This window comes from Polaromonas sp. Polasp52, from assembly GCF_059491565.1.
Map to the genome: position 1 here is coordinate 1519866 of NZ_CP168513.1, position 55050 is coordinate 1574915.

The following is a 55050-nucleotide window of genomic DNA, read 5'->3' on the forward strand; positions in this document are numbered from 1 at the left end:
CAGGCGCGGCCATGGCCGTCATGGAGGGGGCGAACACCTCGTTGATCATGCTGAAGCCGCGTTTGCGTGCGGTCTGGATATACGTGAGCAGCGCCTTCACGGTGGTGGGGGCCTTGGGGCCGTAGTCTTTGGGTTGGCCGAAGCCTTGTTTGGCGACCAGGCTTAAGGCTTCTTCATCGCTCATGGTGGAGAGCCAGGCGTGGCCGGCTGCGCTGCACGACAAACGCACCGACAGGCCCATGTCGGGGTCGTAGCGCAGGCCGCGGCGGGCGCCTTGGGCTTTGGCGACGAAGGTGAGCTCGTCGCCGTCGACGACGGCCAGGCGCACCAGTTCGCCGGATTCTTCGGCCAGGTGGTCCAGCAGCGGTTGCGCGACGTCGACGACGCCTGAGGCGCTCAAGAAACCCAGGCCGAGTGAGACCAGCTTCATGGTGAGCACGTACTCACCCTGCTCGCGCACCTGGCGCGCATAACCGCAGCGGCACAGCTCGGCCAGCAGGCGGTGCGTGGCGCTCAGGGGCATGTTCAAGGTAGCCGCGATGGTGGAGACGGTCATGCCCTCGGGGTGGGCGGCGAGTTGCTCCAGGGTGTTAAAGCTTCTTTCCAGCAGGTTGCTCATGGTGTGGGACTCTTTGGCTTGACGGTGTCAGGGCTCTGCGATGCGCCGGGCCGGCCGCTTCCTGGGGGATCGGCCTGGGCCCTCTCTATATATATGTGGGTTTGATCGATTGGGCCATGGCCCGGACCGGGTCGCAATTGAATAATGGTAATGGTTTTCCATAATGGAAAGACTTTCCATTTCACGAATATGATGCCTTCGGCCTGCAGCGTGTGCTGCGGCACCGGACACCAGCGACATCGCCAGTCCCCCTGACAGCAGCCCCCAGGCACCACCCCAAAAGGACCTCACCATGCACGTTCGCCGCAGAACACTCACCCTTGTTGCCGCCCTGATGGCCGCGGCCATGCCCACCCTGGCCCAGGACATCCAGGAACGCACCATCAAGTTTGGCCACCTGAACAACCCCGACCACCCGACCAGCCTGGGCGTGCGCAAGTTCGCCGAGATCGTCGCCGCCAAGAGCGGCGGCAAGATCAAGGTGCAGGAATTCGCGGCCTCGCAACTCGGCAACGAGCTGCAGCAGCAGTCCGCGCTGCAGGGCGGCGTGCAGGAAATGCTGGTGGCCTCGACGACGTCGCTGAACGGCATCGTCAAGGAATTCGGCCTGCTCGACTTTCCCTTCCTCTTTGCCAATGCGAAACAGGCCGACGCGCTGGTCGACGGCCCGCTGGGCAAGATGCTGACCGCCAAACTGCCTGAAAAAGGCGTGATCGTGCTGGGCTTTTTCGACCTGGGCTTTCGCAACGTCACCAACAGCAAGCGCCCCATCATGAAGGGCGCCGACCTGGAAGGCCTGAAACTGCGCGTGATCCCGAACCCGGTGTTCCTGGAAACCTTCAAGACCTTCAAGGCCAACCCGGTACCCATGCCTTTTGCCGAGCTGTACGGCGCGCTCGAGAGCAAGGCGGTGGACGGCCAGGAAAACCCCTTCGCGGTGATCGCCTCGAGCAAGTTCTACGAAGTGCAGAAGTACGTGAGCGGCACCAACCACGTCTACGCGACCAACCCGGTCCAGATCAGCAAGCGCTTCTGGGACAAGCTCTCGGCGACGGAGCACAAGATCCTGCAGGACGCCGCCATCGAAGCGCAAAACTGGCAGCGCGTGGTCAGCCGTGAAGTCTCGGCCAAGGCCCTGGGCGAGCTCACGGCCAAGGGCATGCTCTACAACGACGTGCCGCCCGCCGAGCTGGCCAAGATGCGCGCCGAAGTGCGGCCCGTCTATGACAAGTTCTCCGCCGCGTACGACCCGACCGTCGTGACGCTCTTCAAGTCCGAGCTGGAGCGGGTTTCAAAGTTCTGATGGTGAAGTTCTGAAAGCCCTGAGCCCCATGAAAATACTTGTCCTCCACGGGCCGAACCTGAACCTGTTCGGCCGGCGCGAACCCCACATCTACGGCACCACGACGCTCGCACAGATCAACGACATGCTGGCAACACTGGCCGGGGAGCTGGGCGTGACGCTGGAGACCATTCAGTCGAACCATGAAGGGGCGCTGATTGATTTCCTGCACCAGCACATTGACACGGCGCAGGGCGCGCTGGTCAACCCCGCCGGGCTCACGCAGCACGGCGTGCCGCTGCATGACGCGATCAAGGCCATGCCCTTCCCGGTGGTCGAGGTGCACATGTCCAACCTCGCGACACGTGAGCCCTGGCGCCACCACTCGATCATCTCGCCGGCCGTGAAGGGCACGATACAGGGCTTCGGCCCGCGCTCCTACCTGCAGGGCCTTCGCGTCGTGACCGATATCGCGCGCGAAGCGCAGGCCCCTTCGCAGGCCGTTATCGCGCAAAACTGACATGGACACCTTCGTCGACAAGGCCTGCAAAGGCATCGAGTTCCTGATCGCGCTCGGCCTGGCCGTCATGGTCGTGCTGGTGTTCGGCAACGTCGTGCTGCGCTACGGCTTTAACTCGGGCATCACGGTGTCTGAAGAGGTGTCGCGCTGGCTCTTCATCTGGGGCACCTTCCTCGGCGCCCTGGTGGCGCTGCGTGAACACGGCCACCTCGGCATGGACATGGTGGTGGGGCAGCTGCCGGTCATCGGCAAGAAGATCTGCCTCATCGTCGGCCATGTGCTGATGATCTTCATCGTGGTGCTGCTGGCCATGGGCAGCTGGGAGCAGGTCAAGATCAACTGGGACGTGACGGCGCCGACGACCGGCTGGAGCATGTCCATCGTCTACCTCTCGGGCCTGGTGTTTGGCGTGCTGGCCTGCGGCCTGCTGCTGCTGGATTTGTGGAAGGCCGTCACCGGCCGGCTGTCGGATGAGGAACTGGTCATGGTGCAGGAGTCGGAAGAGGCGGTGCAGCTCAAGCAGGTGCTGGACGATGCGCGCCAGCAGGACAACAGCGTGGGGGCGCGGCCATGACCATCTTCATTTTTATCGGCTCGCTGCTGGCCGCCATGGCCCTGGGCATTCCCATCGCGTTTGCGCTGCTGGCCAGCGGTGTCGCCCTGATGTGGCACCTGCAATTGTTCGATGCGCAGATCCTGGCGCAGAACCTGGTCGGGGGCGCCGACAGCTTCCCGCTGCTGGCCGTGCCCTTCTTCATGCTGGCCGGCGAGATCATGAACGTCGGCGGCCTGTCGCGCCGTATTGTCGACCTGGCGCTGGCGCTGGTCGGCCACGTCAAGGGCGGGCTGGGCTACGTGACCATCATGGCGGGCTGCCTGCTGTCGGCGCTGTCGGGCTCGGCCGTGGCCGACGCGGCCGCGCTGACCGCCTTGCTGCTGCCGATGATGGTCAAGGCCGGGCACGACAAGAAGCGCGCCGGCGGCCTGATCGCCTCCGTGGGCGTGATCGGCCCGGTGATCCCGCCCAGCATCGGGCTGGTGATCTTCGGCGTGGCGGCCAATGTGTCGATCTCCAAGCTCTTCTTTGCGGCCGTGGTGCCGGGCCTGCTGATTGGCGGCGCGCTCTGGATCACCTGGGCCTGGCTGGTGCGGCGCGAGGCCATCGTGCCGCCGCCGCGCAGGAGCGGCGCCGAGGTCATGAAGGCCTTTCGCGACGCCACCTGGGCGCTGATCCTTCCGGTCATCATTCTGGTCGGCCTGCGCATGGGGGTGTTCACGCCCACCGAGGCGGCCGTGGTGGCCGCCGTCTACGCGCTGTTTGTCTCGACCGTCATTTACCGCGAGCTCAAGCTCTCGCAGCTCTACGGCGTGTTCGTCGCCTCGGCCAAGACCAGCGCCATCGTGATGTTTTTGATCGCCGCGGCCATGGTCAGCGCCTGGCTGATCACCGTCGCCAACCTGCCGGGCATGGTGGTGGACCTGCTCAAGCCCTTCATGGGCAGCCCGATTCTGCTGATGGCGGCGATCATGGTGCTGGTGATGCTGGTGGGCACGGCGATGGACATGACACCCACCATCCTGATCCTGACGCCGGTGCTGATGCCCGTGGTCAAGGCCGCGGGCATAGACCCGGTCTACTTCGGCGTGCTGTTCATCATCAACAACTCGATCGGGCTGGTGACGCCGCCGGTGGGCACGGTGCTCAACGTGGTGGCGGGTGTCGGCAAGATCAGCATGGACGACGTCACCAAGGGTGTCGTCCCATTCATGATCGCCGAGTTCGCGGTGATGTTTTTGATGGTGGTATTCCCCAAGCTGGTCACGGTTCCGGCAAGCTGGTTCTACTGAGGCTCTACTGAAGTTCTACGGAGGTTCGACGAGATGGCACTTTTAGGCAATGCTGCGGTCGCCATGTGGTGGGACATCCTGCCCGCGCAACGCGAGGAGTTCCAGGAGTGGCACTCCCGCGAACACTTTCCGGAACGCATGGGCATTGACGGCTTTCTGCGCGGCTCACGCTGGACACATGTTGACGGCGGAACGGGGTTTTTTGTGATGTATGAGCTGGCATCGTATGAAACCCTCACCTCCGCCGGCTACCTGCAAAGCCTGAACAACCCGACGCCATGGTCGGCGAAGATGATGCCGCACCACCTGAACATGGTGCGCAGCCAGTGCCAGCTGCTGGGCAGTTTTGGCGCCGGACTGGGCAAGGCGATGCTGACGATCCGCCTGTCGCCCGCGGACGGCCAGGCAGGGCCTTTGCGGGCCTGGCTGGAAAAACGGCTGGCCCACCTGGCGGAAAGCAGGGGCATCGTCGGGGCGCACCTGCTGCAAACCAGAACGCCGCAGGCAGCCATGACACAAGAGCAAAAAATCCGCGGCGGGGATGCCGTCGCCGACTGGATTGTCCTGCTGTCGTCTTATGAGACGCAGGCCTTGCAACTCGCCCTGGCGAACGAGCTGTCGCCGCGGCGGTTCGAGGCCGCGGGGGCGCTTGCGGGCATGACGCATGGCGTCTATGCGCTTTCGTTTTCTTTGGGGAAGCATGATTTGAAGGCTCAGCCCTCCAGATCGGGCTGAGCCTGTCGAAGCCGTTCCCGCTTCACCGGTCGGGCTGAGGTATCGAAGGTTCTTTGTGTATTGGGGTGTTGATGTTTGTTTAGGTTCCGGAGCCGGGGGTAGCCCGGCGGCTACTCACTTTTATCGAAACCCGCAAAGCGGGTTTTCTTTTATTCGCCAAAAGGCGCGCTACGCGCGCGGGGTTTGCTCACTTCGCGCAGCGAAGTTACGCAAACACCAAAAGTAAGCAAAAGAAAAGGCGACCCTGGTTGCTGCGTCCCTCCGCTTCGCTACGGGCAACCTGCGGTGCTCGGTCCAGCCGGGGTCTCGCTAAACTCGCTACGTTTCACTTCGCTCAGACAACGCGATCCCTGATCCGTCTGGCCCTGCGCTCCTCGGCGCATCCACAAGGGGTGGGGACAGAAATACCAAACAGCCGAAGACAAAAACCGAATACCTGAAAAAACAAGGACACGCCATGGCGTGTCCTTGTTTTGTATTGGGGTTCTGCATTTTGGTATTGGGTATTTCGGACTTCCCCGTCCTGGCTGGGCCGAGCAGCGCAGACGGAGGAGGGATAAGGGCTGGCGTTGTTTGAGCGAAGCGCAGCGTAGCGAGTTTAGCCAGACCCCCTCCGCAGTCGAGCAGCGCAGGTTGCCCGTAGCGCAGCGTAGGGACCCAGACTGCGGGTCGCCTTTTGGTATTCGCGTAACTTCGCTTCGCGAAGTGAGCGAATCCCCACTGCGTGACCTTTGGTGACTTTCTTTTGGCGAAGCAAAAGAAAGTTACTGGCCGCCGGGCCACCCCGGCCAGCAGCTCTCAGAGGCGAGCACACCGCCGGAGCAAAAACAATTCAAACCACGTTTGGCAATCGCTCCAACAACTTGTCAAGCGTGATGGGATAGTCCCTCACCCTCACCCCTGTCGCGTTGTAAACCGCATTGGCGACGGCGGCCGCAATCCCGCAAATCCCAAGCTCGCCAACGCCTTTGGCCTTCATAGGCGAAGAAACCGGATCGGTTTCGTCCAGGAAGATCACATCCTGGTGCGGGATGTCGGCATGCACCGGCACCTCGTAGCCCGCGAGGTCGTGGTTCACAAAAAAGCCGTGGCGCTTGTCGACCGCGAGTTCTTCCATCAGGGCTGCGCCCACGCCCATGGTCATCGCGCCTATGACCTGGCTGCGTGCGGCCTTGGGGTTCAGGATGCGGCCCGCGGCGCAGACGGCGAGCATGCGGCGCACGCGGATTTCGCCGGTGGCGGCGTCGACGCCGACTTCGACAAAATGCGCGCCGAAGGTCGACTGCTGGTATTTTTTGTCGAGGTCGCCGTATTCCATAAAGTCTTCGGCGACCAGGCCCTTGTCGCCGGCCGCCTGGGCGACTTGCGCGAGCGGCACGGCGCGGTCGGCGACGCGGACCATGCCGTCTTCAAAAACAGCTTCCAGCGGCGTGAAGCCGGCGCGGGTGGCAATGGTTTCGCGCAGCTTCATGCAGGCCGCGTAGACGCCAGAGGTGGAGCTGTTGCCGCCCCACTGCCCGCCTGAGCCGCAGGAGACGGGGAAGTCCGAATCGCCCAGGCGCACCAGCACTTTGTTGAGCGGTACACCCATGACCTCGGCGGCGGTCTGCGCGATGATGGTGTAAGTGCCCGTGCCTATGTCGGTCATGTCGGTTTCCACCGTGACCACGCCGTGTTGATCGAGCCGCACGCGCGCGGCTGACGTCATGAGCAGGTTGTTGCGAAAGGCCGCGGCCACCCCCATGCCGACCAGCCAGCGGCCGTCGCGCACCTGCGCGGGCTGGGCCTGGCGCCGGTTCCAGCCGAATTGTTCGGCGCCCAGGCGCAGGCACTCAACAAGCCGGCGCTGCGAGAAAGGCCGCCCGGCCTGTTCCGGGTCGACCTGGGTGTCGTTGAGCGCGCGGAACTCGATCGGGTCCATGCCGAGTTTTTCGGCCATCTCGTCCATGGCGATTTCCAGGGCCATCAAGCCGGGCGCCTCGCCGGGCGCGCGCATGGCGTTGCCTTCGGGCAAGTCCAGCACGGCCAGGCGTGTGGCGGTGAAGCGGTTGGCGCCGGCATACAGCAAACGGGTCTGGTTGGCCGAGGTTTCGGGCTGGCCTTCGGGCAGGTCGCCGGACCAGCATTCATGGCCTATGGCGGTGAGCTTGCCGTCGCGGCCCGCGCCCAGGCGTATGCGTTGCAGGGTGGCCGGCCTGTGCGTGGTGTTGTTGATCATCAGCGGGCGCTGCAGCGCCACCTTGACGGGCCGCCCGGCCGCGCGCGCCCCCAGGGCGGCCAGCAGCGCATCGGCGCGCACCCAGAGCTTGCCGCCGAAACCGCCGCCGATAAAGGGCGAGACCAGGCGCACATTGGCCTTGGGGATGCCCAAGGTTGCGGCCATGTCGCCCACGCTCCAGTCGATCATCTGGTTGGCCGTCCAGAGCGTGAGCTTGTCGCCCTGCCAGGCGGCCGTGGTGGCGTGCGGCTCCATCATGGCGTGCGACTGGTCGGGTGTGCTGTAGCTGGCGTCCAGCTGCACGGGCGCCGTGGCAAAAGCACCCGCGAAGTCGCCGACCTGGGTCTCGGACGGCCCGGCGAAATCGGAAGGCTTGGCCAGCGGCGCGGTTTCTTTTTGCGCGGCGAGGTCGAACTTGCCCGGCGTGCGTTCGTATTCGATGCGCACCAGCTGCGCGGCGGCGCGCGCCTGTTCAAAAGTATTGGCCACCACCAGCGCGAGGGCCTGGTGGTAGTGGTCTATCTCGGGCCCGCCCAGCAGTTTGGCGGTGTTGAACCTGCCCTTGCCGAGCTTGCCGGCGTTGCGCGCGGTGACGACGGCCAGCACGCCGGGTGCGGCGCGCGCGGCGTCCAGGTCCATGGAGGTGATGCGGCCCTTGGCGATGCCGGCGCCGACGATGTAGCCATAGGCCGGGTCGGGCACGGCGTCGTGGCGCTCATAGGCATAGGGCGCGCCGCCGGTTGTCTTGAGCGGGCCGTCTATGCGGTCCGTGGCTTTGCCTATGACCTTGAGCTGGTCTATCGGGTTGGTGGTGGCGGGGGTGTCGAATTTCATGCGGCGCTCCTGGCCTGGGCCAGCACGGCGGCGAGGGTACGCTCCACCAGCGGCAGTTTGAAGGCGTTGTCTTCGGTGGTTTGGGCGCCGGCGAGCAGGTGCGCCGCCGCGGCTTTGGCGCCCTGCGGCAAGGCGGCATCGGCGGCATCGTCGCGCCAGGGTTTGTGCGCCACGCCGCCCAGGGCGACACGGCCCGAGCCGTCAGGCTGCACGACAGCGGCCACGGAGACCAGCGCGAAGGCATAAGACGCGCGGTCGCGCACCTTGCGATAGATGTGCGTGCCGCCCGCCGGCCTGGGCAGGCTGACCGAGGTGACCAGCTCGCCGGGCTGCAGCGCGGTCTCCACATGCGGCGTGTCGCCGGGCAGGCGGTGGAAGTCGGCAATCGGGATCACACGTTTCGCGCCGTCGGGCTTGACGGTTTCCACCGTGGCGTCGAGCACGCGCAGGGCCACGGCCATGTCGCTGGGGTGGGTGGCGATGCAGGCCTGGCTGGCGCCTATGACGGCGTGCTGGCGCGTGTGGCCGCCCAGGGCGCTGCAGCCGCTGCCGGGCTGGCGCTTGTTGCAGGGCTGGTCGGTGTCGTAAAAATAAGGGCAGCGTGTGCGCTGCAGCAGGTTGCCGGCGGTGGTGGCCTTGTTGCGCAGCTGGGCCGAGGCCCCGGCCAGCACCGCGCGCGCAAGCACGCCGTAGTCGCGCCGCACGCGCTCGTCGGCGGCCAGCGCGGTGTTGCGCACCAGCGCGCCTATGCGCAGCCCACCCTCGGGTGTGGCTTCTATCTTGTCGAGCGCCAGGCCGTTGACGTCGACCAGGTGCGTGGGCGCCTCGATCTGCAGCTTCATCAAGTCCAGCAGGTTGGTGCCGCCCGCGATGAATTTGGCGCCGGGGTGGCGCATGACGGCGGCCGCGGCCTCGGCCGGGCTGCCGGCGCGCTCATAGGTGAAGGGTTTCATGTCGCCGACCCTCCAGCTACTTCGGTGATGGCCTCGACGATGTTGGAATAGGCGCCGCAGCGGCAGAGATTGCCGCTCATGCGTTCGCGCAGTTCATCGGGCGACAGCAGGGGGCGGGTGTTGAGGTCGGCGCTCACATGGCTGGGGATGCCGCGGCGCATTTCGTCGAGCGCGCCGACGGCCGAGCAGATCTGCCCCGGCGTGCAGTAGCCGCACTGGTAGCCGTCGTGTTTGACAAACGCGGCCTGCATAGGGTGCAGGCTGTGCGGTGTGCCCAGGCCTTCGATAGTGGTGACTTTCGTGCCCTCGTGCATCACGGCCAGCGTGAGGCAGGCATTGATGCGTTCGCCGTCCAGCAGCACGGTGCAGGCGCCGCACTGGCCGTGGTCGCAGCCTTTTTTGGTGCCGGTGAGGTGCAGGTGTTCACGCAGGGCGTCGAGCAGCGTGGTGCGGGTGTCCAGGTCCAGCGTGTGCGCCTGGCCGTTCACTTCGAAGGTGACGCGGGCCGTCGGCACGGAGCCGGGAGGGGTTTCAGTCATTGCCATGGCTTTCTTGGGGAGTGAACCGGCGGCCGCCGACGCGGCGCCCGCGGCTCACCTCGGTGATTAAAGCAGCAAGCCAAAGCCCCAGCATCCGTGTATGCGATAAGAAGCACACCCAATCAGTGATGGAAGCACAGATGCTTACATGAGCGATACCGTTTTACCCCATCAGCCATCACTGAAACCATATCCCGCGGCCGCTGGTGCAGCCGGGGCGTCTAGTCGATCAGCACCGAACCTTCGTAAAACGGAAACGGGCCTTCATAACTCCCGCTGGCCACGGTATGGCTGACGAGCCGCCCGCCATCCGGCAACACATGCAGGCCGAAGCCGGGCGGCTCCAGCATCCAGGCCGAGGCGGCGTCGGGCGCGATATCCAGCCGCACCTGGTGGGCCGGTGAAGGCACGGTGGCCGCGAGAGTGCCGCCAAAGCGCACCTGGATGGCGCGGTGCAAATGGCCGCAGAGGATGCGCTCCACATTCGGGTAACGGCTGACCAGTGCCTCGAGTCCGGCCGCGCCGCTGAGCAGGCCTATGTCGTCCATATGGCCTATCAGGGTCTGGAAGGGCGGGTGGTGCATGGCAATCACCACGGGCCGGCCGCGATGCTTTTCGAGCTCGCGGGCCAGCCAGGCCAGCCTGTATTCGCACAGGCTGCCCTCGCTGGCGCCTGGCACCACGGTGTCCAGGGCGATCAGCTGCAGGCCGCCTATGGCAACGCTGTATTGCACAAAGCCATCACTTCCCAGGTAGGCGTGATCGGGAAAACTCAAACGCAGCTGCGCGCGCTCGTCATGGTTGCCGGGCATCAGGTAGACCGGCATGGCCAGGGGCGCGAGCAGTTCGCGCAGGTGCGCGTATTCGGCCGCGCGACCGAAGTCGGTCAGGTCGCCGGTGATGACAACGGCATCGGGCTGCTGCGGCAGCGCGAGTATGGAGGCAACCGCCCGCGCGAGGTAGGGCGCGGTGTTGATGCGGCCGTAGGCCAGGCGGCCCGGTTCGCGTATGTGCAGGTCCGAGAGTTGCAGCAGTGAGGTGGTCATAGGGAGGTGAGTGAGAGTTCGCTGCCGGGCATGAGGTGCTGCGGCTGTATGCGTATGCCGACGGCGTCGCCCATACAGGCCGGGTGGTCGCGCCCGACTTCGGCATTGAGGCTGGCCTGGCCGGGCAGCAAGAGCTTGAGCTGTATGCGGTCGCCCAGGAAGACGCGCTGCGCCACCACGGCATCGCCCCAGCCGGCGGTGACCTCGCCGACCTCGATGTCCTCGGGCCGCACCAGCACGCTCTCTTGCGCCTGCCAGGCGGGCGGGCAGGCGATGTCCATGTCGCCCAGCCTGACGACGTGGGCAGCGCGCGCGGCCTCGTCGCGCTCCAGGCGATTGACGCGGCCGAGGAAGCTCGCGACAAATGGATGCTCGGGCGTGCGGTACAGCGCCTCGCCGCGGCCGACCTGCACGATGCGGCCGGCCTGCATCACGGCCAGCCTGTCGGCAATCGCCAGCGCTTCCTGCTGGTCGTGGGTGACGTGGATGGCGGTGATGTGCAGGCGGCGCAGCAGCTCGGCCAGTTCGTCGCGCACCGACTCCTTGAGCTTGGCGTCGAGCGCGGTCAGCGGTTCGTCAAGCAGCAGCACGCGCGGGCGCACGGCCACGGCGCGGGCCAGGGCCACGCGCTGGCGCTGGCCGCCCGAGAGTTCGGCCGGGCGTTTTTTCTCGAGGCCGTTGAGGCGCACCAGGTCTATGAGTTCGCCGACCACGCGGCGCTTTTCGCCCTCGTCCACACCGCGCACGCTCAGGCCGTAGGCGATGTTGGCGGCCACCGTCATCTGCGGGAACAGCGCATAGTGCTGGAACACCATGCCTATGCCGCGCCGCTCCACCGGCAGGTGGGTGACCTCGGTGTCGCCAAATGTGATGCGGCTGCCGGCGTCGGGCACTTCGAGCCCGGCGACCAGGCGCAGCAGCGTGGTCTTGCCGCAGCCCGAAGGGCCCAGCAGGGCCAGCACCTCGCCGGGCTCCACCGAGAGCGAGGTGGGCTGCAGGCCGCGGGTGCCGTCGGCATAGGTTTTGGCGCAGTGGGTGATGTCCACGCGTGTGCGTTCAACGTCCATGGTGTTTTTCAATCAGGGTACCGGCGGCCTGCAGGCCCCACAGCACGGGGAGGATGACAAGAAGAAAGACGAGGGTGTAGGCCGAGCCGATTTCCAGCCGCATGGAGGCATAGCTGTCGGCCAGGCCCACGGGCAGCGTGCGCGTGAGCGGCGTGTGCAGCATCCAGGTCAGGTTGAACTCGCCAACCGAGAGCGTGAAGACCATCAGGCAGCCGGCCACGATGGCGGGCAGCACGGCGGGCAGCAGCACGCCCATAAAGCGCTGCGTGAAGCCGGCGCCCAGGGTGCGCGCGGCTTCTTCGAGCGAATACAGCTCGGGCCGCTGGAAGGCCGAGGACACGGTGCGCACCATAAAGGGCAAGGTGAACACCATATGGCCCACCAGGACAAAGGCATAACTTTGCCGGAAGCCGCTGATCTGCCCATAGGCCAGGATCAGCGCCAGCGCGGTGGCCAGGCCGGGCACGGCCACCGGCAGCGTCAGCAGCTCTTCAAACACCCGCGCGATGCGCGAGCGGCTGCGCGCCAGCGCATAGGCGCAAGGAATGCCGATCAGCAAATTGCCCAGCACGCACAGCAGGGCCAGCAGCAGCGAGGCGGCGACCGTGCCGCCATAAAGCTCCCACACTTCGCCCAGCCAGCGCAGCGTGAGGCCGCTTTTAAGGCCGGTGCTGTAGTTGTTGACCAGCCCGGCGAGCACCGAGAGCGCGATGGGCGCGAGCATGAACACGGAGACCAGCGCCGTCAGCAGCACAAGCGGCAGGGAAACCTGGCGAGGGGTTTTCATGGCGTCAGGCTCCCGCCGCGGCCGGGCCGGCGGCGCGGCGCGAAAGAAACAGCACCAGCCAGGTGATCAGGCCCAGCGTGATGGACAGGCTGGCGGCCAGCGCGAAGTTGGCGTAGTTGGTGAACTCGTTGTAAATCGTGATGGGCAGCACCTCGAACTTGCTGGCCAAGGTGAAGGCCGTGCCGAAAGCGCCCATGGCGGTGGCGAACACAATCGCGCCGCAGGCCAGGGTGGTGGGCGCAAGCTCGGGCAGCCAGACGTCGCGCACCACACGCCAGCGCGAGGCGCCCAGCGAGCGCGCGGCCTCTTCGAGCGGGAAGTCCATGGCGGCGGCCGCGGCGGTGTAGCTCACGATGGCGCGCGGCAGCGAAAAATACAGGTAGCCGAAAAACAGCCCGGCCAGGCCGTAGGCAAAGGTGACGCGGCCCAGGCCCAGCGCATCGGCAAGGTCGGCCACCAGGCCCTGGCGCCCGCCCAGCAGGATGATGAAGAAGCCGATGATGACGCCCGGAAAAGACAGCGGCAAGGCCAGCAGCGAGAGCAGCAGCTTGCGCCCCGCGAAGCGCGCGCGCGCCAGCGTGATGCCCACCAGCCCGCCCAGCACCAGCGTGGCCAGCGTCACCGCCAGCGACAGGCCCAGGGTTTGCAGCAGGCTTTGCAGGTAGCGGGTGTTTGTCAGCACGACAAAATAAGTCCCCCACCCCAGCTTGCCGGGCAAGGCCAGCAGCTGCACCGCCGGCAAAAGCCAGAAGGCCGCGAAGAAAGCGGCTGCCGGCGCCGCGCAGGCCAGCAGCAGGCGCGGGGGCGCGAAGGTGGAGGAACTCATGGCTGCTCTCGTTACCAGGCTGGTTTACTGGGCTTCTTTTACTGGGCTTCTTTCAGGTAGCGGTCGGAAAAGCCTTTTTGCACAGCGGCCATGCGGGCATAGTCCACGCTTTTGGCGCGCGCGTATTCGGCGGCGGGCAGGAAACGCGACTGGGCTTCTTTCGAAATCGCGCTGGCGCGCACCGGGCGCAGGTAGGCATTGGCCCAGATGGCCTGGCCTTCGTCGGACAGCACAAAGTCCAGCACCTTCTTGCCGTTGTCGGCATTGGGCGCCTTGGCCACCAGGCTCATGACGTAGGGGACGACGATGGTGCCTTCGGCCGGGATCACGAACTCGACATTGGCCTTGTCCTTGTACTTGGCGCGGTAGGCGTTGAAGTCGTAGTCCAGCAGGATGGCGATCTCACCGGACAGCATGCGCGCATAGGAGGTCTGCTTGGGGACTATGGGTTCGTTCTTCTGCAGCGCCTTGAAGTACTCGATGCCGGGCGTGAAGTTGTCCAGTGTGCCGCCGCGCGCCTGGTTGACGGCGACCGCGCCTACATAACCGACAAAGGCCGAGGCCGGGTCGAGGTAACCGACCAGGCCTTTGTACTCGGGCTTGAGCAGGTCGGCCCAGGAACGCGGCACCGGCTTGCCCTTGAGCGCATCGACGTTGACCATAAAACCCAGGGTGCCGGAGTGGATGGTGAACCAGTGGCCTTGCGGGTCCTTGAGGCCGTCGGGAATCTCGCTCCAGGCGGCGGGCTTGTAAGTGCCGACCACGCCGTCTTTTTGCGCCTGGATGGCGAAGGTCACGCCCAGGTAGGTCACGTCGGCCACGGGGTTGGTTTTTTCGGCCATCATCTGCGCGAGCGACTGGCCGGAATTCTTGTTGTCGGGCGGCACGGTGACGCCGGTCTTGGCCTTGATGGCTTTGAGCTGCGTGCCCCAGTCGGCCCATTCGGGCGGGCAGTTGTAGCAGATGGCGGTCTGGGCCAGCGCGTTGGCGCCGGCGGCCAGGCCCAGCGCCAGCACGGCGGCGTGGGCGAGTCGTTGCAAAGATGTTTTCATAAGAACTCCGTTGTGGATGAAGTGAAAGTGAGGGGACTAGGGGTTGACTGAGGGCGCGGCGCAGGATTCGCCTTCGCGAAAACCGTGGGCCAGCGAGAGGCTGCTGTCGGGTGTCAGGGCGGCACCGCCGGCCAGCGCCTGCACCAGCAGCTCGACGCTGCAGCGGCCTATGTCGGCATTGGGCTGAGTGATGGTGCTCAGCATGGGCCGCAAGTCTTCACCGAGCGCGATGCCGTCAAAGCCCACCACGCTCAGGTCGCGCGGCACCGAGAGCCCGGCCAGGTGCGCCGCGCGCAGGCTGCGTATGGCCAGCAAATCGTTGGAGCAGACCAGGGCGCTGGGCAGCGGCTCGCGCACCAGCAGGGCCGTGATGTCGCTGACAGCTGTTTCCACAAAAGGCACTTCCAGCACCCGCGGGTTCGCCAGGCCGGCCGCCGCCATGCCCTGCAGAAAACCGCGGCGGCGCTGCTGGGCGCGGTCGGAGGCGCTGAGCTGGCCGCTGACCATGGCAATGCGCGTGTGGCCCAGGGCCGCGAGCCGCGCCACCAGCGCCGCGACCGCCTGCTCGCTGTCCACCGACACGCAGGGGTGGGCGGGGTGGCGGTTGTAGGCCAGCACATAAGGCAGTTGCGCGGCGCCCAGCCGCTGCAGCGCGGCGGAGGTCTCAGGGCTGGAGACCACCAGGATCATGGCGTCGGCGCGGCCGGCCAGCAGCAGGTTGACGGCCTGCTCCTCTTCTTCAATCCGGTAGTTGGTGGTCAGCGGCAGGATGGCGTAGCCGGCGCGCGTGGCCGAGCGCGCGATGCCTTCCAGGCATTCGGCGAACACCGGATTGAGCAAGGTGGGCAGCACCACACCGAGCACGCGGCTGCGCTGGGTGCGCAGGGAGCGCGCGCTGGCATTGGGCAGGTAGCCGCGTTCACGTGCGGCTTTTTCGACCAGCGCACGGGTTTCGGGGCTGACCTTGCCGGGCGCATTGAAGACCCGCGACACCGTTGCCACCGATACACCCGCCTGTTCCGCCACCGCCTGAATGCTCACTCGCGCTCCTCATGTAATCGTTTACATTGGAGCCGCCAAAAATGACCTCTTTATGACATAGGGGTGGATGGGCCCGGACTCGCGCCCTGGCTTGGCCTGGCTGTCACCGAACCGTCATGAAGGGGCTACACACTGTGGGACCTCTTTCAGAATCTGAGCCCCAAGCTCCCCTGCCCTACTGCCGGCTTCACGCCCCTCCCTGAATGGACATCACTTACGGCGCCGACAAGACCGGCCTGCTCTGCGGCTACCGCTTTGAAAACGGCGCGCCCGGCGTGCCTGTGGACCTGATGGAGGCGGCGGCCTGGCTCAAGAATGGCGAGCCCAAGGGCAAGTCGGATTTTGTCTGGCTGCACTTCAACCTCAGCGACGCGGTGGCCGAGGCCAGCATACGCAAGCACCTGAACCCGGTGCCGGAGTTTTTTGAGGCGCTGCACGAAGGCTCGCGCTCCACGCGCATCGAGGATGCCCACGACACGCTGATCGCCGTGGTCAACGACGTGGCTTACGAATTCGCCTTCGACCCGGCCGAGATGGCCAGCCTGTGGCTCAACGTGGGGCCGCACATGGCGCTGAGCGCGCGCTCGCACCCGCTGCGCTCCATAGACCGGCTGCGCGACGCGGTGAAGAACGGCAAGAAGCCGCTGGCGTCCTCGGTGTCCTTCCTTAACCACTTGCTGCGCGAGCAGGGTGACGTGCTGGTGCGCATCGTGCGCGATGCGACGGTGCAGGTCGACGTGGTGGAAGACAAATTCCTGGTGGGCCGGCTGCACAACCGCCGCGCCGACCTGGGCAAGCTGCGGCGCGTGCTGGTGCGGCTGCAGCGCCTGCTGGCGCCCGAGCCGGGCGCGCTGTTTCGCCTGCTGCGCCTGCCGCCGCCCTGGGTCAGCGAAGGCGACCTCGAGGAGCTGCGCCAGGCCACCGAGGAATTCTCATTGACCATACGCGATCTGTCGGAGCTCAAGGAGCGCATCAAGCTGCTGCAGGAAGAGATCGCCGCCCAGGTCAGCGAGGAAACCAACCGCAGCGTCTTCACCCTGACCATGGTGACGGTGCTGGCCCTGCCCATCAACATCGTGGCCGGCCTGCTGGGCATGAATGTGGGCGGCGTGCCGCTGGCCCAGCACCCGCACGGCTTTATGGTGATCGTGGCGATCATCGGCGTGTTCACCGCCTTTGCGGCCTTGTACGTTTACCGGCAGAAGCAATAGCCGAGCCTGTAAAACGCCTGGGGGACGAAGCGCTTAGGAGGGCAACCCGGCCTCAAAGCGTTGCAGCTCTTCATCCACAGTACCGCGCCCGCCGAAATCCCGCTTGGCCCGGCCGTACCAGTAGGCGGCGTTGCCCAGGTCGCCCTCCTGGACATGCAGGATGCCGTGCAGCCAGGCGGCCGTCTGTGACTCGTCGCTTTGCACCAGGGTGTGCGCCTCATCCCAGCGGCCCGCGCGCGCGCAAAGCAGGGCCTCGCGAAGAATGTCCATTTTGAATACTCCTTGAATTGAATGTCGCCAGGGCTAGGAGGTCTTTCGCGACCTGCGCGGGCGTGGGGCTGAAGCCGCCCGCTCTTTGCGCTCACGCGGGCCGCCGACAGGCGCATGCCGCGCCATCAACTCGGCCACCCACTCGATAAACACCCGCAGCTTGGCGCTCACATGGCGGTTCGGCGGAAAAGCCACATAAAGCGGCATGGGGTCCAGGCGCCAGTCCTGGAACAGCGGCAGCAGCTCGCCGCTGTCCACATGCGCCCCGGCCATATAGTCCGGCAGCCACAGCACGCCCAGGCCGGCCAAGCCGGCCGCGAGGTAGGCGTTGCCGTCGTCAAAGGCAAACAGGTGGCGGCCCTGCACCTTGAGGCTCTCCTCACCGCGGTGCATGGCATAGGGAAAGGCCTTGCCGGTGCGCGCCCACAGAAAGCCCACGATGTGGTGCTGCGCTCCCTCCAGCTCACGCGGGTGCGAGGGCGTGCCGACGCGGTCCAGGTAGCCGGGCGCGGCATACACCCCCAGCTGCAGGTCGGCCACGCGGCGGGCCACCAGCGACTGGTCGGTGAGCTCGCCGCCGCGCACCACGCAGTCCACGTTGTCGCCTATCACGTCGACCACACGGTCGCTGACGCCCATGTCGAGCTGGATCTCGGGGTAGCGCGCATGAAAGTCCGGCAGGGCCGGCACCAGGATCATGCGGGCCAGCGGGCTGGGCACATCGACCCGCAGCCGGCCGCGGGGCGAGGCCGAGGCGCTGGACAGGCTGGTCTCAGCATCGTCCACATCGGCCAGCACGCGCAGCACACGTTCGTAATAGGCCGCGCCGTCGGCGGTGAGCCTGACCTGGCGTGTGGTGCGGTTGAGCAGCCGCACGCGCAGCCGCGCCTCGAGTTGCTGCACCAGCTGGGTCACGCTGGTCTTGCTCATGTGCAAAGTCTCTGCCGCCTTGGTGAAGCTGCCCGCTTCCACCACGCGCGCGAAGGCCTGCATTGCATCGAAACGGTCCATCTGTGCTTCCCGTGCGTTCCCGGCCTGGGTGATTGTTTGGATTTTACGAACAGTGATGGACAGGCTTGCCTGTTTATCGGGAAGGCACTGCGCCCTACAGTGTCTTCATCATGAACCACAGGCCGGTTTCGGCCTATTTGCAAGGAGAAAGATGAATGGCACAACGTGAAGTTGTTTTTCCGCCCGGGCGCCGGGCGCTTTATGACCGCAACCGGTATTCACCGGCGCTGAAGTCCAATGGCTTCCTGTTTGTATCGGGCCAGGTCGGCAGCCGCGAGGACGGCTCCCCCGAGCCCGACCTTCAAACCCAGGTCCGCCTCGCCTTTGACAACCTGAACGCCATCCTGAAAGCGGCGGGCAGCAGCTTCGAGGACGTGGTGGACGTGACCGTCTTCATGGTCGATCCGCAATCGACCTTCGAAACGATCTGGAAGGTGGTGCCCGAGTACTGGGGCGAGGCACCCCACCCCACGCTGACGGCGGTCGGCGTGACCTGGCTCTATGGCTTTCAGTTCGAGATCAAGGTGATTGCGAAGCTTCCATAAGCGCCAGGAGGGTGCGCCTGGCTGGAATCAAGCACGCGTTTTTAGATGAAGCATGGGGTGGTGCTCATAGTGGCCAACACCGTTCTTGATGATGGGATCCTCCGACGTAAGCGCGGAGATATCCTGTCCATCGGGAATCTGAAAGAGCGAAACACCATAGCCGCCGGCGGGATCCATCACGGGACCGTGGGCAAGGATCAGGCCCTGGCCCAGGAGTTTGTCCAGATAAGCGCCATGCTGCTTCATCCATTCTTTTTCATCAGCCGACATGGTGGCCAGGAAGCCCGCGCGCGGCGGGATAAATTTGCAAAGATAGGCTTTCATGTTCACGCCTTGGCTGTTTGCACACTTTTGAGGATGGAGCCTTCAAACATTTTGGGTGCGTAACTTTGAAGGAAAAGAATCATTCCGGTCATTTTCCCGACGGGGTTGCTGAACTTCGGTTCTTTCGCGCCGATCAGCTTGGTGATGGTGTTGACAACCGCGTCGGGCGCCTCCGCTTCGTCGATGCCTTTTTGCGTCGCGGCATTGACCAGCTTGCGGTAGGGGTTGTAGTCTGCGATGCCGCCATTGCGCGCAGAGACGGCATGGGAGCCGAGGTTTGTCTTGAACCAGACCGGCTCCACCATGCTGACCTTGATATTGAACTGGTTGAGCTCAAAGCGCAGGGACTTGAAGTAGCCCTGGACGGCGTGTTTTGAAGCGCTGTAATAAGAGAGATTGGGCGGGCCGATCAATCCCACGATGGAGCTCACCGTGATGATCTGTCCGCGCTTTTGCGCCCTGAAATGCGGCAGCAAGGCGTTGGTCACCTTCACCGTGCCCCAGAAATTGGTTTCAAACTGCTGCCTGCCCAGGTCCATGGGCGTTTCTTCGGCGATGCCGGTGACCATATAGCCCGCGTTATTGACCAGCACGTCCAGCTGCTGGGTGTGCCGGAACAGCTCCTCCGTAAACGACCTGATGGAATTGTCGTCATCAACATCCAGGCGCAGCAGCTTGAACTGGACCTTGCCCGCGTACTTCTCGGGTTCACGGCTGGTGCCGATGACGTTAAAGCCTTGCTGGTGAAGCTTGTTGGCAAGCATCAAGCCGAAACCCGATGATGCACCCGTAATTAACACTGTCTTTTTCATCTCGCTACCTCTATTGGTCTATTGGATCCATGACTTTGCCTGCGCAACGAGCGATTGGCACTCGCCCAACGCGCCAGGCTGACAGCCGAACGCGCCATCGTGTCCGGCTTATCTGGCGCCATCGGCTAGTGCGCTGGCGTGATCCGCGCCCTAGAATTCCGCCATGAATCCAGAAAGCACTCCTGCATCGGGTGGCCGGCGCAATCCGGCCATGGCCTATGCGGTGTGGCCGGGCTGGCGGGTGCTGATGCAGGACGCCGGGTTGCAAACGTCGCCCATCCTGCGCCGCGCGCAGTTGCCGGGCGACCTGTTTACGCGCCAGAACGTGCGCCTCGACTCGGCGGAGTTCTTCAGGCTCTGGACGGCCATTGACGCCGAGGCGGAATCCCTGGACCCAGGCTTGCCTGCGCCATTGCGGATCGCGCAAGTGATGTCCTCCGACTGGTTCGAACCGGAGCTTTTCGCCGCACTGTGCAGCGCGAACCTCGATGGCGCACTGGACCGGCTTTCCAAATATGTGAAGCTGATCGCGCCCATGCTGATCAAGGTCGAGCGCACGGCCGAGCGCACCACGGTCACCCTGGACTTCCTGGACGCCATCAAGCCCCCCACGGTGTTCCTGGTGTTCAAGCTGGTGTTTTTTATGCAGCTGGCGAGGCTGGCGACGCGCAGCCCTGTGCGACCCTTGCAAGTGGGCTGGCCTTCACCGCCAGGCCCGGGCCTTGAGGCGGATGCACGCGCTTACCAATCCTTCTTCGGTGTTCCCGTGTCCAACACGCCTTTGGCCACCCTGGTATTCGCAAAGGCGGATGCCCAGCGTCCCTTCCTGACCGAGAACCACAGGATGTGGGAGTTCTTTGAGCCCTCCTTGCGCCAGCGACTGAGCGACCTGGACCGGACCGCCGGCATGACCGACCGGGTTCGCAGCACCCTGCTGGAAGCCTTGCCGGCGGGAGAAGTCTCCATGCAGGCAGTGAGCCGAAAGCTCGCGGTCAGCAGCCGCACGCTGCAGCGCAAACTGCAGGATGAAGGCACGACCTTCCAGGCCACACTGGACACGCTGCGCCATTCCCTGGCGCATCACTACCTGCGCGCCACCGAAATGACGGGCGCAGAGATATCGTTCCTGCTGGGCTTCGAGGACGCAAACTCTTTTGCCCGAGCGTTTCAGGCCTGGACGGGGAAAACGCCCCAGACCGTGCGGTCCGAGATCCGTTTTCAGAACAGTGATCCGCTCCTTCTGTAGGGCGGCAATGCTGAAGCAGGGCCTTGCGAAGAATGTCCATCATGAAGCCTTCACCAAGGCATCGGGCAACAAGGAAGTACAGGCGGCCCTTGCAAGCCAGGGTGCTGAACGGGAAGGAAGCAGTCGCTAGCAGTTCTGGGAATTCATCCTCAAGGAAATTGCCAGGAGCGACTGGATTGTGTCCCGCGCGAAAATCGAACTCGACTAGCGGGGGCTCGGACTTTCCCCCGCTGCCGCAAGCCGGGAACTGTCCCTGTACTTCGCGGCCTCGGCTTCTATCCAGGCCCTGAACAAGGCCAGCATGCTATTGCCCAGTTTCTGTTCGGGGCAGACCAGGTAGTAGCGGCGATCGCTCAGGAACTCGTGCCGGGTCAGCTGCAACAGGCGGCCTTGCGCGAGGTCGTCCTCGATCAGGAAGCGCGGGATCAGCGCCAGGCCCTGCCCATGGATGGCCGCCTGCGCGGCCATTGAAAACAGCTCCATGCGCGCACCGGCCATGTCGCCGGCCACATCGAGCCCCAGGGACGCGAACCACTGGCGCCAGGCATAGGGCCGTGTACTCATCTGCAGCAGCGGCAGGCCCTCTACATCGTCGGCCTTGAGCACGCGCCGGGGCGTGACCAGCGCCGGGCTGCCGACGGCCACCATGCTTTCGTCCATCAGGAAGGACGACTGCGTGCCGGGCCAGCCCGCCTCGCCGGCGCAGATGGCGGCGTCCAGCGTGGTTTCGGCAAACAGGAAAGGCCGTGTGCGGGACGACAGGTGCACCGTGATCTCGGGGTGCTGGCGCTGGAAGCTCCCCAGCCTGGGCAACAACCACTTGGCCGCGAAGGTAGGCACCACGCCCAGTTCGAGCACGCCGCCCGTGCCGCCCCTGGCCATCATCTCCAGCGTGTCGCGCTCCACGTCGTCCAGCCGCGCGCGCACCCGGCGAGCGTAGTGCATGCCCGCATCCGTCAGCAGCACGCCGCGTTTGGTGCGCCTGAAGAGCTTGACGTCCAGGAAATCCTCCAGCCCCGCAACCTGCCGGCAGACGGCGCTCTGGGTCACCGAATGCTCCTGCGCCGCGTGGGTGAAGCTCTGGTGGCGCGCCGCGGATTCAAACAAGGCGAGCGCGGTGGTGGAAGGGATTTTTCGGCGCATGTCTGCGGGCTTTCCTGCGGGCAAGGTTGTCGGAATTCTTTTTGGGCACACACAGGTGCCGAATCATCGTTTGTGAAGGGCGGCTTACGCCTTTAAGCTTTTCCCATTGACTGCTTCTTTCCCGGAGATTCCCACCCATGGCTTCCCCTTCTTCCGCAGTGCGCCCGCCGCCGCTCAGCGGCATCCGCGTGCTGGACTTGTCGCGCGTGCTGGCCGGCCCCTGGGCCGGGCAACTGCTGGCCGACCTGGGCGCGGACGTCGTCAAGGTCGAAAAGCCGCAGGGCGGCGACGACACCCGCGCCTGGGGGCCGCCCTACCTCAAGGACGCCTCGGGCCGGGACACCGGCGAGGCCAGCTACTTTCTGTGCGCCAACCGCAACAAGCGCTCGGTCGCCATCGACATCGCCACGCCCGAAGGCCAGGCGCAGGTGCGGGCGCTGGCCGGCCAGGCCGACGTGCTGCTGGAGAACTTCAAGGTCGGCGGCCTCAAACGCTACGGGCTGGACTACGCCAGCCTGAAGGACGGCCACCCGCGCCTGGTGTATTGCTCCATCACCGGCTTCGGGCAGACAGGGCCCTACGCGGCGCGCGCGGGCTACGACTTCCTGATCCAGGGCATGGGCGGCCTGATGAGTGTGACCGGCGGCGCGGACGGCGAACCGGGCGCCGGCCCGCAAAAAGTCGGCGTGGCGCTGACGGACATCATGACCGGCCTTTACGCGACAGTGGCGGTGCAGGCCGCGCTGGCGGAACGCGAACGCTCCGGCCTGGGCCAGCACATCGACCTCGCGCTGCTGGACGTGCAGATCGCCTGCCTGGCCAACCAGGCCTCCAACTACCTGGCCGGCGGGCAGCTGCCGCGCCGCATGGGCAATGCGCATCCCAACATCGTGCCCTACCAGGACTTTCCGACCGCGGACGGCGACATCATCCTGGCGGTCGGCAACGACGAGCAGTTCGCCCGCTTCTGCGCCGTCGCGGGCCATGCCGAATGGGCGCGGGATGCGCGCTTTGCGAGCAACGCGCAGCGCGTGGCCCACCGGGCCGTGCTGCTGCCCTTGCTGAGGCAGGCCACGGTGATGCGCAGTTCGGCGGACTGGATCGCCGCGCTGGAGGCCGCCGGTGTGCCCTGCGGCCCCATCAACCGCATCGACGAAGTGTTTGCCGACCCGCAGGTGCAAGCCCGCGGCCTGCGCATGGCCCTGCCCCACCCCCTGGCGGGCGAGGTGCCGCTGGTGGCCAACCCCATACGCCTTTCCGGCTCGCCCGTCAGCTACCACAGGCCGCCGCCGCTGCTGGGCCAGCACACGGCGGAGGTGCTGGCGCAGTGGCTGGCCGGTGGCGCCGCGAGCCGGCACGACTAGATCCTAGTGCTCGCCCGGCGCGGCGCGAAGGCGCGCCACCGTGGCGGGCAAATCTGGCCAGGCGGGTTCGGCCGGCGCATAGCGGCTGCGCATATAACTGGCCAGCGCCGCGACCTGGCTGTCGTCCAGGCTGTGGCGGAAGGCCGGCATAAAGCCGATGTCCTTGCCGGCGGGCGCGCTGATGCCTTGCAAAATCGTGCGCACCAGGTTGTCGGGCCGCGCGCTGTGCAGATTGCTGTTGAGCGCCAACGGCACGTTCACGCCAAGCAGGCGGGGGCCGTCACCGTCGTGGTGGCAGGAGGCGCAGGCGCCGTTGAAAAGGCGCTGGCCCGGGCCCAACAGGCTGGTGGCGGACTGCTGGGCTGACAGCACCGCCTGCCGCGCGCGTTCGGCGCTTTCGGTCTCAGGCAGCGCTTCGTTGAAAGACGCCAGGTAGCTGGCCATAGCGCGAATGTCTTCATCGGGCAGCGCGGCCAGCTCTTTCACCACGGGCGCCATGGGGCCGGCGGCGATGCCGTGTTGCGGCGCATAGCCTTGGCGGAGGTAGGCGTAGAGCTGCGAAGACGTCCAGGGCACGGGTGCGCGCGACAGTGCCGTGAGCGCGGGCGCCTCCCAGCCGTCGACCATGGCGCCGCCCAGGAAAGCCTGGCCGCCGCGCTCGGCGCCCAGGGCGTTACGCGGCGTATGGCAGGCGCCGCAATGCCCCAGGCCGTTGACCAGGTAGGCGCCGCGGTTCCATTCGGCACTGCGCGCCGGGTCGGCGCTATAGGGCGAAGGGTCATGGAACATCGCGTTCCAGCCGGCCATCAGGGGGCGCACGCTGAAAGGAAAGTCCAGCCGTGTCGCGGGATTGGCGGAGTGCACGGCGGGCTGGGCCATCAGGTAGGCATACAGCGCGGTCAGGTCTTCGTCACTGGCCCTGGCGAAGGCGCTATAGGGAAAGGCCGGATACAGGTAACGGCCGTCGCGCGAAATGCCTTCGCGCATCGCGCGCTGGAAGGCGCTGAAGGACCAGCTGCCTATGCCTGTTTCGACGTCGGGCGTGAGGTTGGTCGTGATGATCTTGCCGAAGGGCGTGTCCATGGCCCGCCCGCCGGCATTGGGAATGCCGCCCGGCGCGGTGTGGCAGACCACGCAGTCGCCGGCGGCCGCCAGCTGGCGGCCGCGCTCCAGCGTCGCCGCGGTGTAGATGGAGGCGCCGGATTGCGCCGCCGGCGTCATGGGCGCAATCGCCGCCCGCCCGCCCAGCAAGGCCCAGGCGACGCCGGCCACGCCCGCCAGCAAGGCGCCGGCGCGTGACCATGCACCCAATCCTTTAGGCCATGCGGCACCCTCAGGCATGCGCACGGCCCGGCGCTCGGGCATGGGCAAGGCGGCCGGTGGACTTTGCGGTTCGGGATTGAGCGCGGCGCGCACCACCTCAGGCGTGAACGGCGGCTGGCGAAAACGCACCCCAGTGGCGTCAAAAATCGCATTGGCGATGGCCGCCGTGCCCGGCACCGATGACGACTCGCCGGCGCCCAACGGCGGCTCGCCGGGGCGCGCCATGGTGACGACTTCAATCACCGGCACATCGCGGAAATTCAGGATGGGGTAGCTGCCCCATTCGAGGCCGGCGACGGTGTTTTTTTGCGGCTCCACCGTCACCTGCTCGGTGAGGGCGCGGCTGGTGGCCTGCACCACATTGCCGTGGATCTGGTGCTGCACGCCGGCCGGGTTGATCAGCGTGCCGGCGTCATGCCCGACGACCACGCGCCTCACGTGCACCTCGCCGGTCTTGCGGTTGACCTCGACATCGGCCACCCAGGCGGCCCAGGCGGCGCCGAAGCCCGGCCACTTGCTGTGCACGTAGCGGGCATAAGCGAAGCCCTGCCCGTGCAGGATGTCTGTCGCCTCGCCGGCCGGCCCTTGCTGCGGCCCGGTATGCGCCACCCAGCCGGCGCGTTCGGCCGTGGCGCGCACCAGCTCGGCGGCGCGCGGCTCCTTGAGGTAGCGCAGGCGAAACTCGACCGGGTCCACGCCGGCGGCGGTGGCGAGCTCGTCGATATAGGATTCGTGCGCGAAGGAATTGGGCAGCGCCGACACCCCGCGCAGCCAGGAGGCGCGCAGCATGGGCGGCATGTCGTTGACAGCCACGCGCAGGTTGCCGTAGTCATAAGGCGGGCGCGCGGTGCGGTCGCCCATCTCGAAGGCCTGCGCGACCGGCTCCACGGTGCGCGTCAGCAGCAGCGCCAGCGTGGGCGCGCCGTTGGAGGGGTAGGAGGTCTGGAAGTCATAGGCCGCGACCGAGCCGTCCTGGTTGAGCCCGCCATTGACCTGCATGAGCTGCGCGGCGCCCTTGGGCTCCCAGGCGTGTTCCTGCTCGCGGGTCAGCTGCACGCGCACCGGGCTGCCGGCCGCGCGCGACAGCAGGGCCGCGTCCGCCGCCACGTCGTCGGCGCAGTTGCGGCCGTAGCAGCCGGCGGCCTCCATGCGGATCACGTCGATGTCGACATCGGCCAGGCCGGTCAGGCGCGAGAGGTCGGCGCGCAGCACATGGGGGTTCTGGGTCCCGGCCCAGACCGTCAGGCGCTCCGCCCGCCAGTCGGCCACCGCGCACGAAGGGCCTAGGGAGCCGTGCATCTGGTAGGGCCAGACATAGTTGCGCGCCAGCGCCTGCGCGGCGCCGGCCATGGCGGCATCGACGTCGCCCTCGTCGACGAGTTTGCGCTGCGTGGACGGGTTGTTGCGGATCGCCTGCTCGAGGTCGTCCAGCCTGGGCAGCCCGGGCCAGGATTTCCACTGGACACGCAGCTCGCGCAGCGCCTGCTCGGCCTGCTCCTCGCGCTCGGCCACCACCCCGACAAAATCGCGTATCACCACCACGGCGCGTATGCCCGGGATGTGCGCGATCGAGGATTCATCAACCGACTCCAGCGTGTTGCCGATGAAGTCGCCGTGGTCGGCCCCGGCATAGGGCGGGCGCACCACACGGCCGTGCAGCATGCCGGGCACGCGCATGTCGTGCACAAAGGTCAGCGCGCCCGTGGCCTTGGCCGGGATATCGACGCGCGGCGTGCTGGTGCCCACGATGCGGTAGTCCGCCGCCGCCTTGACCGGCGTGTCCGGCGCCAGCAGAAGCTGTGTGTGCTGCAGCGCCACCAAAGCGCCGTAGTCCACAGCGCGGCTTTCCTGCCCGATGACGCACACCCGCCCGTCCCGCACCGACAGCAGCGAGGCATCCACCTGCAGCACGGCGGCGGCGCGCGCCAGCAGCCAGGCCCGCGCCTGCGCCGCGGCAGTGCGCAAGGGAATGGCGTGTACCTGGATGGAGGCGCTGGCGATGGTCGCGCCCTGGTTGGGCGCGCGCGTGGTGTCGCCCAGCACCATGTTGACCTGCCCCAGCGCGACGTCCAGTTCCTCGGCCACGATCTGGGCCAGCGCCGTGCGCAGGCCGGTGCCGAGGTCCACATGGCCGTTGAGCGCCGTCACGCTGCCGTCGTCCCAGACGGCGACCAGGATTTCAAGGCCTTCGCGCGGGTTGCCGCTGACCAGCGCCGGCTGGCCCTTGGCAGGCGGCGGCGGCGGGGGTGGTTCGCGGCTGACCAGCAGCACACCGGCGGCCGCCTGGAAATCCGCGCGCGTGCGCGGCGTGTCGGCGCGGCGCGTCATGCCGTTTTCCCCTGGGCAATGTTTTGCCGGGTCAGTTCGGCCGCGCGCAGCACGGCCTGCATGATCTCCAGGTGGGTACCGCAGCGGCAGAGGTTGCCCGACAGCTCGCGGCGTATCTCATCCTCGCCGGGTGAAGGGTTGCGCGCCAGCAAGGCCACCGTCATCATGATCATGCCGTTCAGGCAGTAGCCGCACTGGGCGGCCTGCGCCTCGATGAAAGCCTGCTGGACCGGATGCAGCGCCTCAGGCGTGCCCAGTCCTTCCAGCGTGGTGATCTCGCGGCCGGCCACGCCGCCCACCGGGATCGCGCAGGCACGCGCGGCAACACCGTCCACCAGCACGGTGCAGGCGCCGCACTCTCCGAGGCCGCAGCCGTATTTCGGGCTGTTCAATTCGAGGTCGTTGCGCAGCACCGTCAGCAGGCAGGTGCCGGCCGGCAGCGGCAGCGTGTGCGCCACCCGGTTGACGGACAGTGTGACGGCATTCAATGTCATCGGATCAGGCTGCCCGCTGCGGTGTACATCTCAAGCTCCACAAAGCCGGACCCGTTGTGGTTGCCGGGGCCGTATTCCACGCGGAAGTCGCCCACATCGAGCGTGCCCACGCCTTCCAGGGCCGCGATGAAGTTCTCGCGCGTCAGGTTGCGCCCGGCGCGGCGCAGGCCTTCGCTGAACACCTTGGCCGCGATATAACCTTCGAGCACGGTGTAATTGTCGCCCTCCCCGGCCGACGCGCCCACCGCCTTGCGGTATTCCTTGACGATGCCGTAGCGCTCCAGCGCCGGCGAAGGCACGATGCTGGCGGTGATGACGCCGCGCAGGGCGCCGTTCAGGCGCGCCGCCGAGGCCTTGGCATCGGCCAGGCCCACCGAGATGGTGTACAGCGGCGTTCCCAGGCCGGCGCCGCGCACGTCGCGGATCAGCACCTCGGACATGGTTCCGGCCATGATCATGATGATGACGTTGGGCGAGGCCTGCTTGAGCTGGGCCGCGATGTCGGCGGCGCTTTGGGCCGTGATGGCCATGGGCAGGGTCTTCACCACCTGCAGCTTCTCGGCCTTGATCAGTTCCAGCAGGGTGTCCAGGTTGGACTTGCCGAACACACTGTCCTGGTAGACCACCGCCACCTTGTCATTGCCCACCACCGCCAGCTGCTGCGTGATGCGGGCCAGTTCGGCCTTGTAGCTGGCCCTGACATGGAACAGGTAGCGGTTGTGCTTCAGCCGTATGGAGGTGGTTCCGACCAGCGGCGCGAACAGCGGGACCTTGGCCTCCTCGGCAATCGGCATGGCCGCGATCAGGTTGGCCGTGGCCACATAGCCGATGAGCGCGAACACCTTGTTCTGCTCGATCAGCGCTTTGGTGTTGTCGGCGGTCCGTTTCGGGTCGTAGCCGTCATCGAGGGCCGTCAGCTGCAGCTTGCGCCCGAACAGGCCGCCGGCCTTGTTGACCTGCTCGAAATACAGCTCGATGCCCCGCCGGTAGTTGTTGCCGGTCGCGGCGACCGGGCCGCTGAACACGGCGGACTGGCCGATGGAGATGGCCGTGTCCGTGACGCCGGTCTCCGCGCGGGCGCATCCCGCGGCGGCCAGTGTCAGGGCCAGCAGGGCCGGGGCCAGGCGGCGTGCATGGAGGATCAGTTTCATAGGATTCCCGGTCATCGAGCGGTCTAGACACTCAGGTAGGCGCGGCGCACTTCGTCGTTGGCCGCCAGGTCGGCCATGGAGCCTTCGTAGCGGATCTGCCCTTTCTCCAGCACGTAGGCGCGGTCGGACACCAGCTCGGCAAAGTGCATGTTCTGCTCCGACAAAAGAATGCTGACCCCCTGGGCCTTGAGCTCCAGAATCATGTGGGCCATCTGCTCGACGATGACGGGAGCAACGCCCTCGGAGGGTTCGTCGAGCAGCACCAGGTAGGGGTTGCCCATGAGGGTGCGCGCCACGGTGAGCATCTGCTGCTCGCCGCCGCTCATGCGGCCGCCGGCGCGGCCCGGCATTTCACCGAGGTTGGGAAACAGGGTGAAGAGCCGCTGCGGCGTCCACAGGGGCGCTTCGCTGCCGTCGGGCCAGCGCCGCGCGGGCTGGCGCCCGACCTCGAGGTTTTCCGTCACCGTCAGGTCGGTGAAGATGCGCCTGTCTTCCGGCACAAAACCCAGGCCCATGCGGGCCGCATGGTGCGGCTCGCTTTTTGAAATGTCCCGGCCCAGGAAGGACACGCTGCCGCGCCGCTTGTCGAGCATGCCGATCAGGGTCTTGAGGGTGGTCGATTTTCCGGCGCCGTTGCGCCCCATCAGGGCCACGACCTCGCCGCGCCGCACGTTGAGGCCGACGTCGAACAAGATCTGGGCCGCGCCATACCAGGCCGACAGGCCGTTGGCCTGCAACAGGACTTCCTTCGCGGTGCTCATCAGGCTGCTTCCTTTACCAGGGCTTTTTTCTCGAAGGTCTTGCCGCTGCCGAAATAGACTTCCTGGACCTTGGGGTGGTCGCGGATCTCCAGCGGCTTGCCTTCGGCAATCAGCCGTCCGCGCGCCAGGACGATCATGCGGTCGGCATAGGCGAAGACCACGTCCATGCTGTGCTCGGTGAACAGCACCGCCATGCCGCGGTCCAGCACCAGCTGCTTGGTCAGGGCCATCAGCTCGTTGCGCTCGCGCGGCGCCATGCCCGCGGTGGGCTCGTCCATGAGCAGCAGCTTGGGGTTGTTGGCCATGGCCATGGCCAGCTCCACGCGCTTGACGTCGCCGTAGGCCAACACGCTGCAGGGCCGGTCGGCCTGGGCTTTCATGTTGACCTGCTCGAGCAGGGCGAGCGCCTCGTCGCGCTTGTGGTCCGCCGCGCGGCGCCACATGGAGAACATCTTGTGGTCCGCCGACAGCAGCGTCATCTGCACGTTCTCCACCACCGTGAGCGAGGAAAAGGTCTCGGCGATCTGGAAGGTCCGGCTGACGCCGCGCCGCCAGATGTCGCGCGGCGCCAGGCCGACGAGCTCCTGGGCGTCGAGCTGGATGGAGCCGCTGTCGGCGCGCAGCTGGCCGTTCACCATGTTGAAGGTGGTCGACTTGCCGGCGCCGTTGGGGCCTATCAGGGCCAGCAGTTCGCCGGCGGCGAGTTCGAAGTTGATGCCATCCACCGCCCGGACGCCGCCGAACGATTTCCCCAGGCCCGTGACCTTGAGCAAGCTCATGATTTTTCTCCCGCCGCGCCGCGCCGGTTGGCCAGCAGCTGTTTGGCAAAGCCCGCGATCCCCTGCGGAAACAGCAAGACCAGGATCAGGATGATGGCGCCCAGCATGGCGCGCCAGTAGTCGGTGTTGCGCGCCACGGTGTCGTGCAGCCAGGTGAAGGTGACCGCGCCCACCACCGGCCCGGCCAGGGTCTGGATGCCGCCCAGCAGCACCATCACCAGCCCGTCGATGGATTTGCCCACATGCAGGCTCTCGGGCGAAATGCTGCCCTTGGAAAAGGCGTAGAGCGCGCCGGCCAGGCCCGCGAACGCGCCTGCGATCACAAAGGCCACCCACTGCATGCGCTTGACGTTCATGCCGATGGCGTCCGAGCGCAGCACCGAATCGCGCGCCGCGCGCATGCCGTAGCCGAAGGGCGAATACAGCATGCGGTGCATGAACAGCACCGCGCCCACCACCAGGACCAGGGTCAGGTAGTAGTAGACGCGCTTGTCGGCCAGCCAGGCGGCCGGCCAGACGCCGGTCAGCCCGTTGCTGCCGCCGGTGAAGGCGTCCCACTGGTAGCAGATGGCCCAGGTGATTTGCGCGAAGGCCAGCGTCAGCATCGCGAGGTAGACGCCGGACAGGCGCACGCAGAACCAGCCGTAGACAAAAGCCCCCAGCGCCGCCACCAGGGGCGCCACGACCAGCGCCATCTCCATGGGCATGTTCAGGCTGCGCACCAGCAAGGCCGCGCCATAGGCGCCCAGGCCGAAGTACGCCGCGTGGCCGAAGGAGTGCATGCCGGCCGGGCCCATGATGAAGTGCAGGCTGGCCGCGAACAGCACCGCCACCAGCAGGTCGATCAGCAGCACGGTGACATAGGGCGATTGCGCCGCGAGCGCGGGCACCAGGGCCAGCAACAGCAGCAAGGCCGCGCCGCCCACCTTGTAAAGACGCTGCGGCCGGCGCAGGGGCTCCTCCGCCGCGCCCGCATGGCGGCTGGGCGCCTGGGGCCGGCCGAACAAACCCCAGGGCCTGGCCACCAGCACCACGGCCATGACCAGGAACTCCACCACCAGGGTCAGCTTGGAAAAGGAAATGCTGATGCCGGCGATCTCGACCAGGCCCAGCCAGATGCAGATCGCCTTGAGCTCGGCGATCAGCAGTGCCGCCACATAGGCGCCGGGAATCGAGCCCATGCCGCCCACCACGACCACCACAAAGGCGGCGCCAATGATGTTGAGGTCCATCTCGAGGTTGGCGGGTTCGCGCGGCAGCTGCAGCGCGCCGCCCAGGCCGGCCAGCAAGGCGCCCAGCGCGAACACGGCCGTGAACAGCCAGGCCTGGTTGACGCCGAGCGCGCTCACCATCTCGCGGTCCTGGGTGGCTGCCCTCACCAGCGTGCCCCAGCGCGTCTTGGTGAGCAGCAACCAGAGCAGGCCCAGCACGACGGGGCCGGCCACGATCAGGAAGATGTCGTAGGAAGGAAACTGCCGCCCGAGGATGGAGACCGAACCCGTCAGGCCGGGCGCGCGCGGGCCCAGCAGCTCTTCAGCGCCCCAGAACCAGAGCACGCCGTCCTTGATCACCAGGCCCAGCGCAAAGGTGGCCAGCAGCTGGAACAGCTCCGGCGCACGGTAGATGCGGCGCAGCAGCAGGATTTCCACCAGGGCGCCCAGCACACCGACGGCCAGCGCCGCGAGCGCCAGGGCCGGCCAGAAACCCAGGGTGCTGCCCAGCGCGGCCACCAGGGAATAGGCGACATAAATGCCGACCATGAAGAAAGAGCCGTGCGCGAAGTTGACGATGCGCGTGACGCCGAAGATCAGCGACAGCCCCGCCGCCACCAGGAACAGCGAGGACGCACCGGCCAGGCCGTTGAGCAGCTGCACGATAAAGCCTGAAAAGCTCATGAATAAACCTTTTTTGCGGGAAACCGGCAGCCCGCGGCGCGGCGGCCTATCCGCCGCGCCCGGGGCCCCTGCGCACCGGGCGGGCCGGTGCGCCCGTGCTTTTTAGTCGGCGGCGCGCATCTTCTTGACTTCGGCGGCGCTGGGCTGGACCTTGGCGCCGTCGATGTAGCGGTAATCGACCATCACGCCTTTGCCGCCTTCATTCTTGGTGCGGCCCACATAGGCGCCCATGGTTGACTGGTGGTCTTCCGGGCGGAACACCACGGGGCCGAAAGGCGTCGTCACATGCAGGCCGCGGAAGGCCGTGATCAGCTTCTCGGTATCGGTGGACTTGGCTTTTTTCATGCCTTCGGCCAGGGACTTGATGGCGCTGTAGCCGACGACCGAGCCCAGGCGCGGATAGTCCTTGTACTTGCCGTGGTAGGCCAGGAAGAAGGCCTTGTGCTCAGGCGTCTGGATGCCGTACCACGGGTAACCGGTCACCACCCAGCCGTTGGGCGTTTCTTCCTTGAGGGGGTCCAGGTACTCCGGCTCACCCGTCAGCAGGCTCACAACTTCACGGCCCTGGAACAGGCCGCGGGTGTTGCCCTCGCGCACGAACTTGGAGAGGTCGGCGCCGAACAGCACGTTGAAGATGGCGTCGGGCTTGGCGTCGGCCATGGCCTGCACCACGCTGCCGGAGTCGACCTTGCCCAGGGGCGGGGCCTGCTCGGCCACGAACTCCACGTCGGGCTGGGCGGCTTTGAGCAGGGTCTTGAAGGTGGCCGCGGCGGACTGGCCGTATTCATAGTTGGGATACACCACCGCCCAGCGCTTTTTCTTCATCGCGGCGGCTTCGGGCACCAGCATGGCGACCTGCATATAGGTCGAGGTGCGCAGGCGGAAGGTGTAGCGGTTGCCGTTTTGCCAGACGATCTTGTCCGTCAGCGGCTCGGCCGCCAGGAAGAAGAATTTTTTCTGCTTGGCGAAGTCGGTCAGCGCCAGGCCGATGTTGGAGAGGAAGGAGCCCGTCAGCACGTCGACCTTCTCGCGCGAGACCAGCTCCTCGGCGGCGCGCACCGCGTCACCGGGATTGGCGTTGTCGTCACGGATGAACAGCTGCACCTTCTTGCCGTTGATGCCGCCCGCGGCATTGAGTTCTTCGACGGCCAGCTCCATGCCTTTTTTGTAGGGTTCCAGGAAGGCGGGCTGGGCCTTGTAGCTGTTGACCTCGCCGATCTTGATGACGTCCTGCGCATGCGCCGTCATCATCATCGAAGCCATCAGACCCAGCAGGGTCACGGCGCTCAGCATCTTGGGGTGCATCTTCATAAATACTCCTGTTTGTCGTGGATCAGATTGATGGCTGGCAGGCCCCGCGTCAGCGCAGCCCGTCCTCGCCCTTGATTTCGTGGACCTGCAATCCGCCCACGCGCGGTAGTGGCCGGCCACTGTCCGTGACGACGACAGCAACCACAATTTCATTGGCGCGCGGCGCATCGGCCACGCGCGCTTCCATGGCGTCGAAGTGGCTGCGCACAAAGGCCGCATCCTTGTGCCCCAGCGGCACGTCGATGGCCGTGCCCAGGCCGCCGCGCTTTTTGCTGGACGGCACCAGGGCCGCGCCCTTTTCGACCGCCAACCGCAGGGGCGCGCCGAGCTTGGGGTGCAGGATGGCCGCGGCATGTTCGAGCTCGCCGGCCTCGCCCACAATCGCGGCCTTGCCGTAGCTGTGCGCCTGGCCCGGTGCGATGCCCAGGGCCTGCACGCATTTGCCGCCGAGCAGGCCGCCGAGTTCTTCGCCGATGGCGATCAGCGCGTCGAGCTTTTCCACGTAAGCCCCCGCAAAGGGGTTTTCAATCACGGCCATGGCCAGCGCCCGGCGTGTGGGCGGCGTGACGGGTTTGCCCATTTCGATCAGCGTCTCATCGACCTGGACAATGATTTTTCGGATCTTCGCGCTCATGGTGTTTCCTTGTCTCAATGTGTGGGGTGGGGGTCGCGCCCTGATCAGCGCAGGCCGTCCCATTTGGCGATCGCGCCGGCGGCCAGGCCGCCGACGCGCGCATGGATGCGCGGGCCCGTGCTCATCGCGAGGATGAAGACGATTTCGTCGGGCAGGGGTGCGCCCGGCACGCGCACCTCGATGGCGTCGAAGTGGCTGCGCACATAGCTGGCGTTGACATGTGTCATCGGCACATCGAGCGCCGTCCCCGGTCCGCCCACTTTTTTGGTGGAGGGCACGATGGACAGCGCGTTGCCGGGCTGCCCGGTTTTTTCCTCGGCTTTGCCTTTGGCGTAGGCATTGCGGTCGCCCTTCCAGCCCAGCAGTTCCCGCATGGCATAGCCGCCCGGCACATGCCAGAGCGCGCCGTGCTCAAGCTCCCCGGCCGCGCCGACGATGGCGCCCTTGCCGTAGCCCTCGATGCGGTCGGCCGGGACGTCCATCGCGGCGCGCAGGCGCTGGGCCATGTCGATGCCGACCGGCTGCAGCGCGTCCATCATGGGCAGGATGTCGGGCTCATAGCGGCCGGCGAAGGGGTTGGCCAGCACCGCGGCAATCGCACCGCGCAGCAGCGGCGTGGGCGCCTCGGGGCCGAACTCGTGCCGTATCTGCTCCACGTGCGTAAAGATGCGCCTGATTTCTATCATGGTTGAAGGTCCATTCATTTCATTAAGCAAATACCGAACCAGCTTGCCGGCCGCCGCGAGGCTTGTCCAGGCTTTGCACCGATGCGCCGGCGGCGGTGGTCATGAACTGGCCCTGGCACACCAGCACCGCCGACCAGATCAGGCCGGCCGCGCGCAGGGTCTGGGCGCGCCTGAGGCCCGCGTGCAGCGCGCGGCTCACCAGCTCGGGCTCCAGCGCCGGCACCTCGACCGTGACGGGAATCGTGCCGAGGTCGCTGTCGTCCTTCAGCTCGCAGGCAGGCAGGCGTCGGATGCGCGCATCGGCGACATCCACCGCGTTGGCGATCACGGTCGCGGCCGCGTCGGCTTCGGCGGCGGTGCGCGCCAGCACGGTCACGCTGTCGGCAATGCCCAGTGAAAAGCTGCGGCCGCGCCATCCGCTGGTGGCCACGCCACGCACAGGCAGGGCGCTGTCGACCTCGAACTGCCCGTCGGTCTGCACGCCGTCCAGGATTTCATCGACGCCCAGGCGCTCGATATCGGCATACAGGCCTATGCGCACCGACTGCGAAGGCACGAGGTGCAGCGCGATGTCGCCGCCGTTGTTGATCCAGGCCCGCGTGATGCCGCTTGCCGCGTAGCAGGCAACCAGCTCCTGCGCCACCGCGCCGGCCACCGCGGCCATGGGGGTGATGAAGCCACTCCGGTAGGGCCGGCAGGCATGCCACATGCGCCGCGCCACCGGGCCGCTCAGCGGACACGGCCCTTGCACGGGCTGCCGCAGCACAGGCAGCTCGCGCACCAGCTCGCCGAGGATGCCGCCAAAGCGCTGCCAGGCCTGCTCATGCGCCGCCTCCACCGCCGCCGGGCTGCCGTTGGCGCCTATGACGATGTCCATGGGCCCATGCTGGAAATGCCAGCGGCCGTCGGGCAGTTGCGTGCGTTGGGCGTTCATGGCGGAAAGGCCTCAGCCCAGCAACGGCGGACGCGCCAGCGGCCAGGGGTTGGCCGCCGGCAGCGCGGCCCAGGCCAGGGCCGTGGGCGCGCCTTCGTTGTGCCAGGCGCCGCGGTGCAGGGCCTGCTCCAGCGTGCGCACATGGTCCATGTGGCCGCCCAGCGCGCGGTAGTCGTCCAGCTTCATGCTGAATTCAATCGGCGCGACGATGGCCGGCGTGGGCACGGTCCCGAAACTGTTGTCCGGCATGCGCATGACGTCGGCCATCACCGTGATCCCGCCGCCCGGCCAGACATAGGCCGGCGCGCCGCCGCAAGTGACGTTCACCAGCGCGTCCTTGATGGCACGCGTCAGCAGGACGGGGTTTTCGGTGACGCCGGCGCGCAGGCTGCCGCCGGCCCCGCCGAGGAAGAGCACGGTGGAGAGGGAGGGTTCGCAGTTCTCGCCGATGCGCTCCACGATGCGGCGCACTTCGGGCGGCATCTCCTGCTCGACAGGGTTGAGCGCCTCATCGAGCACATACCAGCTCGCATGCTCGCCGGTGGTGGAAGTCATCAGCAGGCGCAGGCCGGGCCAGGCCACGGAGGCATCCCAGGTTTCGATGATGGACAGCGGGTCGGCGATGTCGGTGCCGCCCCAGCCCACACCAGGATTGGCGACCTGGAAATAACGCCCCGGCGTGGACTTGCGCCCCCGCATCTTGATGCCGGAGGGCGGCATGTCCAGGCAGCGGCCGGCCTGGTGCTCGGTCAGCACGCCGGTGATGTGGTCGTCGACCACCACGACCTCGTCGAGCTTGCCGAACAGCTGCTTGGCAAAGATGCCGACCGTGGCCGAACCGCAGCCCACGCGCATGCGTTTTTCTTCCACGCCGTTCACGACGGGCGCGCGGCCCGCCTGGATCAGGATTTGCGAGCCGCCGTCGATGGTGAACTCCACGGCCTGCTTGTTGCCCAGCGCCTGCATCATCTCGACCGTCACACGGCCTTCTTTCTTGCTGCCGCCGGTCAGGTGGTGCACGCCGCCCAGCGACAGCATCTGGGAGCCGTATTCGGCCGTCGTCACGTGGCCGACCACCTCGCCCTTGCAGCGCACATTGGCCTGCTCCGCGCCCAGGAAGCGGTCCGTGTCTATCTTCACCTTGAAGCTGCAGTAGCTGAAAATCCCTTCGGTGACCACGGTGACCAGGTCCACGCCGGCCGCCTTCGACGACACGATGAAGGGCGCAGGCTTGTAGTCCGGGTAGGTCGTCGAGGAGCCGACGCCGGTGACAAACACCTCGTCAGCCAGCAACAGGTCGCCGCTCCAGGCCGGCGCCGGCGCGGGCAGGCTGCCTGCGGCGCCGTCTTGCGGCGCGGGCGGTGCCGCGGCTTCACGCCCCGCAAAGGAGACCAGCTGCGGCTCCGAACCCGAGAGGGTGCGGCGCAACAGCAGCACGGGATCCACACGCACCAGGGTGCCGCCATGGTTGGCATAGCGGTCGCAGGCGCCGCTGCGGCCGTCGGAAATCTGGCACAGCACCGGACAGGCGTTGCACTCGATCTTCTCGCTGTTCATGCGCTCGTTGCGCGGCCTGGCCTTCTCCAGCACCTGGGGAAGGCCGTCCATGCCCGGCAGGCCGTCCGTTTTTGTGTGTTCAGTCATCGTGTTCACCTTGTTCGCACCAGCCCCATCCCGGGGCGCCATTCCGGGGCGCAATCCCCAATGTAGTGCGCACTTAATTTACATGTTGCATTTGCTACATTTAAATTCAATGTAGCGGATACGGAATTGCCGCGCAATAGGATTTGCACCGCGGTTTCCAATTTATTTTTAAAAATGTTGCGAGCACTTAACTTAAATGTTGCGTTCACTACATTAATGTGGCACATTGCCTGCATCGACGATAGCCGGCCCGAACCGCCGCGCAAAGGAGTTCTTGTGACCCACGTAGTGACCGACGCCTGCATCAAATGCAAATACACCGACTGTGTGGACGTGTGCCCGGTGGATTGCTTCAAGCAGGGCCCGGACTTCCTGGTCATAGACCCGGACGAATGCATAGACTGTGCCGTCTGCATCCCGGAATGCCCGGTGAACGCAATTTACGCGGACACGGACACGCCCGAGCAGTTCAAGCCCTTCCTGGAAATCAACGCAAGGCTGTCCAAGCTGTGGCCCACCATCTCCAAACGCATCGCGCCCCTGCCGGACGCCGAGCTGTGGAAGGACAAGACCGACAAGCTGGCCGGCCTGGACCTCGGCTGAAGGCCCAGGCCCGGCGCGCAACTCTTTCATACCGACTCTTTACACCCACACCACCATGAGCGCCTTCAACGAAGAAACCGTCCTGTCCGTCCATCACTGGACCAACCGCCTGTTCACCTTCACCACCACCCGCGACACCTCGCTGCGTTTCAGCAACGGGCACTTCACCATGATCGGCCTCAGGGTCAACGACAAGCCGCTGCTGCGCGCCTACAGCATCGTGAGCCCCAACCATGAAGAACACCTGGAATTCCTCAGCATCAAGGTGGAAGACGGCCCGCTGACTTCGCGCCTGCAGCACATCCAGGTCGGCGACAAGATCATCGTCGGGCGCAAGCCCACCGGCACGCTGGTCATCGACTACCTGCTGCCGGGCAAGCGGCTGTACCTGCTCTCGACCGGCACCGGCCTGGCGCCCTTCATGAGCATCATCCGCGACCCGGCGACCTACGAGCAGTTCGAGCAGGTCGTGCTGGTCCACGGCGTGCGCCAGGCCGACGAGCTGGCCTACCACGACCTGGTCGTCGAGCACCTGCCCCAGCACGAATTCCTCGGCGATCTGATCTCCAAGCAACTGCTGTACTACCCCACCGTCACGCGGGAGGCCTACCGCAACATGGGGCGCGTCACCGACCTGATCGAAAACGGAAAGATGCAGGCGGACCTGGGCCTGCCGCCGCTGGACGCGGCGCACGACCGGGTGATGATCTGCGGCAGCCCCGGCATGCTCAAGGACCTCAAACACATGCTCGAGGGCAAGGGCTTCACGGAAGGCAACACCTCCAGGCCGGGCGACTTCGTGATTGAACGCGCCTTCGCCGAGCAATGAGGAAGAAGATGGCCCGGCGTTTGCTTCCGCCCTACACTACCCGGGAAATTTCTTCCCCGGCGGCCTCAGGCCCGCCCCTTTGCCAACCGCGACCGGACACCCATCCATGACAGTGAAGACCGCCAGAACCACCACGCCGCGCGCCGCGGCGCCCAAACGCGCGGCAGCCAAACGGCCGGGCGTGCGGGAGCAGGCCGCGCAGACCACGCGCGACAACATCCTGCGCGCGGCGACCAAGGTCTTTGCGCGTTATGGCTACGACGGCGGCAGCGTGGAAAAAATCTCCAAGTCGGCCAAGTCCTTCGACCGCATGATTTATTACTACTTCGGCAGCAAGGAAGGCTTGTTCATCGAAGTTCTCGAAGACATGTACCGCCGCATGAACGATGCGGAGCTCGAGCTGTCGCTGGACATCGAGCATCCCGTCGAGTCCCTGACGGACGTGATCTGCTTCGTGGTCTCCTACTACAGCAAGAACCCGGAATTCATCACCCTGCTCAACACCGAGAACCTGCACCGCGGCAAGCACATCGCCAAGTCGCAGCGCGCGCGCGACTATTCGTCGCCCGCCATCGCCATCATCCGGCAGCTGCTGGAAAGCGGCGTGCGCAAGAAAATTTTCCGCTCGGACATCTCCGCCCGCAATGTCTACCTGCTGATCGCGGCGACAGGCTACTTTTACATCTCGAACCGCCACACGCTGTCGGCCTTTCTCGGCGAAGACCTGCAGTCGCCCGAAGCGCTGGCCCAGTGGCAGGCCTTCATCATCAGCACCGTGCTGCGCACCGTCATGCTGAACCCCTGATTTCCCCACACACACACTGAAAAGAGGCCATCCATGGCAGAAGCAGCATCGACCGGCAAGTCCGGAAAAGTCGTCATCAAAAACATCGGCTTGCTGCTGTCCGGTGACATAGACCGCCCCATCCTGGACGCCGACACCATCGTCGTGAACGACGGGCTGATCGTGGCCGTCGGCAAGGCCAAGGACTGCGACACCGCGCACGCGCAGACCGTGATCGACGCGCAGCAGACCTGCGTGGCGCCCGGCTTGATCGACAGCCATGTGCACCCGGTCTTCGGCGACTGGACACCGCGCCAGAACCAGATCGGCTGGATAGACTCAACCATGCACGGCGGCGTCACCACCATGATCTCGGCCGGCGAAGTCCACCTGCCGGGGCGGCCCAAGGACATCGTGGGCCTCAAAGCGCTGGCCATCACCGCGCAGCGCGCCTTCGACAACTTCCGCCCGGGCGGCGTCAAGGTGCTGGCCGGTGCGCCCATCATCGAAAAAGGCATGACCGAGCAGGACTTCAAGGACCTGGCCGAAGCCGGTGTCACGCTGCTTGGCGAAGTGGGCCTGGGCTCCGTCAAGGCCGGCTACGAGGCCAAGGAGATGGTCGGCTGGGCGCGCAAATACGGCATCCAGAGCACCATCCACACCGGCGGCCCGTCGATCCCGGGCTCGGGCCTGATCGACAAGGACGTGGTGCTGGAAGCCGATGCGGACGTGATAGGCCACATCAACGGCGGGCACACGGCGCTGTCGGAGGCGCATGTCTGCGAGCTCTGCGAGAAGTCCTCGCGCGCCATCGAGATCGTCCACAACGGCAATGAGAAGGTCGCGATCGCCGCCGCCCAGGCGGCGCTGCAGCTCAAGTGCCCGCACCGGGTCATCCTGGGCACCGACGGCCCCGCCGGCTCGGGTGTCCAGCCACTGGGCATGCTGCGGCTGATCTCCCTGCTCTGCAGCCTGGGCAACATCCCCCCGGAGCTGGCCTTTTGTTTTGCCACCGGCAACACGGCGCGCATCCGCAAACTCAACTGCGGCCTGATAGAAGCCGGCCGCGATGCCGACTTTGTCTTCATGGACAAGGCCCAGCATTCCGCCGGGCGCGACATCCTCGACAGCATCCAGCGCGGCGACATTCCCGGCGTCGGCATGGTGATGATTGACGGCCTGGTGCGCTGCGGCCGTAGCCGCAACACGCCGCCGGCCACGCAGATCCCCCAGATCGTCGCGGCCTGAGGCTGCCTCCATTTTTTTTCCGCGCGAGGATAGCCCTGCGCGCCATTTATTCATCAAGCATCAAGGAATTGGTCAATGAAGGTTCTGGTCCCCGTCAAACGTGTAGTCGACTACAACGTGAAAGTCCGCGTCAAATCCGATGGCAGCGGTGTCGACATCGCCAACGTCAAGATGAGCATGAACCCGTTTGACGAGATCGCCGTCGAAGAGGCCACGCGCCTGAAAGAAAAAGGCGTGGTCACCGAAGTCATCGCCGTCAGCTGCGGCGTCGCCCAGTGCCAGGAAACCCTGCGCACCGCCATGGCGATCGGCGCCGACCGCGCCATCCTGGTCGAAACCGCCGAGGAGCTGCAGCCCCTGGCCGTGGCCAAGCTGCTCAAGGCCCTGGTCGAGAAAGAACAACCCCAGCTCGTCATCCTCGGTAAACAAGCCATCGACGACGACTGCAACCAGACCGGCCAGATGCTGGCCGCGCTGCTGGGCTGGCCCCAGGCCACCTTTGCCTCCAAGGTCGAGGTCGAAGGCGGCAACGCCAAGGTCACGCGCGAAGTCGACGGCGGCCTGGAAACCCTGTCGCTCACGCTGCCGGCCATCATCACCACCGACCTGCGCCTGAATGAGCCGCGCTACGTCACCCTGCCCAACATCATGAAGGCCAAGAAAAAGCAGCTCGACAGCCTCAAGCCCGAAGACCTCGGTGTCGACGTCAAGCCGCGCATCAAGACCCTGAAGGTCAGCGAGCCGCCCAAGCGCAGCGCCGGCGTCAAGGTGGCCGACGTGGCCGCCCTGGTGGACAAGCTCAAGAACGAAGCCAAAGTCATCTAAGGAGTTGATTGAAATGACCGCACTCGTAATCGCAGAACACGACAACAATTCCATCAAGCCAGCGACCCTGAACACCGTGACGGCTGCCGCCCAGTGCGGCGGCGACGTTCACGTGCTGGTGGCCGGCAAGGGCGCCGAAGCCGCCGCCAAGGCCGCCGCCGCGATTGCCGGCGTGGCCAAGGTCATCCACGTCGAAGGCGAGCACTTCGCCCACGGCCTGGCCGAGAACATGGCCGCCCAGGTGGTGGCCATTGCCGGCAACTACTCGCACATCCTGTTTCCGGCCACCGCCTCGGGCAAAAACATCGCCCCGCGCGTGGCCGCGACGCTGGACGTGGGCCAGATCTCCGACATCACCAAGGTCGACGCCGCCGACACCTTCGAACGCCCGATCTACGCCGGCAACGCGATTGCCATCGTGCAAAGCCTGGACGCGACCAAGGTCATCACCGTGCGCACCACGGGCTTTGACGCGGCGGCTGCCAGCGGCGGCTCGGCCGCGATTGAAACGCCGGCCGGCGTGGCCGACAGCGGCAAGTCGAGCTTCCTGGGCTCCGAGATCGCCAAGAGCGACCGCCCCGAGCTGACCGCCGCCAAGATCATCGTCTCGGGCGGACGCGCGCTGGGCTCCAGCGAGAAGTTCAGCGAAGTGCTCACGCCGCTGGCCGACAAGCTGGGCGCGGCACTCGGCGCCTCTCGTGCCGCCGTCGATGCGGGTTATGCCCCCAACGACTGGCAGGTGGGCCAGACCGGCAAGATTGTCGCGCCGCAGCTGTACATCGCCGCCGGCATCAGCGGTGCGATCCAGCACCTGGCCGGCATGAAGGACAGCAAGGTCATCGTGGCGATCAACAAGGACCCCGAAGCGCCCATCTTCAGCGTGGCCGACTACGGCCTGGAAGCCGACCTGTTCACGGCTGTGCCTGAGCTGGTTGCGGCACTGTAAGTAGTTGAACTCTCTCCCCCTGCAGGGATATCTGCGCTCAGGCAGCCTCGGCCCGACCTCCCAGCGCCCGCTGCGCCTCATTCTCCAGCGCAATCGCCTCCTCAAAGCGACCAAGCCCGGTCTCGTTGAGCACCCGTTTAAAGGTGGCGGCAACTTCCGGCGAAAGCGCCGCCAGCTTCGCGCCTACCTGCCGCGAAGCCGATTCGAGTTCGAGGTCGGGAACCACTTTCCAGACCAGTCCCCAGGCCTGCGCCTGCGCGGGTGAGAACTCCTCGCCCAGCAGCATCAGCGTCTTGGCGCGCGCAAGACCCGCGTAGGCGGGCAGCGTTGCCGTCAATCCGCCGGTCACAAAAACCCCAAGCGATGCCTCGGGCAGCTTGAAACGCGCGCTTTCCGCCGCGAGCACGATGTCCGCATTGAGCATCCACTCAAAGCCGGCGCCCACGGTCCAGCCATGGACAGCAGCGACAACCGGCTTGGGCAAAGACACCAGCGCCTTGGCCACGGCCTGCACCAGCACCAGGTCGTCCTCCGTGGGTGGCGCGCCGACGTCCCTGCCCGCACAAAACGCCCGGCCCTTGCCGCGCAGCAGCAGCACTCTGACACTGTCGTCGCGCGCGGCCTGCTCAATCGCGTCAAGCAGTGCGCGCGCCAGCTCGTTGTCGATGGCATTGAGTTTGTCGGGACGGTTTAGGGAGACGGCCATGATGCCGTCCGCGAACTCAATGAGTAGTTTGGGCGTTGTCATGGCTGTGATTTTGAACCAGGACGCCATCTGCGTGGTGCTCGGCGGTCCCCTGGCACTGAGCAAGCGCCAAGCGCAAAAGCAGCACGCCAGCCGGTAAAAGTAGCCGCACCGTGGAAATGGTCATCCATACCCGGCATGGTCTCTTGAACCGCTTTTATTCAGTCGCAAGCACCGCTTATTCAGCAAGGTGTTGATCTAAGACAAGTTCCCGTGGCTCGCGGCCCGCACAGTCGGAACTGCCGAATCGGCATAAAAGACCAAGGAAAAGCCACATGAAACGGACCCTCTCCCCCAACGCCATCGCCGCCGCCATCTGTATCCTCAGTGCGGCCTTGTCCGTGCAGGCGCAGCCCGCCGCGCATCCGGCGCATACCGCCGCAGCGCCCGCCAGCACTTCCAGCGCGGCCATACCCGCCGGGACCAGGCGCTACGAGCTGCACACCAACATCGTCGATGGAAAAATGGTGTTCATCGACGGCAAGGGGCAGGTCAACCCGACCCTCAGCGCCAACGCGGGCGACACGGTGGAGATCGTGCTGGAAAGCGGGGAAGGCGCGGAGCACGACCTGGTGATCCCCGAGCTGAACGTCGCGTCGCCCAAATTCAGCCCCGGCACCGGCAAGACCACGCTGCGCTTCAAGGTCCCGCGCTCCGGCACCTTCACTTACTACTGCTCCATCCCCGGCCACCGGCAGATCGGCATGGAAGGCCGGCTGCAGGTCAGCGGCCCCGCCAGCGCCCAGGCCGCCGCGCCGGCCGCCAGCGATGCCAGCCAGGCCGCGCTGGCGCTCTACACCCCGCCCCCGTGCCGCAGCGCGCGGCCGACCCGTCCGCGGTCAGCGTGGCCGCCAACCCGGCCGCAGTGCCGGCCGCGGTGGGAACCCGGGCGCCCACGACCCTGAAGTACCGCATGGAAACGGTCGAGTTGCCCGGCAAGCTCGACGACGGCACGAGCTTTACCTACTGGACCTTCAACCGCCAGGTGCCCGGCCCCATGCTGCGCGCCCGCGTCGGCGACACCATAGAGCTGACGCTGGCCAACGCCCGCGACAGCAAGATGATCCATTCGATAGACCTGCACGCGGTGACGGGCGGCCATGGCGGCGGCGAACACACGCAGGTCGCTCCGGGCCAGGAGAAAACCATCACCTTCAAGGCGCTCAACCCGGGCCTGTATGTGTACCACTGCGCCACGCCCTTGGTGCCGCAGCACATCGCGGCCGGCATGTACGGAATGATCCTGGTCGAACCCGAGGGCGGTTTGCCCAAGGTGGACCGCGAGTATTACGTGATGCAGGGCGAGATGTACACCGGCCGCCCGCACGGCGCCAAGGGGCACCAGGAGGCCGACCTCGAGAAGATGGCCAATGAGCTGCCCGACTACTACGTCTTCAACGGCGAAGTCGGTGCGCTGAACAAGACCCACAAACTGCAGGCCAAGGTGGGTGAAACCGTGCGCATCTACTTCGGCGTCGGCGGCCCCAACAAGATCTCGTCTTTCCACGTCATCGGCGAGATCTTCGACAACGTGTACAGCGAAGGCTCCTTCACCGGCCTCAAGCACGACGTGCAGACCACGCTGGTGGCGCCCGGCGGCGCGACCATCGTGGAGATCAAGGTCCAGCACCCCGGAAACTACCTGCTGGTGGACCATGCCTTGTCGCGCGCCGGCAAGGGCGCGGTAGGCCTGCTCGAGGTCACCGGCGAAGCGGTGCCCGGCGTCTACAAGGCCGGCGTGCTGTAAGCCAAGGAGAATCTTCATGGGCCCCTACAAAAAACTCTGGTTCACGCTGATCGGCGTGCTGATCGTCACCTTCTCGCTGCTGGGCTACTACGGCACCGAGGTCTACCGCCAGGCGCCGCCGATTCCCGCGCAGGTGACCGCCCCGGACGGCAAGGTCCTGTTCGGCCGCGAGGGCATCCTCGACGGCCAGACGGCCTGGCAGTCGGTGGGCGGCATGCAGCTGGGCTCCATCTGGGGCCACGGGGCCTACCAGGCACCGGACTGGACCGCCGACTGGCTGCACCGCGAACTGACAGCCTGGCTGGAGCTGGCCGCGCAGCAGCTGCACGGCCAGGCCTATGCCGCGCTCGACGGGCCGGCGCAAGCCGCGCTGCGCGAGCAGCTCAAGGCCGAGTACCGCGGCAACCGCGTCGACCAGGCGGATGTGCTGAAACTGTCGGAACGCCGCGTCCAGGCCATCGCCCAGACGGCCGGGTACTACGACAAGCTGTTCTCCGACGCGCCCTCGCTCCAGAAAAGCCGCGAGCACTTTGCGATGAAGGAAAACACGCTGCCGAACGCCGAGCGGCGCCGGCAGATGACACAATTTTTCTTCTGGACCGCCTGGGCCGCCGCCACCGAGCGTCCCGGCCAGAAAGTCACCTACACCAACAACTGGCCGCATGAGCCCCTGATCGGCAACCGGCCCAGCAGCGAGAACATTGTCTGGTCTATCGCCAGCATCGTGGTGCTGCTGGCCGGCGTGGGCTTCCTGGTCTGGGCCTGGGCCTTCCTGCGCAAGCATGACGAGCCGCTGCCGGAACCCGCCGCGCGCGACCCCTTGACCACCTTTGCGCTCACGCCCTCGCAGCGAGGCCTGGGCAAATACCTGTTCCTGGTCGTGGCCCTGTTCATCTTCCAGGTCTTCATAGGCGGATTCACCGCGCACTACACCGTCGAAGGGCAGCAGTTCTACGGCCTCGATGTCTCGCGCTGGTTTCCGTATTCGCTGACCCGCACCTGGCACATCCAGGCCGCCCTGTTCTGGATCGCCACCGGCTTCCTCGCCGCGGGCCTGTTCCTCGCGCCGCTGATCAACGGCGGCAAGGACCCGAAGTTCCAGAAGGCCGGTGTGGACGTGCTGTTCTGGGCGCTGGTCGTCGTCGTTGTCGGTTCCTTCACCGGCAACTACCTGGCCATCGCGCAGGTGATGCCGCCCGAATGGAATTTCTGGCTCGGGCACCAGGGCTACGAGTATGTGGACCTGGGACGCCTGTGGCAGATCGGCAAGTTCACCGGCATCCTGCTGTGGCTGGTGCTGATGCTGCGCGGCGTCATCCCCGCGCTGCTGAAGAAGGGCGGCGACAAGAACCTGCTCGCGCTGCTCACCGCCTCGGTGGGCGCCATCGGCCTGTTCTACGGCGCCGGCCTTTTCTACGGCGAGCGCACCCACCTGTCGGTCATGGAGTACTGGCGCTGGTGGGTGGTCCATCTCTGGGTGGAAGGCTTCTTCGAAGTCTTCGCCACCACGGCGCTGGCCTTTATCTTCTCCACGTTAGGCCTGGTCTCGCTGCGCATGGCCACGGCCGCGAGCCTGGCATCGGCATCCTTGTTCATGCTGGGCGGCATTCCCGGAACCTTTCACCACATGTACTTCGCCGGCACCACCACACCGGTGATGGCGGTCGGCGCGAGCTTCAGCGCCCTCGAGGTGGTGCCGCTGATCGTGCTGGGCCACGAAGCCTGGGAGAACTGGCGGCTCAAGGCGCGCGCCGCCTGGATGGAAAACCTCAAATGGCCGATGATGTTCTTCGTCGCCGTCGCCTTCTGGAACATGCTGGGCGCCGGTGTCTTCGGCTTCATGATCAACCCGCCGATGTCGCTGTACTACATCCAGGGGCTGAACACCACGCCGGTCCATGCCCATGCCGCGCTGTTCGGGGTTTACGGATTCCTGGCGCTGGGCTTCACGCTGCTGGTGCTGCGCTACCTGCGCCCGGACTATCGCTTCAGTGCGCCCTTGATGAAAACCGCGTTCTGGGGCCTCAACGCCGGCCTGGTGCTGATGATCTTCACCAGCCTGTTGCCTATCGGGATCATCCAGTTCCACGCCAGCGTCAGCGAAGGCCTGTGGTATGCGCGCAGCGAAGAATTCATGCAACAGCCCCTGCTGCAGAACCTGCGCTGGGTGCGCACCTTCGGCGACGTCGTGTTCATCGTTGGAGCGATTGCGATGGCGCTGCAAGTGGTGCTGGGCTTGATGAACAAGGCACCAAAACTGCCGCAGCCCGAGCCGCGCCTGAGTGGGGCACGCGGCTGAGCATGGCGCCGATCAGGGTAGCTTGATCGACGCCAGCACCCGGTCGACCATCACGCCCCTCGCATGAAACAGCGGGGCAGCGCCTCGCTCACATGGCAGCGCGCGCCTTGCTGGGCGGGTGGCCTATGACACGCTTGAATGCCCGGCTGAAGGAGGCTTCGGAGTCAAAACCCAGCCGGTCGGCGGCCGTGGTGACACGCATGCCGTCCTGCGCGATCCAGTTGCGGGCCTGGAACATGCGGATGCGGGCCACGTAGCGGGCAGGGCTCTCCCCCACCGATTCCTTGAAGGCCTGGGCAAAGCGTGAGCGCGAGGCGCCCATGATGTTCGCCAGTTCCGGCACGCTCCAGTCCTGCTCGGGCGAGGCGTGGATGGCGGCCAGCACCTTGCCCACGCCGGGCGAGCGCAGTGCCGCGATCCAGCCCGTCGAGTTGCTGCAGGCGCATTCCACCCAGGCGCGGATGATGCTCGCGGCCAGCACGTCGGCCATGCGGGCCAGGATGCCGCAGGCGCCTATGCGGTTGAGCGAGGCTTCGCGCTCCATGGCCTCCAGCAGCATGGGCACGCCCGGGTCGCGCTGGGCCAGCTCGCTGGCGCGTATCACCTCCGGCATCATGGCCAGCAAGGGGTGCAGGGGGTCGAGGTTAAAGGTCATGCTGCCGCAGAACATGGTGTGGGACGGTGTTTGCGCCGCGGGCGTTGCATCGCGCAGCAGGTAGATGTCGTCCGCGAGCCGCTGGCGGTCAAAACTCGCGAGGTCCAGCGGCGGCACCTCGGGTGAGCTGGCCAGGGTATGGGCCGTGCCGCGCGGCAGCAGCACCGCGTCACCGGCCTTCAGCGCCACCCAGCCGGATTGCGGCGTGTGCATCCAGCAGTCTCCGCTGACAACGAAGTGAAAGCGCGCGGCGGGCTGCGCGTCAAAGGAAATGGCCCAGGGCGCGTGCACGAGGCAGCGGCCGTACTCGACGCCCTCCAGGCGCAGGCCCAGCAGGACCTGGGTCAGGGGATCAGGGCCCGCAGCGGGCAGGCCCCCGTATTCATGGGGAGGCTGAACGACGGGCGTGAAAGTTCTGGAGGAATCGTCAAGCATTTCGGCTCTTTCGCCATGGAAAGCTGTCGATGCTAGGCCTAAGCTGGCAACCCTGTCTCCAACAAGGCTTCAAGGCTTCATATCCCATGTCATCCAACTCCTGCTCTGCCTGCCTGGATCCACTGTCCGCAGGCGCTCCTCCCGCCAACCATCCACCCGCCGAGGCCGCCGCGCTCTGGCCGGCGGTCGCATCCCTCTCCCTGGGCGTGTTCGGCCTGGTCACGGCGGAGTTCCTGCCGGCCAGCCTGCTGACCGCCATGGCGGCCGACCTGCACGTCACGGCGGGTGCCGCGGGCCAGGCCGTCACGGCCACGGCGCTGGTCGGCGCGGTGGCCGCGCCCACCATCCCCTTGCTGACGGCGCGCTTTGACCGCAAGCGGGTGCTGCTGGCGCTCACCGCGCTGCTGCTGGTGTCCAACCTGCTGGCCGCGACGGCCGGCTCGCTTTCGGTGCTGCTGTTCGCGCGTGTGGTGCTGGGCGTCGCGCTCGGTGGCTTCTGGTCCATGGCGGCGGCGCTGGCCATGCGCCTGGTGCCTGAGCGGCTCTTCCCGCGCGCGATGTCGCTGGTGCTGACCGGCGTCTCCATTGCCACCGTCTGCGCGGCGCCCGTGGGCGCCTGGATGGGCAGTCTCTGGGGATGGCACAGCGCTTTTGTCGCGGCAGGCGTTGTCGGCTTGCTGGCCTTTGTGGTGCAGCTGGCGGCCTTGCCGGCCCTGCCACCGCGCGACCAGGCCAGCCTGAAGGGCCTGCGCGACCTGCTCACGCGCGGGCCGGTGCGCATTGCGCTGCTGGCGGTGCTGCTGGTCATATCCGGCCACTTCGCGGGCTTCACCTATATCCGGCCCGTGCTGGAAGACGTGACCAAACTGCCCGTAGCGGCGATTTCCGCCGTGCTGCTGGGCTACGGCATAGGCGGTTTCTTCGGGAACTTCGCGGGCGGCTGGCTGGCGGGGCACGGCGAGCGCTACGCCATCGTCGCCGGCAGCGCGATGATCGCCGTGCTGGCAGCTGCGCTGCTGGTGGGCGGCAGCTCCACCGTGGTCACCGCCGTGGCTGTGAGCTTGTGGGGCTTCGCCTTCGGCGCATTCCCGGTGGGCTTTCAGACCTGGATAGTGCGCGCCGCGCCCGACCAGGCGGAAGCCGCGGGCGGCTTGCTGGTCGCCGCCTTCCAGGTTGCGATTGCCACGGGCGCCATCGCGGGCGGCCTGATCGTCGACCGGACCGGGGCACTCGGCGCCCCCGCATTTGCCATGGTGGCCGTGGCCCTGGGCGGCTTGCTGGCCTGGCGGCGCGGCCCTGTTCCCGCCATGGCCGGGGTGCGAAGCTGATCATGACAAGCCCGCAAGCACACGCCCCCATCAACCGGCGCATCACTCTGGCGGCGCACCCGCGCGGCCTGCCCGTCGCGTCCGACTTCCACCTTGTGACCGGGCCCGTGCCGCGCCCGGGTGAAGGCCAGGTGCTCTTGCGAACGCAGTTCCTTTCGCTGGACCCGTATATGCGCAACTTGATGGACAAAACCGGGCCTGGGTACGCGCCACCCGTTCCGCTGGGCGGCACCATGCCGGGCGGCACCGTCAGCCGCGTCATCGAATCCAGGCATCCCGCCTATCGCGCTGGCGACCTGGTGCTCGCCAACAGCGGCTGGCAAGACTACGCCCTGAGTGACGGCAACGAGCTGCAGGCCCTGGGCGACATGGCCAGGCCTTCGCTGGCGCTGGGTGCGCTCGGCATGCCGGGCTTCACGGCGCATGTCGGCCTGCTGGACATAGGCCGGCCCAAAGCCGGTGAAACCGTGGTGGTCGCCGCGGCAACCGGCGCGGTGGGCGCCATGGTCGGCCAGATCGCCAAACTCAAGGGCGCGCGCGTCGTAGGCATCGCCGGCGGTGCAGACAAGTGCCGGCAAGCCGTGGCCGAGCTGGGTTTTGATGCCTGTATCGACAGGCACGACCCCTTGTTTGCGGCGCAGCTTGCCGCCGCATGCCCGGCGGGCATAGACGTGTACTTTGAGAACGTCGGCGGCGAGGTGCTGCTGGCGGTGCTTCCGCTGCTCAATATTGGCGCCCGCATGCCCGTGTGCGGTTTTGTCGCGCATTACAACGACACGGCAGGCGCTCCCGGCGCCAATCACATGCCGCAGTTCCTGGCCGCCATCCTGCAAAAACGCGTGCACGTGCAAGGCTTCATCATTCTTGACCACTACGGCCCGCGCTTTGATGTGTTCCGCCGCGATATGGAGGAATGGGTCCACAGCGGGCAAATTCAGGCGCGGGAAAGCGTTGTAGACGGCCTTTTAAATGCGCCCGCCGCTTTGTCGGACCTGCTGCAGGGCCGGCACGCCGGCAAGGTGGTCGTGCGTGTGGAGGCGTAGCGGCGCATAGCGCCGCACCGAAAGGTCGTCGGCGCGGATCTCGGGTGCGCGGCTGCTCAAACTTTCCCGGTCGCACTGAAGCCCTTGCTTGTTTTGGCGGTAAATTGCTGTTGTCCAGACCCCTGTCCCAAGAGCCAGCGCCAAAAGCATGACCCGCCCCATTTCACTCGCCGCCCTGACCGTGCTGGAGCTAACGCCACCCGAGATGGTGAGCTGCGCCTTTGATGCCGGCTTCAGCCATGTCGGCATTCGCCTGCTGCCCGCAACGCCCACCGAGCCGCAATACGACATCGTGGGAGACACGGCTATGCTGCGCGAAGTCGAGGCTCGCCTGGCGGACACCGGCATCAAGGTGCTCGATGTGGAGATCTTTCGTCTCAAGCCCGACACCCGGATCGGCGACTACGAAGCCGCGATGGCCACCGCCGCCCGGCTGGGTGCAAGCGAGTTGCTCGTGGCCGGCAACGATTCCGATGAGGCCCGGCTGACCGACACCTTCGCCGCATTCTGCGACCTCGCCGGGCGCTATGGGCTGGCCCCCTCCCTGGAGTTCATGCCCTGGACCGACGCGAAAGACCTGGCCCAGGCCGCGCGCATTGTCGAGCACGCCGGCCGCGGCAACGCGGGTGTGCTGATCGATGCTTTCCACCTGAGCCGCTCGCGCAGCCGCATCACGGACATCGCCAACATCCCGCCCTCGCGTTTGCGCTTCATGCAGCTGTGTGACGTGCCCGCGGCCATTCCGCCGACGATGGACGCCATCCTCGCCGAGGCCCGCGGCGAGCGCCTGTTTCCCGGTGATGGCGAGGTGGACCTGCCCGGCCTTCTGCGCGCGGCGCCGCGCAACATCCCGCTCAGCCTCGAAGTGCCGGCGCATACGCTGGCGCTCACTGTCGGCGCCACGGAACGTGCGCGGCGGGCGCTTGCCGCCACGCGGCGTGTGCTGGCCCGGCTTGAGGCGTGAGGAAGGAGAGCGCCCCCTCGCCGTGCCGCCCGCGCGGCTTCACAGGCGGGCTTTGTAAGCGGCGGGAGTCTCGCCAAAGGTACGGCGGAAAAGCGTGATGAAGGCGCTCGCGGTGGAATAGCCCAGGTCCAGGGCCACCGTCGTCACGGCGGCGCCCGCCGCCAGCATTTCAAGCGACCGCATCAAGAGGGCGCGCTGCCGCCATTCCGTGAAGTTGAAGCCCGTCTCGGCAACAAAGCGCCTGGTCAAGGTGCGCGTACTCATGGCCGCGAAATCAGCCCAGTGCGCCATGTCGCGATCATCCGCCGGATCCGCGATCAGGGCGCGAGCGACACGCTGCAGGCGCGGGTCTTTCGGCAAAGGCAGGCCGAGCGGCTCAACAGGCAGTGTCCGGATTTCGTCCAGGATGACGCCGGCAAGGTGCGCCTGCGCGCCGCTCAGGGGTTCACTGGCATTGACAGGCCAGCGTGCGGCGCGAAGCACGGCCTCACGCAGCAGCCCGGACAAGCGGATGGTGCAAGGCTGTGGCGGCAAGTCGCCGCAGGCGGACTCCGCAACATACACGCTCCAGCCGTGAAAAGGCCCATGCGTGCGTCCGGAATGCATTTGGCGAGGCGGCAGCCACACAGCGTGGATCGCTGGCACCAGCCAGACCCCTTCCTGCACACCCACGGACAACAAACCACGCATGGAACCGAAAAGCTGGCCGCGCGCATGCTGGTGCGGCTGCGCCGCCAGCTCATCCTCATGGCGGCCTTCCGCGGCAAAAAGCACCGGGCCACCTGCCAGGTTGATGTAGTCGTCCAGGTGGCTCATGGGGTCGTGCATGGCGGATTTGAGATATTGAATGGCCGATACAGTTTACGGGAGCCATTCAATCGTGCTTAGGCTTGGGGTCTTCTACTTCTTCTAATTCTTTTACTTCTTCTACTTTTAAGAAGGCCATCTCATGAAGACACAAAACGCCGGATCACCCACCCAAGACGCGACCCCAGCGAAGCCCCAGCAAGCGCAAGCGGGCGCCCAAGTGCCGCAAGCTGATCTCGACGCGCTCTATGCGCCGCCGTCCGAAAGAATCCAGCGTGCCGTGCTGGACCACCTGGTCGACTTTCACAAGGCATACCTGCGCAAAGCCACATTCTTTTGCCTGGCGACGGGGAGCGAGCATGGATTGGACGCCTCGCCGCGCGGCGGACCGCCCGGCTTTGTTCACGTACTCGACGACAACACGGTCGCATTTGCCGACTGGCCGGGCAACAACCGGATCGAATCATTGCGAAACCTGCAGCGCGACCGGCGGCTTGCGATGGTCTTTCTGTTCCCGGGGCTGGAGATCTTTCTTCGCATCAACGGCCGGGGACGCGTCTCTACCGATCATGACTTGTTGTCCGATCTTCGCGAAGGGATGCGCACACCCAAAGCAGCAACCGTCGTGCAGATCGACGAGGTGCTGTTCCACTGCGGCAAGGCCGTCAATCGTGCCCAGCTCTGGGAGCACAGCTCAAGGCTGGATCGCGACACCTTGCCCACAGTGGGTGACATGCTCGCGGCCATCAGCCGGCTCCAAGATGCCTCCAGCGATCTCGATGACGCGCAGGTTCAGCAAATCAACGAACACTACGATCAATCAGTGCGCAATGACCTGTACTGAAGGTCGACTGCCATTCGACTGTCGCGCTATTTGCAAGATTGGGGGAGGATTTGTGTGGCCGCATAACTTCGCTGCGCGAAGTGAGCGTCCACCAAACCCCGCAGTGCGCTTGTTCTGGGCAATAGTCGTAAACAAGTTCACAAGCAGTTAGTCGAATTGAACTGCCCCCCAAGGGCCGGCCCATGGCCGTGATTCCAGCTGCGCATAACGCTGCACCGAAAGGTCGTCGGCGCGGATCTCGGGTGCGCGGCCGCTCATGACATCGGCCAGCAGGCGCGCGGAACCGCAGGCCATGGTCCAGCCCAGCGTGCCGTGGCCGGTGTTGAGGTAGAGATTGGGCAGCGGCGTGCGGCCCACCAGCGGTGTGCCGTCCGGGGTCATGGGCCGCAGGCCGGTCCAGAAGCTAGCGTCCTCGACATGGCCCGCGCCGGGGAACAGGTCGTTCAGGCACAGCTCCAGCGTTTCGCGGCGCCGCGGGTTCAGGCGCAGGTCAAAGCCGCGCAGTTCCGCCATGCCGCCCACGCGGATGCGGCGGTCAAAGCGGGTGATGGCGATCTTGTAGCTCTCGTCCAGCACGGTCGACACCGGCGCGCGGCCGGCATCGGCGATGGGCACGGTGATCGAATAGCCCTTGACCGGATAGACGGGAATCTTCAAAGCGTCGCCCAGCATGGCCGTGGAATACGAGCCCAGCGCCATCACATAGGCATCGGCTTTCAGCAGGCGGCCGCCCTGCAGCACGCCGGCCACCTGGCCGGCACAGACTTCGACGCGGTCTATGGCCTCGCCGAAAGAAAAGCGCACGCCCATGGATTGGGCCAGGTGGCCGATACCGGTGGTAAACAAGTGGCAGTCGCCCGTCTCGTCGCCGGGCAGGCGCAGGCCGCCCACCAGCGGCCCGGTGGCGATGGCCGGCTCCGCGCGCACCAGTTCGTCAGGCCCCAGCAGCTCGTAGGGAACACCGGCAGCACGCAGCACGGCCACGTCCTTGCTGACAGCGTCGAGTTGCGCCTGGGTGCGGAACACCTGCAGTGTGCCGCCCTCGCGGCCCTCGTAGCGCAGGCCGGTGTCCCCGCGCAGCTGCGCCAGGCAGTCGCGGCTGTATTCGGCCAGCCGCACCATGCGTTCCTTGTTCACCGCGTAGCGCCGCGGGCTGCAGTTGCGCAGCATCTGCCACATCCAGCGCAGCTGGTCCATGCTGCCGTCCAGGCCTATGGCCAGCGGCGCATGCTTCTGGAACATCCAGCGCAGCGCCTTGAACGGCACACCGGGCGCGGCCCAGGGCGCGGCATAACCGGGCGACACCTGGCCGGCATTGGCAAAGCTTGTTTCCCGCGCGGGCCCGGGCTGGCGGTCGACCACCGTGACCTCATGGCCCGCCCGGGCCAGGTAGTAGGCCGTGGTGGTGCCGATCACGCCGGCGCCCAGAACAAGTACTTTCACGTCCGATCCTCAAGCCGCAAGAACGGCACAGCGTGTGCGAGCCGAGGTGCCGAGCAAGAGCACTCGCGGAACCGGCTTTGCCGGGCCGCAGGGTGCGCCCCCTTGAGGGGGAGGCGCCGAAGGCGCTTCGGGGGTGTCGGGAATGTCATGTGAGGTTCCCTTGGCAGAGATACTTGGTGTGCAGGTAATCGTCCAGGCCCCAGTGCGAGCCTTCGCGGCCGTAGCCCGATTCCTTCACGCCACCGAAGGGCGCGGCCTGCGCGGCGATGGCA

The 55050-nt window shown here is 66.2% G+C and carries 53 protein-coding genes (2 of these 53 running past the window's edge); 22 read left to right on the forward strand and 31 right to left on the reverse strand.

Annotated features, from left to right (window positions below):
* A protein-coding gene (locus ACEN9P_RS07090; RefSeq protein WP_074580329.1) for an IclR family transcriptional regulator crosses the window boundary here: on the reverse strand, positions 1-619 show its 5' portion. 161 nt of this gene lie to the left of the window's left edge; 619 of the gene's 780 nt are visible here — the first part of the coding sequence; its start codon is at positions 617-619; the stop codon falls past the left edge of the window.
* 292 nt (positions 620-911) lie between these two features.
* On the opposite strand from ACEN9P_RS07090, the gene ACEN9P_RS07095 reads away from it, so the two are divergent.
* From ACEN9P_RS07095 to ACEN9P_RS07115, 5 genes are read left to right on the forward strand one after another with little or no spacing between them, the layout of a single operon-like run.
* A complete protein-coding gene (locus tag ACEN9P_RS07095; protein WP_495621510.1) occupies positions 912-1922 on the forward strand; it encodes a TRAP transporter substrate-binding protein in 1011 nt (336 codons plus the stop codon).
* 28 nt (positions 1923-1950) lie between these two features.
* Positions 1951-2421: a type II 3-dehydroquinate dehydratase gene (locus tag ACEN9P_RS07100; protein WP_495621511.1), complete on the forward strand. Its 471-nt coding sequence runs from the start codon at positions 1951-1953 to the stop codon at positions 2419-2421.
* Between the two features lies 1 nt (position 2422).
* On the forward strand, positions 2423-2995 hold the full coding sequence (locus ACEN9P_RS07105) for a TRAP transporter small permease (RefSeq protein WP_495621512.1): 573 nt from the start codon (positions 2423-2425) through the stop codon (positions 2993-2995).
* Entirely contained in the window at positions 2992-4269 is a 1278-nt protein-coding gene (locus tag ACEN9P_RS07110) for a TRAP transporter large permease subunit (RefSeq protein WP_495621513.1), read from the forward strand. The genes ACEN9P_RS07105 and ACEN9P_RS07110 overlap by 4 nt, the downstream gene beginning before the upstream one ends.
* A gap of 33 nt (positions 4270-4302) precedes the next feature.
* Positions 4303-5004: a hypothetical protein gene (locus ACEN9P_RS07115; protein WP_495621514.1), complete on the forward strand. Its 702-nt coding sequence runs from the start codon at positions 4303-4305 to the stop codon at positions 5002-5004.
* Between the two features lie 832 nt (positions 5005-5836).
* Here the strand turns inward: ACEN9P_RS07115 and paoC are convergent.
* The 9 genes from paoC to ACEN9P_RS07160 all read right to left on the reverse strand — a co-directional run bounded on the left by paoC (position 5837) and on the right by ACEN9P_RS07160 (position 15367).
* Positions 5837-8056: an aldehyde oxidoreductase molybdenum-binding subunit PaoC gene (gene paoC, locus ACEN9P_RS07120; protein WP_495621515.1), complete on the reverse strand. Its 2220-nt coding sequence runs from the start codon at positions 8054-8056 to the stop codon at positions 5837-5839.
* The gene (locus ACEN9P_RS07125; RefSeq protein ID WP_495621516.1) at positions 8053-9009 is read right to left on the reverse strand and encodes an FAD binding domain-containing protein; all 957 of its coding nucleotides are present in this window, start codon (positions 9007-9009) and stop codon (positions 8053-8055) included. The genes paoC and ACEN9P_RS07125 overlap by 4 nt, the downstream gene beginning before the upstream one ends.
* A complete protein-coding gene (gene paoA / locus ACEN9P_RS07130) occupies positions 9006-9554 on the reverse strand; it encodes an aldehyde dehydrogenase iron-sulfur subunit PaoA (RefSeq protein ID WP_495621517.1) in 549 nt (182 codons plus the stop codon). The genes ACEN9P_RS07125 and paoA overlap by 4 nt, the downstream gene beginning before the upstream one ends.
* 215 nt (positions 9555-9769) lie before the next feature.
* A complete protein-coding gene (locus ACEN9P_RS07135; RefSeq protein WP_495621518.1) occupies positions 9770-10594 on the reverse strand; it encodes a phosphodiesterase in 825 nt (274 codons plus the stop codon).
* A complete protein-coding gene (locus ACEN9P_RS07140; protein ID WP_495621519.1) occupies positions 10591-11661 on the reverse strand; it encodes an ABC transporter ATP-binding protein in 1071 nt (356 codons plus the stop codon). The genes ACEN9P_RS07135 and ACEN9P_RS07140 overlap by 4 nt, the downstream gene beginning before the upstream one ends.
* Positions 11651-12448, reverse strand: coding sequence for an ABC transporter permease (locus tag ACEN9P_RS07145; RefSeq protein WP_495621520.1), 798 nt, complete (start codon positions 12446-12448; stop codon positions 11651-11653). Before ACEN9P_RS07145 ends, ACEN9P_RS07140 begins: the two co-directional genes overlap by 11 nt.
* A gap of 4 nt (positions 12449-12452) precedes the next feature.
* Positions 12453-13274 carry an ABC transporter permease gene (locus tag ACEN9P_RS07150; RefSeq protein WP_477715121.1) on the reverse strand — a complete coding sequence of 274 codons (822 nt, stop codon included), beginning with the start codon at positions 13272-13274 and terminating at the stop codon, positions 12453-12455.
* Between the two features lie 38 nt (positions 13275-13312).
* On the reverse strand, positions 13313-14326 hold the full coding sequence (locus ACEN9P_RS07155) for an ABC transporter substrate-binding protein (RefSeq protein ID WP_495621521.1): 1014 nt from the start codon (positions 14324-14326) through the stop codon (positions 13313-13315).
* Between the two features lie 36 nt (positions 14327-14362).
* A complete protein-coding gene (locus ACEN9P_RS07160) occupies positions 14363-15367 on the reverse strand; it encodes a LacI family DNA-binding transcriptional regulator (RefSeq protein ID WP_495621522.1) in 1005 nt (334 codons plus the stop codon).
* A gap of 203 nt (positions 15368-15570) precedes the next feature.
* Between ACEN9P_RS07160 and ACEN9P_RS07165 the strand changes: the two genes are divergently transcribed.
* Positions 15571-16578: a transporter gene (locus ACEN9P_RS07165; RefSeq protein WP_477715118.1), complete on the forward strand. Its 1008-nt coding sequence runs from the start codon at positions 15571-15573 to the stop codon at positions 16576-16578.
* 33 nt (positions 16579-16611) lie between these two features.
* Here ACEN9P_RS07165 and ACEN9P_RS07170 read toward each other — a convergent pair whose 3' ends face one another.
* Positions 16612-16848: a hypothetical protein gene (locus ACEN9P_RS07170; RefSeq protein WP_495621523.1), complete on the reverse strand. Its 237-nt coding sequence runs from the start codon at positions 16846-16848 to the stop codon at positions 16612-16614.
* A 33-nt stretch (positions 16849-16881) separates the two neighbouring features.
* Positions 16882-17859, reverse strand: a complete 978-nt coding sequence (locus ACEN9P_RS07175) for a LysR family transcriptional regulator (protein WP_495621524.1) — start codon at positions 17857-17859, stop codon at positions 16882-16884.
* Positions 17860-18014: 155 nt separating this feature from the next.
* Here ACEN9P_RS07175 and ACEN9P_RS07180 point away from each other — a divergent pair, with 155 nt between their 5' ends.
* Positions 18015-18404, forward strand: coding sequence for a RidA family protein (locus ACEN9P_RS07180; RefSeq protein WP_495621525.1), 390 nt, complete (start codon positions 18015-18017; stop codon positions 18402-18404).
* 27 nt (positions 18405-18431) lie between these two features.
* Here ACEN9P_RS07180 and ACEN9P_RS07185 read toward each other — a convergent pair whose 3' ends face one another.
* Together ACEN9P_RS07185 and ACEN9P_RS07190 are read right to left on the reverse strand one after the other, a co-directional pair.
* Entirely contained in the window at positions 18432-18728 is a 297-nt protein-coding gene (locus tag ACEN9P_RS07185) for a YciI family protein (RefSeq protein WP_495621526.1), read from the reverse strand.
* A 2-nt stretch (positions 18729-18730) separates the two neighbouring features.
* Positions 18731-19540: an SDR family NAD(P)-dependent oxidoreductase gene (locus tag ACEN9P_RS07190; protein ID WP_495621527.1), complete on the reverse strand. Its 810-nt coding sequence runs from the start codon at positions 19538-19540 to the stop codon at positions 18731-18733.
* A gap of 211 nt (positions 19541-19751) precedes the next feature.
* Here ACEN9P_RS07190 and ACEN9P_RS07195 point away from each other — a divergent pair, with 211 nt between their 5' ends.
* Positions 19752-20786 carry an AraC family transcriptional regulator gene (locus tag ACEN9P_RS07195; protein WP_495621528.1) on the forward strand — a complete coding sequence of 345 codons (1035 nt, stop codon included), beginning with the start codon at positions 19752-19754 and terminating at the stop codon, positions 20784-20786.
* A gap of 204 nt (positions 20787-20990) precedes the next feature.
* Here the strand turns inward: ACEN9P_RS07195 and ACEN9P_RS07200 are convergent, their stop codons facing one another.
* Positions 20991-21929 (reverse strand): LysR substrate-binding domain-containing protein, encoded by a 939-nt coding sequence (locus ACEN9P_RS07200; RefSeq protein ID WP_495621529.1) that lies wholly within the window; start codon positions 21927-21929, stop codon positions 20991-20993.
* A gap of 137 nt (positions 21930-22066) precedes the next feature.
* On the opposite strand from ACEN9P_RS07200, the gene ACEN9P_RS07205 reads away from it, so the two are divergent.
* Positions 22067-23293, forward strand: a complete 1227-nt coding sequence (locus ACEN9P_RS07205; RefSeq protein ID WP_495621530.1) for a CaiB/BaiF CoA transferase family protein — start codon at positions 22067-22069, stop codon at positions 23291-23293.
* A 3-nt stretch (positions 23294-23296) separates the two neighbouring features.
* On the opposite strand, the gene ACEN9P_RS07210 is transcribed toward ACEN9P_RS07205, so the two are convergent.
* From ACEN9P_RS07210 to ACEN9P_RS07260, 11 genes are all read right to left on the reverse strand, one after another.
* Positions 23297-26944 carry a molybdopterin cofactor-binding domain-containing protein gene (locus ACEN9P_RS07210; RefSeq protein ID WP_495621531.1) on the reverse strand — a complete coding sequence of 1216 codons (3648 nt, stop codon included), beginning with the start codon at positions 26942-26944 and terminating at the stop codon, positions 23297-23299.
* Positions 26941-27438 (reverse strand): (2Fe-2S)-binding protein, encoded by a 498-nt coding sequence (locus tag ACEN9P_RS07215; RefSeq protein ID WP_495621532.1) that lies wholly within the window; start codon positions 27436-27438, stop codon positions 26941-26943. Before ACEN9P_RS07215 ends, ACEN9P_RS07210 begins: the two co-directional genes overlap by 4 nt.
* Positions 27435-28589, reverse strand: coding sequence for an ABC transporter substrate-binding protein (locus ACEN9P_RS07220; protein WP_495621533.1), 1155 nt, complete (start codon positions 28587-28589; stop codon positions 27435-27437). Before ACEN9P_RS07220 ends, ACEN9P_RS07215 begins: the two co-directional genes overlap by 4 nt.
* Positions 28590-28612: 23 nt before the next feature.
* Positions 28613-29350, reverse strand: coding sequence for an ABC transporter ATP-binding protein (locus ACEN9P_RS07225; protein ID WP_495621534.1), 738 nt, complete (start codon positions 29348-29350; stop codon positions 28613-28615).
* On the reverse strand, positions 29350-30129 hold the full coding sequence (locus ACEN9P_RS07230; RefSeq protein ID WP_477715108.1) for an ABC transporter ATP-binding protein: 780 nt from the start codon (positions 30127-30129) through the stop codon (positions 29350-29352). The genes ACEN9P_RS07225 and ACEN9P_RS07230 overlap by 1 nt, the downstream gene beginning before the upstream one ends.
* Positions 30126-32024: an ABC transporter permease gene (locus tag ACEN9P_RS07235; RefSeq protein ID WP_495621535.1), complete on the reverse strand. Its 1899-nt coding sequence runs from the start codon at positions 32022-32024 to the stop codon at positions 30126-30128. Before ACEN9P_RS07235 ends, ACEN9P_RS07230 begins: the two co-directional genes overlap by 4 nt.
* Before the next feature lie 102 nt (positions 32025-32126).
* Positions 32127-33317: an ABC transporter substrate-binding protein gene (locus tag ACEN9P_RS07240; protein ID WP_477664505.1), complete on the reverse strand. Its 1191-nt coding sequence runs from the start codon at positions 33315-33317 to the stop codon at positions 32127-32129.
* Positions 33318-33384: 67 nt separating this feature from the next.
* Positions 33385-33969, reverse strand: a complete 585-nt coding sequence (locus ACEN9P_RS07245) for an amino acid synthesis family protein (RefSeq protein ID WP_477664486.1) — start codon at positions 33967-33969, stop codon at positions 33385-33387.
* Between the two features lie 44 nt (positions 33970-34013).
* Complete coding sequence (locus ACEN9P_RS07250; RefSeq protein ID WP_477664485.1) at positions 34014-34655, reverse strand: amino acid synthesis family protein; 642 nt, start codon at positions 34653-34655, stop codon at positions 34014-34016.
* A 22-nt stretch (positions 34656-34677) separates the two neighbouring features.
* Positions 34678-35589 carry a UPF0280 family protein gene (locus ACEN9P_RS07255; protein ID WP_495621536.1) on the reverse strand — a complete coding sequence of 304 codons (912 nt, stop codon included), beginning with the start codon at positions 35587-35589 and terminating at the stop codon, positions 34678-34680.
* A gap of 12 nt (positions 35590-35601) precedes the next feature.
* Entirely contained in the window at positions 35602-37233 is a 1632-nt protein-coding gene (locus tag ACEN9P_RS07260; RefSeq protein ID WP_495621537.1) for a 6-hydroxynicotinate reductase, read from the reverse strand.
* A 276-nt stretch (positions 37234-37509) separates the two neighbouring features.
* On the opposite strand from ACEN9P_RS07260, the gene fdxA reads away from it, so the two are divergent.
* The 6 genes from fdxA to ACEN9P_RS07290 all read left to right on the forward strand — a co-directional run bounded on the left by fdxA (position 37510) and on the right by ACEN9P_RS07290 (position 42468).
* Entirely contained in the window at positions 37510-37836 is a 327-nt protein-coding gene (gene fdxA, locus ACEN9P_RS07265; RefSeq protein WP_477664482.1) for a ferredoxin FdxA, read from the forward strand.
* A 55-nt stretch (positions 37837-37891) separates the two neighbouring features.
* Positions 37892-38665 carry a ferredoxin--NADP reductase gene (locus tag ACEN9P_RS07270; protein ID WP_477715101.1) on the forward strand — a complete coding sequence of 258 codons (774 nt, stop codon included), beginning with the start codon at positions 37892-37894 and terminating at the stop codon, positions 38663-38665.
* 106 nt (positions 38666-38771) lie between these two features.
* On the forward strand, positions 38772-39470 hold the full coding sequence (locus tag ACEN9P_RS07275; RefSeq protein ID WP_495621538.1) for a TetR family transcriptional regulator: 699 nt from the start codon (positions 38772-38774) through the stop codon (positions 39468-39470).
* 33 nt (positions 39471-39503) lie between these two features.
* Positions 39504-40697, forward strand: a complete 1194-nt coding sequence (locus ACEN9P_RS07280) for an amidohydrolase family protein (protein WP_477664479.1) — start codon at positions 39504-39506, stop codon at positions 40695-40697.
* A 75-nt stretch (positions 40698-40772) separates the two neighbouring features.
* Positions 40773-41522: an electron transfer flavoprotein subunit beta/FixA family protein gene (locus tag ACEN9P_RS07285; RefSeq protein ID WP_495621539.1), complete on the forward strand. Its 750-nt coding sequence runs from the start codon at positions 40773-40775 to the stop codon at positions 41520-41522.
* A 13-nt stretch (positions 41523-41535) separates the two neighbouring features.
* The gene (locus ACEN9P_RS07290; protein WP_495621540.1) at positions 41536-42468 is read left to right on the forward strand and encodes an electron transfer flavoprotein subunit alpha/FixB family protein; all 933 of its coding nucleotides are present in this window, start codon (positions 41536-41538) and stop codon (positions 42466-42468) included.
* A gap of 37 nt (positions 42469-42505) precedes the next feature.
* Here the strand turns inward: ACEN9P_RS07290 and ACEN9P_RS07295 are convergent, their stop codons facing one another.
* Entirely contained in the window at positions 42506-43216 is a 711-nt protein-coding gene (locus ACEN9P_RS07295; protein WP_495621541.1) for an enoyl-CoA hydratase/isomerase family protein, read from the reverse strand.
* A 272-nt stretch (positions 43217-43488) separates the two neighbouring features.
* Between ACEN9P_RS07295 and ACEN9P_RS07300 the strand changes: the two genes are divergently transcribed.
* From ACEN9P_RS07300 to ACEN9P_RS07310, 3 genes are read left to right on the forward strand one after another with little or no spacing between them, the layout of a single operon-like run.
* Positions 43489-44118 (forward strand): cupredoxin domain-containing protein, encoded by a 630-nt coding sequence (locus ACEN9P_RS07300; RefSeq protein WP_495621542.1) that lies wholly within the window; start codon positions 43489-43491, stop codon positions 44116-44118.
* Positions 44022-44960 (forward strand): copper-containing nitrite reductase, encoded by a 939-nt coding sequence (gene nirK / locus ACEN9P_RS07305; protein WP_495621543.1) that lies wholly within the window; start codon positions 44022-44024, stop codon positions 44958-44960. The genes ACEN9P_RS07300 and nirK overlap by 97 nt, the downstream gene beginning before the upstream one ends.
* Positions 44961-44976: 16 nt before the next feature.
* Complete coding sequence (locus tag ACEN9P_RS07310) at positions 44977-47259, forward strand: nitric-oxide reductase large subunit (protein WP_495621544.1); 2283 nt, start codon at positions 44977-44979, stop codon at positions 47257-47259.
* An 88-nt stretch (positions 47260-47347) separates the two neighbouring features.
* Here the strand turns inward: ACEN9P_RS07310 and ACEN9P_RS07315 are convergent, their stop codons facing one another.
* A complete protein-coding gene (locus tag ACEN9P_RS07315; RefSeq protein WP_495621545.1) occupies positions 47348-48349 on the reverse strand; it encodes an AraC family transcriptional regulator in 1002 nt (333 codons plus the stop codon).
* Positions 48350-48435: 86 nt separating this feature from the next.
* On the opposite strand from ACEN9P_RS07315, the gene ACEN9P_RS07320 reads away from it, so the two are divergent.
* From ACEN9P_RS07320 to ACEN9P_RS07330, 3 genes are all read left to right on the forward strand, one after another.
* On the forward strand, positions 48436-49677 hold the full coding sequence (locus ACEN9P_RS07320; RefSeq protein WP_495621546.1) for an MFS transporter: 1242 nt from the start codon (positions 48436-48438) through the stop codon (positions 49675-49677).
* Between the two features lie 2 nt (positions 49678-49679).
* A complete protein-coding gene (gene curA, locus ACEN9P_RS07325) occupies positions 49680-50720 on the forward strand; it encodes an NADPH-dependent curcumin/dihydrocurcumin reductase (RefSeq protein WP_495621547.1) in 1041 nt (346 codons plus the stop codon).
* A gap of 148 nt (positions 50721-50868) precedes the next feature.
* Positions 50869-51684 carry a sugar phosphate isomerase/epimerase family protein gene (locus tag ACEN9P_RS07330; RefSeq protein ID WP_495621548.1) on the forward strand — a complete coding sequence of 272 codons (816 nt, stop codon included), beginning with the start codon at positions 50869-50871 and terminating at the stop codon, positions 51682-51684.
* A 39-nt stretch (positions 51685-51723) separates the two neighbouring features.
* Here ACEN9P_RS07330 and ACEN9P_RS07335 read toward each other — a convergent pair whose 3' ends face one another.
* Positions 51724-52500, reverse strand: coding sequence for an AraC family transcriptional regulator (locus ACEN9P_RS07335; RefSeq protein ID WP_495621549.1), 777 nt, complete (start codon positions 52498-52500; stop codon positions 51724-51726).
* 133 nt (positions 52501-52633) lie between these two features.
* On the opposite strand from ACEN9P_RS07335, the gene ACEN9P_RS07340 reads away from it, so the two are divergent.
* On the forward strand, positions 52634-53335 hold the full coding sequence (locus ACEN9P_RS07340; RefSeq protein ID WP_495621550.1) for an MSMEG_1061 family FMN-dependent PPOX-type flavoprotein: 702 nt from the start codon (positions 52634-52636) through the stop codon (positions 53333-53335).
* Between the two features lie 147 nt (positions 53336-53482).
* Here ACEN9P_RS07340 and ACEN9P_RS07345 read toward each other — a convergent pair whose 3' ends face one another.
* Complete coding sequence (locus tag ACEN9P_RS07345; protein ID WP_495621551.1) at positions 53483-54778, reverse strand: D-amino acid dehydrogenase; 1296 nt, start codon at positions 54776-54778, stop codon at positions 53483-53485.
* 145 nt (positions 54779-54923) lie between these two features.
* On the reverse strand, positions 54924-55050 hold the final stretch of the coding sequence (locus tag ACEN9P_RS07350) for an NAD-dependent succinate-semialdehyde dehydrogenase (protein ID WP_495621552.1). Its footprint extends 1325 nt past the window's final position; 127 of the gene's 1452 nt are visible here — the last part of the coding sequence; its start codon lies beyond the right edge, outside the window; the stop codon is at positions 54924-54926.

What these genes read in the sequence shown, in the direction of transcription:
- ACEN9P_RS07095 (WP_495621510.1), top strand. Translation starts at nt 912, where the DNA reads ATGCACGTTCGCCGCAGAACACTCACCCTTGTTGCCGCCCTGATGGCC.
- ACEN9P_RS07100 (WP_495621511.1), top strand. Translation starts at nt 1,951, where the DNA reads ATGAAAATACTTGTCCTCCACGGGCCGAACCTGAACCTGTTCGGCCGG.
- ACEN9P_RS07105 (WP_495621512.1), top strand. Translation starts at nt 2,423, where the DNA reads ATGGACACCTTCGTCGACAAGGCCTGCAAAGGCATCGAGTTCCTGATC.
- ACEN9P_RS07110 (WP_495621513.1), top strand. Translation starts at nt 2,992, where the DNA reads ATGACCATCTTCATTTTTATCGGCTCGCTGCTGGCCGCCATGGCCCTG.
- ACEN9P_RS07115 (WP_495621514.1), top strand. Translation starts at nt 4,303, where the DNA reads ATGGCACTTTTAGGCAATGCTGCGGTCGCCATGTGGTGGGACATCCTG.
- paoC (WP_495621515.1), bottom strand. Translation starts at nt 8,056, where the DNA reads ATGAAATTCGACACCCCCGCCACCACCAACCCGATAGACCAGCTCAAG.
- ACEN9P_RS07125 (WP_495621516.1), bottom strand. Translation starts at nt 9,009, where the DNA reads ATGAAACCCTTCACCTATGAGCGCGCCGGCAGCCCGGCCGAGGCCGCG.
- paoA (WP_495621517.1), bottom strand. Translation starts at nt 9,554, where the DNA reads ATGGCAATGACTGAAACCCCTCCCGGCTCCGTGCCGACGGCCCGCGTC.
- ACEN9P_RS07135 (WP_495621518.1), bottom strand. Translation starts at nt 10,594, where the DNA reads ATGACCACCTCACTGCTGCAACTCTCGGACCTGCACATACGCGAACCG.
- ACEN9P_RS07140 (WP_495621519.1), bottom strand. Translation starts at nt 11,661, where the DNA reads ATGGACGTTGAACGCACACGCGTGGACATCACCCACTGCGCCAAAACC.
- ACEN9P_RS07145 (WP_495621520.1), bottom strand. Translation starts at nt 12,448, where the DNA reads ATGAAAACCCCTCGCCAGGTTTCCCTGCCGCTTGTGCTGCTGACGGCG.
- ACEN9P_RS07150 (WP_477715121.1), bottom strand. Translation starts at nt 13,274, where the DNA reads ATGAGTTCCTCCACCTTCGCGCCCCCGCGCCTGCTGCTGGCCTGCGCG.
- ACEN9P_RS07155 (WP_495621521.1), bottom strand. Translation starts at nt 14,326, where the DNA reads ATGAAAACATCTTTGCAACGACTCGCCCACGCCGCCGTGCTGGCGCTG.
- ACEN9P_RS07165 (WP_477715118.1), top strand. Translation starts at nt 15,571, where the DNA reads ATGGACATCACTTACGGCGCCGACAAGACCGGCCTGCTCTGCGGCTAC.
- ACEN9P_RS07170 (WP_495621523.1), bottom strand. Translation starts at nt 16,848, where the DNA reads ATGGACATTCTTCGCGAGGCCCTGCTTTGCGCGCGCGCGGGCCGCTGG.
- ACEN9P_RS07175 (WP_495621524.1), bottom strand. Translation starts at nt 17,859, where the DNA reads ATGGACCGTTTCGATGCAATGCAGGCCTTCGCGCGCGTGGTGGAAGCG.
- ACEN9P_RS07180 (WP_495621525.1), top strand. Translation starts at nt 18,015, where the DNA reads ATGGCACAACGTGAAGTTGTTTTTCCGCCCGGGCGCCGGGCGCTTTAT.
- ACEN9P_RS07185 (WP_495621526.1), bottom strand. Translation starts at nt 18,728, where the DNA reads ATGAAAGCCTATCTTTGCAAATTTATCCCGCCGCGCGCGGGCTTCCTG.
- ACEN9P_RS07190 (WP_495621527.1), bottom strand. Translation starts at nt 19,540, where the DNA reads ATGAAAAAGACAGTGTTAATTACGGGTGCATCATCGGGTTTCGGCTTG.
- ACEN9P_RS07195 (WP_495621528.1), top strand. Translation starts at nt 19,752, where the DNA reads ATGGCCTATGCGGTGTGGCCGGGCTGGCGGGTGCTGATGCAGGACGCC.
- ACEN9P_RS07200 (WP_495621529.1), bottom strand. Translation starts at nt 21,929, where the DNA reads ATGCGCCGAAAAATCCCTTCCACCACCGCGCTCGCCTTGTTTGAATCC.
- ACEN9P_RS07205 (WP_495621530.1), top strand. Translation starts at nt 22,067, where the DNA reads ATGGCTTCCCCTTCTTCCGCAGTGCGCCCGCCGCCGCTCAGCGGCATC.
- ACEN9P_RS07210 (WP_495621531.1), bottom strand. Translation starts at nt 26,944, where the DNA reads ATGACGCGCCGCGCCGACACGCCGCGCACGCGCGCGGATTTCCAGGCG.
- ACEN9P_RS07215 (WP_495621532.1), bottom strand. Translation starts at nt 27,438, where the DNA reads ATGACATTGAATGCCGTCACACTGTCCGTCAACCGGGTGGCGCACACG.
- ACEN9P_RS07220 (WP_495621533.1), bottom strand. Translation starts at nt 28,589, where the DNA reads ATGAAACTGATCCTCCATGCACGCCGCCTGGCCCCGGCCCTGCTGGCC.
- ACEN9P_RS07225 (WP_495621534.1), bottom strand. Translation starts at nt 29,350, where the DNA reads ATGAGCACCGCGAAGGAAGTCCTGTTGCAGGCCAACGGCCTGTCGGCC.
- ACEN9P_RS07230 (WP_477715108.1), bottom strand. Translation starts at nt 30,129, where the DNA reads ATGAGCTTGCTCAAGGTCACGGGCCTGGGGAAATCGTTCGGCGGCGTC.
- ACEN9P_RS07235 (WP_495621535.1), bottom strand. Translation starts at nt 32,024, where the DNA reads ATGAGCTTTTCAGGCTTTATCGTGCAGCTGCTCAACGGCCTGGCCGGT.
- ACEN9P_RS07240 (WP_477664505.1), bottom strand. Translation starts at nt 33,317, where the DNA reads ATGCTGAGCGCCGTGACCCTGCTGGGTCTGATGGCTTCGATGATGATG.
- ACEN9P_RS07245 (WP_477664486.1), bottom strand. Translation starts at nt 33,969, where the DNA reads ATGAGCGCGAAGATCCGAAAAATCATTGTCCAGGTCGATGAGACGCTG.
- ACEN9P_RS07250 (WP_477664485.1), bottom strand. Translation starts at nt 34,655, where the DNA reads ATGATAGAAATCAGGCGCATCTTTACGCACGTGGAGCAGATACGGCAC.
- ACEN9P_RS07255 (WP_495621536.1), bottom strand. Translation starts at nt 35,589, where the DNA reads ATGAACGCCCAACGCACGCAACTGCCCGACGGCCGCTGGCATTTCCAG.
- ACEN9P_RS07260 (WP_495621537.1), bottom strand. Translation starts at nt 37,233, where the DNA reads ATGACTGAACACACAAAAACGGACGGCCTGCCGGGCATGGACGGCCTT.
- ACEN9P_RS07270 (WP_477715101.1), top strand. Translation starts at nt 37,892, where the DNA reads ATGAGCGCCTTCAACGAAGAAACCGTCCTGTCCGTCCATCACTGGACC.
- ACEN9P_RS07275 (WP_495621538.1), top strand. Translation starts at nt 38,772, where the DNA reads ATGACAGTGAAGACCGCCAGAACCACCACGCCGCGCGCCGCGGCGCCC.
- ACEN9P_RS07280 (WP_477664479.1), top strand. Translation starts at nt 39,504, where the DNA reads ATGGCAGAAGCAGCATCGACCGGCAAGTCCGGAAAAGTCGTCATCAAA.
- ACEN9P_RS07285 (WP_495621539.1), top strand. Translation starts at nt 40,773, where the DNA reads ATGAAGGTTCTGGTCCCCGTCAAACGTGTAGTCGACTACAACGTGAAA.
- ACEN9P_RS07290 (WP_495621540.1), top strand. Translation starts at nt 41,536, where the DNA reads ATGACCGCACTCGTAATCGCAGAACACGACAACAATTCCATCAAGCCA.
- ACEN9P_RS07295 (WP_495621541.1), bottom strand. Translation starts at nt 43,216, where the DNA reads ATGACAACGCCCAAACTACTCATTGAGTTCGCGGACGGCATCATGGCC.
- ACEN9P_RS07300 (WP_495621542.1), top strand. Translation starts at nt 43,489, where the DNA reads ATGAAACGGACCCTCTCCCCCAACGCCATCGCCGCCGCCATCTGTATC.
- ACEN9P_RS07310 (WP_495621544.1), top strand. Translation starts at nt 44,977, where the DNA reads ATGGGCCCCTACAAAAAACTCTGGTTCACGCTGATCGGCGTGCTGATC.
- ACEN9P_RS07315 (WP_495621545.1), bottom strand. Translation starts at nt 48,349, where the DNA reads ATGCTTGACGATTCCTCCAGAACTTTCACGCCCGTCGTTCAGCCTCCC.
- ACEN9P_RS07320 (WP_495621546.1), top strand. Translation starts at nt 48,436, where the DNA reads ATGTCATCCAACTCCTGCTCTGCCTGCCTGGATCCACTGTCCGCAGGC.
- curA (WP_495621547.1), top strand. Translation starts at nt 49,680, where the DNA reads ATGACAAGCCCGCAAGCACACGCCCCCATCAACCGGCGCATCACTCTG.
- ACEN9P_RS07330 (WP_495621548.1), top strand. Translation starts at nt 50,869, where the DNA reads ATGACCCGCCCCATTTCACTCGCCGCCCTGACCGTGCTGGAGCTAACG.
- ACEN9P_RS07335 (WP_495621549.1), bottom strand. Translation starts at nt 52,500, where the DNA reads ATGAGCCACCTGGACGACTACATCAACCTGGCAGGTGGCCCGGTGCTT.
- ACEN9P_RS07340 (WP_495621550.1), top strand. Translation starts at nt 52,634, where the DNA reads ATGAAGACACAAAACGCCGGATCACCCACCCAAGACGCGACCCCAGCG.